The sequence below is a fragment of the Staphylococcus sp. HMSC067F07 genome, assembly GCF_001837405.1.
In the GTDB taxonomy this organism is placed as follows: Bacteria; Bacillota; Bacilli; order Staphylococcales; family Staphylococcaceae; genus Staphylococcus; species Staphylococcus capitis.
Genome location: NZ_KV832237.1, coordinates 629,955 through 687,625, shown reverse-complemented (window position 1 = coordinate 687,625; position 57,671 = coordinate 629,955). Strand labels below are relative to the sequence as shown.

Annotated in this window: 53 protein-coding genes, 1 pseudogene and 1 riboswitch; of the genes and pseudogenes, 33 read left to right on the top strand and 21 right to left on the bottom strand. The window is 32.3% G+C overall.

The features are described 5' to 3' along the window. Positions 1-190 precede the first annotated feature (190 nt). The 9 genes from HMPREF2706_RS10240 (at position 191) to HMPREF2706_RS10200 (ending at position 10,510) form a co-directional block, all read left to right on the top strand. A complete protein-coding gene (locus HMPREF2706_RS10240) occupies positions 191-670 on the top strand; it encodes a hypothetical protein (protein WP_002433156.1) in 480 nt (159 codons plus the stop codon). Positions 671-809: 139 nt separating this feature from the next. Continuing rightward, entirely contained in the window at positions 810-1,292 is a 483-nt protein-coding gene (ybaK, locus tag HMPREF2706_RS10235) for a Cys-tRNA(Pro) deacylase (protein WP_030059113.1), read from the top strand. Positions 1,293-1,511: 219 nt separating this feature from the next. Continuing rightward, on the top strand, positions 1,512-2,270 hold the full coding sequence (locus tag HMPREF2706_RS10230; RefSeq protein WP_002433491.1) for a DeoR/GlpR family DNA-binding transcription regulator: 759 nt from the start codon (positions 1,512-1,514) through the stop codon (positions 2,268-2,270). Further along, positions 2,267-3,187 (top strand): 1-phosphofructokinase, encoded by a 921-nt coding sequence (pfkB, locus tag HMPREF2706_RS10225; RefSeq protein WP_030059112.1) that lies wholly within the window; start codon positions 2,267-2,269, stop codon positions 3,185-3,187. Before HMPREF2706_RS10230 ends, pfkB begins: the two co-directional genes overlap by 4 nt. Positions 3,188-3,192: 5 nt before the next feature. After that, positions 3,193-5,175 (top strand): PTS fructose transporter subunit IIABC, encoded by a 1,983-nt coding sequence (locus HMPREF2706_RS10220; RefSeq protein ID WP_037548336.1) that lies wholly within the window; start codon positions 3,193-3,195, stop codon positions 5,173-5,175. A 200-nt stretch (positions 5,176-5,375) separates the two neighbouring features. Further along, on the top strand, positions 5,376-6,557 hold the full coding sequence (nagA, locus tag HMPREF2706_RS10215; RefSeq protein WP_049428796.1) for an N-acetylglucosamine-6-phosphate deacetylase: 1,182 nt from the start codon (positions 5,376-5,378) through the stop codon (positions 6,555-6,557). Positions 6,558-6,793: 236 nt separating this feature from the next. Further along, a complete protein-coding gene (locus HMPREF2706_RS10210) occupies positions 6,794-8,146 on the top strand; it encodes a hemolysin family protein (RefSeq protein ID WP_002432987.1) in 1,353 nt (450 codons plus the stop codon). 199 nt (positions 8,147-8,345) lie between these two features. Beyond that, a complete protein-coding gene (locus HMPREF2706_RS10205) occupies positions 8,346-9,185 on the top strand; it encodes an aldo/keto reductase (RefSeq protein ID WP_049428793.1) in 840 nt (279 codons plus the stop codon). Positions 9,186-9,400: 215 nt separating this feature from the next. Next, entirely contained in the window at positions 9,401-10,510 is a 1,110-nt protein-coding gene (locus HMPREF2706_RS10200; RefSeq protein ID WP_023350684.1) for a glycosyltransferase family 2 protein, read from the top strand. Between the two features lie 52 nt (positions 10,511-10,562). Here HMPREF2706_RS10200 and HMPREF2706_RS10195 read toward each other — a convergent pair whose 3' ends face one another. The 8 genes from HMPREF2706_RS10195 to queC form a co-directional block, all read right to left on the bottom strand. Next, positions 10,563-11,612 carry a sensor histidine kinase gene (locus tag HMPREF2706_RS10195; RefSeq protein WP_030059107.1) on the bottom strand — a complete coding sequence of 350 codons (1,050 nt, stop codon included), beginning with the start codon at positions 11,610-11,612 and terminating at the stop codon, positions 10,563-10,565. A 2-nt stretch (positions 11,613-11,614) separates the two neighbouring features. Further along, positions 11,615-12,304 (bottom strand): response regulator transcription factor SaeR, encoded by a 690-nt coding sequence (gene saeR, locus HMPREF2706_RS10190; RefSeq protein WP_049428791.1) that lies wholly within the window; start codon positions 12,302-12,304, stop codon positions 11,615-11,617. Further along, positions 12,279-12,752 carry a DoxX family membrane protein gene (locus HMPREF2706_RS10185; protein WP_049428790.1) on the bottom strand — a complete coding sequence of 158 codons (474 nt, stop codon included), beginning with the start codon at positions 12,750-12,752 and terminating at the stop codon, positions 12,279-12,281. Before HMPREF2706_RS10185 ends, saeR begins: the two co-directional genes overlap by 26 nt. A gap of 51 nt (positions 12,753-12,803) precedes the next feature. Then, positions 12,804-13,241, bottom strand: a complete 438-nt coding sequence (locus HMPREF2706_RS10180; protein WP_030059103.1) for a DM13 domain-containing protein — start codon at positions 13,239-13,241, stop codon at positions 12,804-12,806. A gap of 280 nt (positions 13,242-13,521) precedes the next feature. Beyond that, positions 13,522-14,121 carry a hypothetical protein gene (locus tag HMPREF2706_RS10175; protein WP_002433459.1) on the bottom strand — a complete coding sequence of 200 codons (600 nt, stop codon included), beginning with the start codon at positions 14,119-14,121 and terminating at the stop codon, positions 13,522-13,524. Positions 14,122-14,220: 99 nt separating this feature from the next. Continuing rightward, positions 14,221-14,934 (bottom strand): 7-carboxy-7-deazaguanine synthase QueE, encoded by a 714-nt coding sequence (gene queE / locus HMPREF2706_RS10170; RefSeq protein WP_049428788.1) that lies wholly within the window; start codon positions 14,932-14,934, stop codon positions 14,221-14,223. 3 nt (positions 14,935-14,937) lie between these two features. Continuing rightward, entirely contained in the window at positions 14,938-15,357 is a 420-nt protein-coding gene (gene queD / locus HMPREF2706_RS10165; protein WP_002433142.1) for a 6-carboxytetrahydropterin synthase QueD, read from the bottom strand. Between the two features lies 1 nt (position 15,358). Then, the gene (gene queC, locus HMPREF2706_RS10160; RefSeq protein WP_049428785.1) at positions 15,359-16,024 is read right to left on the bottom strand and encodes a 7-cyano-7-deazaguanine synthase QueC; all 666 of its coding nucleotides are present in this window, start codon (positions 16,022-16,024) and stop codon (positions 15,359-15,361) included. A 141-nt stretch (positions 16,025-16,165) separates the two neighbouring features. After that, a riboswitch (PreQ1 riboswitch) is annotated at positions 16,166-16,212 on the bottom strand. A gap of 118 nt (positions 16,213-16,330) precedes the next feature. On the opposite strand from queC, the gene HMPREF2706_RS10155 reads away from it, so the two are divergent. The 6 genes from HMPREF2706_RS10155 (at position 16,331) to ltaS (ending at position 23,170) form a co-directional block, all read left to right on the top strand. Beyond that, the gene (locus HMPREF2706_RS10155; RefSeq protein ID WP_049428783.1) at positions 16,331-16,918 is read left to right on the top strand and encodes an anthranilate synthase component II; all 588 of its coding nucleotides are present in this window, start codon (positions 16,331-16,333) and stop codon (positions 16,916-16,918) included. Next, positions 16,908-18,062, top strand: coding sequence for a chorismate-binding protein (locus tag HMPREF2706_RS10150; protein WP_070862380.1), 1,155 nt, complete (start codon positions 16,908-16,910; stop codon positions 18,060-18,062). Before HMPREF2706_RS10155 ends, HMPREF2706_RS10150 begins: the two co-directional genes overlap by 11 nt. 1 nt (position 18,063) lies before the next feature. Beyond that, a complete protein-coding gene (locus HMPREF2706_RS10145) occupies positions 18,064-18,672 on the top strand; it encodes an aminotransferase class IV (protein WP_002433444.1) in 609 nt (202 codons plus the stop codon). A 270-nt stretch (positions 18,673-18,942) separates the two neighbouring features. Then, positions 18,943-19,653, top strand: coding sequence for a 5-oxoprolinase subunit B family protein (locus HMPREF2706_RS10140; RefSeq protein ID WP_002433099.1), 711 nt, complete (start codon positions 18,943-18,945; stop codon positions 19,651-19,653). Beyond that, positions 19,637-20,641 (top strand): 5-oxoprolinase subunit C family protein, encoded by a 1,005-nt coding sequence (locus tag HMPREF2706_RS10135; RefSeq protein ID WP_002433206.1) that lies wholly within the window; start codon positions 19,637-19,639, stop codon positions 20,639-20,641. Before HMPREF2706_RS10140 ends, HMPREF2706_RS10135 begins: the two co-directional genes overlap by 17 nt. Before the next feature lie 588 nt (positions 20,642-21,229). Beyond that, positions 21,230-23,170, top strand: a complete 1,941-nt coding sequence (gene ltaS, locus HMPREF2706_RS10130; RefSeq protein WP_002433215.1) for a polyglycerol-phosphate lipoteichoic acid synthase LtaS — start codon at positions 21,230-21,232, stop codon at positions 23,168-23,170. A 178-nt stretch (positions 23,171-23,348) separates the two neighbouring features. Here the strand turns inward: ltaS and HMPREF2706_RS10125 are convergent, their stop codons facing one another. Next, positions 23,349-24,164 (bottom strand): ZIP family metal transporter, encoded by an 816-nt coding sequence (locus HMPREF2706_RS10125; protein WP_002433109.1) that lies wholly within the window; start codon positions 24,162-24,164, stop codon positions 23,349-23,351. Between the two features lie 121 nt (positions 24,165-24,285). Between HMPREF2706_RS10125 and HMPREF2706_RS10120 the strand changes: the two genes are divergently transcribed. From HMPREF2706_RS10120 to HMPREF2706_RS10095, 6 genes are all read left to right on the top strand, one after another. Continuing rightward, positions 24,286-26,175: an ABC-F family ATP-binding cassette domain-containing protein gene (locus HMPREF2706_RS10120; RefSeq protein WP_176746164.1), complete on the top strand. Its 1,890-nt coding sequence runs from the start codon at positions 24,286-24,288 to the stop codon at positions 26,173-26,175. Positions 26,176-26,185: 10 nt separating this feature from the next. After that, the gene (gene recQ, locus HMPREF2706_RS10115) at positions 26,186-27,967 is read left to right on the top strand and encodes a DNA helicase RecQ (RefSeq protein ID WP_176746163.1); all 1,782 of its coding nucleotides are present in this window, start codon (positions 26,186-26,188) and stop codon (positions 27,965-27,967) included. A 292-nt stretch (positions 27,968-28,259) separates the two neighbouring features. Continuing rightward, positions 28,260-29,237: an ABC transporter ATP-binding protein gene (locus tag HMPREF2706_RS10110; RefSeq protein ID WP_030063472.1), complete on the top strand. Its 978-nt coding sequence runs from the start codon at positions 28,260-28,262 to the stop codon at positions 29,235-29,237. After that, positions 29,230-30,744 carry an ABC transporter permease/substrate-binding protein gene (locus HMPREF2706_RS10105; protein WP_002433273.1) on the top strand — a complete coding sequence of 505 codons (1,515 nt, stop codon included), beginning with the start codon at positions 29,230-29,232 and terminating at the stop codon, positions 30,742-30,744. Before HMPREF2706_RS10110 ends, HMPREF2706_RS10105 begins: the two co-directional genes overlap by 8 nt. 146 nt (positions 30,745-30,890) lie before the next feature. After that, positions 30,891-31,946 carry a histidinol-phosphate transaminase gene (gene hisC, locus HMPREF2706_RS10100; RefSeq protein ID WP_049428777.1) on the top strand — a complete coding sequence of 352 codons (1,056 nt, stop codon included), beginning with the start codon at positions 30,891-30,893 and terminating at the stop codon, positions 31,944-31,946. Between the two features lie 144 nt (positions 31,947-32,090). Beyond that, the gene (locus tag HMPREF2706_RS10095; protein WP_002433463.1) at positions 32,091-32,624 is read left to right on the top strand and encodes a 5' nucleotidase, NT5C type; all 534 of its coding nucleotides are present in this window, start codon (positions 32,091-32,093) and stop codon (positions 32,622-32,624) included. 174 nt (positions 32,625-32,798) lie between these two features. On the opposite strand, the gene HMPREF2706_RS10090 is transcribed toward HMPREF2706_RS10095, so the two are convergent. The 4 genes from HMPREF2706_RS10090 to HMPREF2706_RS10075 form a co-directional block, all read right to left on the bottom strand. Beyond that, complete coding sequence (locus tag HMPREF2706_RS10090) at positions 32,799-33,725, bottom strand: diacylglycerol/lipid kinase family protein (RefSeq protein WP_002433375.1); 927 nt, start codon at positions 33,723-33,725, stop codon at positions 32,799-32,801. Between the two features lie 143 nt (positions 33,726-33,868). Further along, a complete protein-coding gene (locus HMPREF2706_RS10085) occupies positions 33,869-35,374 on the bottom strand; it encodes a peptide MFS transporter (RefSeq protein WP_030064705.1) in 1,506 nt (501 codons plus the stop codon). 320 nt (positions 35,375-35,694) lie between these two features. Then, positions 35,695-36,195, bottom strand: a complete 501-nt coding sequence (queF, locus tag HMPREF2706_RS10080; RefSeq protein ID WP_002452724.1) for a preQ(1) synthase — start codon at positions 36,193-36,195, stop codon at positions 35,695-35,697. A gap of 14 nt (positions 36,196-36,209) precedes the next feature. Continuing rightward, the gene (locus HMPREF2706_RS10075; protein ID WP_002433090.1) at positions 36,210-37,076 is read right to left on the bottom strand and encodes a DMT family transporter; all 867 of its coding nucleotides are present in this window, start codon (positions 37,074-37,076) and stop codon (positions 36,210-36,212) included. A gap of 787 nt (positions 37,077-37,863) precedes the next feature. Here HMPREF2706_RS10075 and nrdI point away from each other — a divergent pair. From nrdI to nrdF, 3 genes are all read left to right on the top strand, one after another. Next, positions 37,864-38,262 carry a class Ib ribonucleoside-diphosphate reductase assembly flavoprotein NrdI gene (nrdI, locus tag HMPREF2706_RS10070; RefSeq protein ID WP_023350668.1) on the top strand — a complete coding sequence of 133 codons (399 nt, stop codon included), beginning with the start codon at positions 37,864-37,866 and terminating at the stop codon, positions 38,260-38,262. After that, positions 38,225-40,330: a class 1b ribonucleoside-diphosphate reductase subunit alpha gene (gene nrdE, locus HMPREF2706_RS10065; RefSeq protein ID WP_049428772.1), complete on the top strand. Its 2,106-nt coding sequence runs from the start codon at positions 38,225-38,227 to the stop codon at positions 40,328-40,330. The genes nrdI and nrdE overlap by 38 nt, the downstream gene beginning before the upstream one ends. Positions 40,331-40,442: 112 nt before the next feature. Continuing rightward, on the top strand, positions 40,443-41,411 hold the full coding sequence (gene nrdF / locus HMPREF2706_RS10060) for a class 1b ribonucleoside-diphosphate reductase subunit beta (protein WP_002433452.1): 969 nt from the start codon (positions 40,443-40,445) through the stop codon (positions 41,409-41,411). Between the two features lie 156 nt (positions 41,412-41,567). Here nrdF and HMPREF2706_RS10055 read toward each other — a convergent pair whose 3' ends face one another. The 3 genes from HMPREF2706_RS10055 to HMPREF2706_RS10045 form a co-directional block, all read right to left on the bottom strand. Further along, a complete protein-coding gene (locus HMPREF2706_RS10055; protein WP_030064710.1) occupies positions 41,568-41,882 on the bottom strand; it encodes a CHY zinc finger protein in 315 nt (104 codons plus the stop codon). Positions 41,883-41,907: 25 nt separating this feature from the next. Continuing rightward, the gene (gene murB, locus HMPREF2706_RS10050; protein ID WP_070862363.1) at positions 41,908-42,840 is read right to left on the bottom strand and encodes a UDP-N-acetylmuramate dehydrogenase; all 933 of its coding nucleotides are present in this window, start codon (positions 42,838-42,840) and stop codon (positions 41,908-41,910) included. Positions 42,841-42,971: 131 nt separating this feature from the next. Then, positions 42,972-43,490 (bottom strand): GrpB family protein, encoded by a 519-nt coding sequence (locus HMPREF2706_RS10045; protein WP_030064713.1) that lies wholly within the window; start codon positions 43,488-43,490, stop codon positions 42,972-42,974. 120 nt (positions 43,491-43,610) lie between these two features. On the opposite strand from HMPREF2706_RS10045, the gene HMPREF2706_RS10040 reads away from it, so the two are divergent. The 3 genes from HMPREF2706_RS10040 to HMPREF2706_RS10030 all read left to right on the top strand — a co-directional run bounded on the left by HMPREF2706_RS10040 (position 43,611) and on the right by HMPREF2706_RS10030 (position 46,380). After that, the gene (locus HMPREF2706_RS10040) at positions 43,611-44,501 is read left to right on the top strand and encodes an EMYY motif lipoprotein (protein ID WP_030064715.1); all 891 of its coding nucleotides are present in this window, start codon (positions 43,611-43,613) and stop codon (positions 44,499-44,501) included. Positions 44,502-44,648: 147 nt separating this feature from the next. Further along, the gene (gene ytxJ, locus HMPREF2706_RS10035; protein ID WP_002433080.1) at positions 44,649-44,969 is read left to right on the top strand and encodes a bacillithiol system redox-active protein YtxJ; all 321 of its coding nucleotides are present in this window, start codon (positions 44,649-44,651) and stop codon (positions 44,967-44,969) included. A gap of 292 nt (positions 44,970-45,261) precedes the next feature. Further along, positions 45,262-46,380 (top strand): glycerate kinase, encoded by a 1,119-nt coding sequence (locus HMPREF2706_RS10030; protein WP_030064717.1) that lies wholly within the window; start codon positions 45,262-45,264, stop codon positions 46,378-46,380. A 102-nt stretch (positions 46,381-46,482) separates the two neighbouring features. Here HMPREF2706_RS10030 and pepT read toward each other — a convergent pair whose 3' ends face one another. From pepT to HMPREF2706_RS10010, 4 genes are all read right to left on the bottom strand, one after another. Further along, on the bottom strand, positions 46,483-47,709 hold the full coding sequence (pepT, locus tag HMPREF2706_RS10025; protein ID WP_030064719.1) for a peptidase T: 1,227 nt from the start codon (positions 47,707-47,709) through the stop codon (positions 46,483-46,485). Positions 47,710-47,728: 19 nt separating this feature from the next. Next, the gene (locus tag HMPREF2706_RS10020) at positions 47,729-48,223 is read right to left on the bottom strand and encodes a threonine/serine exporter family protein (RefSeq protein ID WP_002469625.1); all 495 of its coding nucleotides are present in this window, start codon (positions 48,221-48,223) and stop codon (positions 47,729-47,731) included. A 15-nt stretch (positions 48,224-48,238) separates the two neighbouring features. Further along, positions 48,239-49,000: a threonine/serine exporter family protein gene (locus tag HMPREF2706_RS10015; RefSeq protein WP_023350663.1), complete on the bottom strand. Its 762-nt coding sequence runs from the start codon at positions 48,998-49,000 to the stop codon at positions 48,239-48,241. 250 nt (positions 49,001-49,250) lie between these two features. Then, positions 49,251-50,321: a GGDEF domain-containing protein GdpS gene (locus HMPREF2706_RS10010; RefSeq protein ID WP_002433106.1), complete on the bottom strand. Its 1,071-nt coding sequence runs from the start codon at positions 50,319-50,321 to the stop codon at positions 49,251-49,253. Positions 50,322-50,730: 409 nt separating this feature from the next. On the opposite strand from HMPREF2706_RS10010, the gene HMPREF2706_RS10005 reads away from it, so the two are divergent. After that, on the top strand, positions 50,731-51,816 hold the full coding sequence (locus tag HMPREF2706_RS10005; RefSeq protein WP_023350662.1) for a glycosyltransferase family 4 protein: 1,086 nt from the start codon (positions 50,731-50,733) through the stop codon (positions 51,814-51,816). Positions 51,817-51,886: 70 nt separating this feature from the next. Here the strand turns inward: HMPREF2706_RS10005 and HMPREF2706_RS10000 are convergent, their stop codons facing one another. Next, on the bottom strand, positions 51,887-52,525 hold the full coding sequence (locus HMPREF2706_RS10000; RefSeq protein WP_049428765.1) for a YigZ family protein: 639 nt from the start codon (positions 52,523-52,525) through the stop codon (positions 51,887-51,889). 144 nt (positions 52,526-52,669) lie between these two features. On the opposite strand from HMPREF2706_RS10000, the gene fakB1 reads away from it, so the two are divergent. The 5 genes and pseudogenes from fakB1 to HMPREF2706_RS09975 all read left to right on the top strand — a co-directional run bounded on the left by fakB1 (position 52,670) and on the right by HMPREF2706_RS09975 (position 57,376). Next, entirely contained in the window at positions 52,670-53,536 is an 867-nt protein-coding gene (gene fakB1 / locus HMPREF2706_RS09995) for a fatty acid kinase binding subunit FakB1 (RefSeq protein WP_002433264.1), read from the top strand. A 127-nt stretch (positions 53,537-53,663) separates the two neighbouring features. Further along, the gene (locus HMPREF2706_RS09990; RefSeq protein WP_049428763.1) at positions 53,664-54,956 is read left to right on the top strand and encodes a DNA/RNA helicase; all 1,293 of its coding nucleotides are present in this window, start codon (positions 53,664-53,666) and stop codon (positions 54,954-54,956) included. Continuing rightward, positions 54,949-55,649 (top strand): annotated as a pseudogene (locus HMPREF2706_RS09985) (ComF family protein). Before HMPREF2706_RS09990 ends, HMPREF2706_RS09985 begins: the two are co-directional and overlap by 8 nt. 61 nt (positions 55,650-55,710) lie before the next feature. Next, positions 55,711-56,286 (top strand): ribosome hibernation-promoting factor, HPF/YfiA family, encoded by a 576-nt coding sequence (hpf, locus tag HMPREF2706_RS09980; protein WP_070862362.1) that lies wholly within the window; start codon positions 55,711-55,713, stop codon positions 56,284-56,286. Between the two features lie 313 nt (positions 56,287-56,599). Further along, positions 56,600-57,376, top strand: a complete 777-nt coding sequence (locus HMPREF2706_RS09975) for a peptidoglycan recognition protein family protein (RefSeq protein ID WP_030062663.1) — start codon at positions 56,600-56,602, stop codon at positions 57,374-57,376. Positions 57,377-57,671 lie beyond the last annotated feature (295 nt).

Below are 57,671 nucleotides of genomic sequence, written 5' to 3'. Positions count from 1 at the left end.
GACATTGAGAACCGTAAATTTTAAGTACCTAAATAAGTTTATATGCGTCTTTTATGTAACAAAAGTAACAACTTCATTAATATAAATGTTACAAACATTACAATCTATTTAAACTGTAACCTACATATCTTTTTTCAAAAATTAATATGTTAAGATAGATGAAAATCTTAAGAGAAATGTGGGTAAGGGGATGAATTTGAAAAATATATTATTGAGTGTTGTAGCCGTAATACTATCAATTTGTTTAGTAGGATTAATTTTCCTAGCTACAAACCAAAATGCTTTAGCAAAAGTACATCAAACGATATGTACATTTTCAAAAGTAAATAAAGTCTCTTATATCGAAGATACATTTAATTTACATTCAAACTATACGGCTAAAGCATCTGAAAAAGATAAGAACGATAAAGATAATGAGATAACGTATAATAAATTCAATAATAAAACTACAAACAATCAAACATCTTATAAATTCACACCACAAGAATGCAACGTGATAGCTTTAAACTACGCAGATCATCATTTGAAAACTAATTATAAAATTGACCATATGCAGAGTGAATCACCTAAAGCTAAATATTCATTCTCAGATGCTAATGGTAAACAACACACAAATATTTCAGTAGATGAAGATGGCCATGTAAATAATGAACAATCTCATTCGAGATAATAATTCACTCTTTCAATAATTCTAGAAAGAGTGAATTTTTATATATGCAGAAAATATAGCAATTCGTTTAAAGAATACGAATTGTTGTTGGACATGTTAAAATATATTGAATCAAAGCTACAATATTGAGGGTGGAAAGATGGCTAAAACTAAAAAAACAAATGCGATGCGTATGCTTGATCGCGCAAAAATTAATTATGAGATGAATACGTACGAAGTCTCGGATAAACATCAACATGGTGAACAAATTGCTAAATTGGTTGGTGCAAATGTTGAAGAAGTCTATAAAACACTTGTGCTTGAAAACGCGAATCATGACCACTACGTCTTTGTAATTCCAGTCAATGCGTCATTAGATATGAAGGAAGCGGCTCATGTAGTAAACGAGAAAAAACTTCACTTAATGCCATTAGAGCAACTAAAACAAGTTACTGGCTATGTAAGAGGTGGTTGCTCACCTATAGGTATGAAACATTTATTTCCAACTACTATTGATGTTTCTGCCAAAAATTTAGACAAACTATATGTTAGTGGTGGTCAACGTGGTATGCAAATCATCATCCAAGTAGACGATCTTATAGAGATAACTCAAGCGCAAGTGGCACATATTACACATAAATAAGAGGGGATATGTGTAATATTATGATTGGTTTTGAAAGAATAGATTATTGATACTAAACTCCCGTATTTACGCGTTCATATTGATTATTTATAAAACATCTATTAATTTAGATGTTTTTTATTTTGTCACAAAATGAATGTTTTTGATTGTTTATGATAATTTATGATTGAAAAATGTAAGCGCACTCATTATAATGATAATTGAGATGGGGTGATAAAAGTGATTTCAGAAAAACGTCACGATTTGATATTGCAAGAATTAGCTAAAAAAGACTTCTTAACACTCCAAGAATTAATAGATAGAACAGGGTGTAGTGCTTCAACGATCAGAAGAGATCTATCCAAACTACAAAAGATAGGTAAATTGCAACGTGTTCATGGCGGGGCAACCCTTAATCAAAATCGTGTAGTAGAACCTGGATTGACTGAGAAATTGACACAGAACCTACGAGAAAAGCAAGAAATTGGTAAACGTGCCGCTCAAGAAATCCAAGACAACGAATGCATTTTCTTAGATGCAGGTTCATCTACTTTGGAAATGATTCAATATATCGATGCGAGAGATATCATTGTTGTCACGAATGGGATGACACATGTGGAACAGTTATTAAAGAATGGGATAAACACTTTAATGATTGGTGGACAAGTGAAAGAAACAACAATGGCAACTGTAGGTGCAAATGCATTGGAAACGTTAAGAAGATATTGCTTTGATCGTGCATTCATCGGAATGAACGGTATGGATTCGAAGTATGGTTTTACAACACCAGATGAACAAGAAGCTTTAATTAAAGAGACGGCAATGAAATTATCTAGTGAGAAATATGTACTTGTCGATCAAACGAAATTTAACCAAGTTTATTTTGCAAGAGTACCATTACTAGATGGAACTAAAATCATTACTTCACAGAAGGCGCTAAAAAATAAAGTCACTGAAGCGTACACCAATCAATATCATTTTTTAGGAGGACAATCATGATATATACAGTTACATTTAATCCCTCAATTGATTACATCATGTTTACAGATGGTTTCGAATTAAAAGGATTAAATAGAGCAAAAGAAACGTATAAATTTGCAGGTGGTAAAGGGATAAATGTTTCAAGAGTACTAAAAACTCTAGATGTTGATTCAACTGCACTTGGTTTTGCTGGTGGTTTTCCAGGAAAATTTATATCAAAAACTTTAGAAGAAAGTAAAATTCATACAGATTTTATTGAAGTAGATGAGGATACTCGTATTAATGTAAAACTCAAATCTGGTCAAGAGACTGAAATAAATGCTCCAGGTCCTAAGGTGACACAAGAGCAATTTCAAGCTCTGATAACTCAAATCAAAAATACAACTAGTGAAGATACAGTTATTGTAGCTGGTAGTGTTCCTAATAGTATTCCAAGTGATGCTTATGCTCAAATTGCTGAGATAACTAAAAACACAGGCGCTAAGCTTGTAGTAGATGCTGAAAAAGATTTAGTTGATACTGTATTACCGTACCGACCACTATTTATTAAACCAAATAAAGATGAGCTTGAAGTAATGTTTAATACGACTGTATCAAGTGATCATGATGTTGTTAAATACGGTAAAGAAATTCTTAAAAAAGGTGCACAATCCGTGATCATTTCTCTAGGTGGCGACGGTGCGATTTATGTGGACGAACACCAAAGTATTAAAGCTGAGAATCCACAAGGTAAAGTCATTAATACTGTAGGCTCTGGAGATAGTACTGTTGCTGGAATGGTAGCAGGCTTAGAATCAGGATTGTCTATCCAAGATGCTTTTAAACAAGCAGTGGCTTCAGGAACAGCAACTGCGTTTGAAGAAGATTTAGCAACTAGGGATGCTATAGAAAAAATTAAATCTCAAGTTACGGTTTCTGTACTTGATGGGGAGTGAATTTAATGAGAATCACAGAATTATTAACTAAAGATACAATTGCAATGGATTTATCTGCATCAGATAAAAATGGGGTTATAGATGAATTAGTCAATCAATTAGATAAAGCAGGAAAACTTAGTGATGTTGCTTCATTTAAAGAGGCTATTCATAACCGTGAATCACAAAGTACAACGGGAATTGGTGAAGGTATTGCGATTCCTCACGCAAAAGTTGCAGCTGTAAAATCTCCTGCAATCGCATTTGGTAAATCTAAAGAAGGTGTAGATTATCAAAGTTTAGATATGCAACCTGCACATTTATTCTTTATGATTGCTGCTCCAGAAGGTGGCGCACAAACTCATTTAGATGCACTTGCTAAACTTTCAGGCATTTTAATGGATGAAAATGTACGTGAGAAGTTAATTAATGCTGAATCTCCTGAAAAGGTATTACAAATTATAGATGAAGCTGATGATGAAGCTACTAAAGAGGAAGAAGCAGAAGCGCAAGAAAATGAAGCAAATGCTTCAGGTGCTGTGGCAAGTACCTCAGCAAGTGAGCATGCTAATGATAGTAATGAGCCATATGTTCTAGCTGTAACTGCTTGTCCAACGGGTATTGCACATACGTATATGGCTAGAGATGCTTTGAAAAAACAAGCTGAAAAAATGAATGTTAAAATTAAAGTAGAAACTAATGGTTCAAGTGGTGTGAAAAACCATTTAACTGAACAAGATATTGAACGTGCAACTGGTATTATAGTTGCGGCAGATGTTCATGTAGAGACTGATCGCTTTAATGGTAAGAATGTTGTTGAAGTGCCAGTGGCAGATGGAATAAAACGTCCTGAGGAATTAATTAACACTGCATTAGACACTAGTCGCAAACCATTTGTTGCTCGTGGCGATAGTGCAAAAGAGAATGACGATAAAAACGAAGAGAAACTTAGCCCTGGTAAAGCATTCTATAAACACTTAATGAATGGTGTTTCTAATATGTTACCACTTGTAATTGCTGGTGGTATTTTAATGGCGATAGTATTCTTATTCGGGCCAAATTCATTTAATCCTAAAAGTTCTGAGCACAATGCGTTTGCAGAACAATTATGGAACATTGGTAAAAATAGTGCCTTCGCATTAATTATTCCAGTTTTAGCAGGTTTCATCTCTCGTAGTATTTCAGATAAACCAGGTTTTGCTGCCGGTTTAGTTGGTGGTATGCTAGCAATTTCAGGTGGTTCAGGATTTATCGGTGGTATTATTGCAGGTTTCTTAGCGGGTTACTTAACTCAAGGAATAAAATATATTACACGTAAATTACCGCAAGCAGTAGAAGGGTTAAAACCAACTTTAATCTATCCAGTGCTTTCAGTAACAATTACTGGTCTTTTAATGGTTTATGTCTTTAATCCTCCAGCTTCATGGCTTAATCATTTATTATTAAATGGTTTAAATAGTTTATCAGGTTCAAACATCATGTTATTAGGACTAGTTGTAGGTGCGATGATGGCAATTGATATGGGTGGACCATTCAATAAAGCTGCATACGTATTCGCTACTGCAGCATTAACTGAAGGAAATGCTGCGCCAATTACAGCAGCTATGATTGGTGGTATGATTCCGCCACTAGCTATTGCTACAACAATGTTAGTCTTTAGAAAGAAATTTACGAAAGAACAAAGAGGTTCAATCGTTCCGAACTATGTAATGGGATTATCATTTATAACTGAAGGTGCAATTCCGTTTGCTGCAGCTGATCCGTTACGTGTGATTCCATCAATGATGGTCGGTTCAGGAGTTGCAGGTGCAATTGCACTAGGTCTAGGCTCTCGAATTAACGCACCACATGGTGGTATTATCGTAATTCTTGCAACTGACTTCAGTCATGTCTTACAAACTATACTTGCATTAGTTGTAGGTACGTTAGTTTCAGCACTATTATACGGTTTCTTAAAACCAAAAGTTACTAAAAATGAAATCCAAGCATCTAAAGCTATGGATGAATAATATAAATTATGAAGAGCTCTTGCTAGAACATTGTTGTTTGGCAAGGGCTTTTTTAATGCATTTTTCTAAGTAGAGAAAATGCATTTAATATGAGATAGGTATCAGGTATAAATAGAAATGAATGATAAGAGGCGCTAATAAAGATATAATAAAATAGCTGAAGAACAATATGACAATATAAAGAAAAGAAGGTTTAAAGAATGTCAGAATATGTAATAACGAATGGGAAAATATACACAGAGGAACAAACGATTGACAAAGGTTTCGTTCACATTAAAGAAGGCAAAATCTTAAGCGTCGGGTCCGGGCATTTTCAAGAGGAAGAAACAGATACTAATGAATCAATTCAATATATCGATGCTAAGGGACAACATATTTTACCAGGATTTATAGATATACATATACATGGTGGATATGGCGAAGATGCAATGGATGCCTCATATGACGGACTTAAACATTTAGCAGAATCACTACTATCTGAAGGTACCACTTCCTTCTTAGCGACAACAATGACTCAATCTACAGAGAATATTAACCGAGCTTTGAAAAATATTGTGACTTATAAAGCACATCAAGACATTGCTAACGCAGCAGAAATAGCTGGAGTTCATTTAGAAGGACCATTTATTTCAGAACATAAAGTAGGAGCGCAACATCCTAAATATGTTCAGCGTCCTTCCGCCGATCAAATTTACGCTTTCCAAAAAGTGGCAGATGGTTTAATTAAAATCATTACATTTGCCCCAGAGGTTGAAGGAGCACAAGAAACGTTAAAGGCCTTAAAGGATAATATTATATTTTCTATTGGTCATACTGTAGCGACGTTCGATGAGGCTAATGAAGCTGTTATGAGTGGCGCTAAACACGTGACCCACTTATATAATGCTGCTACTGGATTTGCTCATCGTGATCCAGGTGTTTTTGGTGCTGCGTGGTTAAATAAAAATTTGAAAACTGAAATGATTGTTGATGGTGTACATTCACATCCTGCTTCTATCGCTCTTGCTTACCAACTTAAAGGTAATAAGAATTGCTATCTAATTACTGATGCGATGCGAGCAAAAGGTATGCCGGAGGGTGAATATGATTTAGGAGGTCAAAACGTTATTGTAAAAGATAAAGAAGCACGTTTAGAAAGTGGCGCGCTTGCTGGCAGTATCTTAAGAATGAATGACGGCCTACGAAATTTGATTAATTTTACAGGAGACAGTTTAGAACGTTTATGGCGCGTAACTAGTTTAAATCAAGCTATTGCTTTAGGCATAGACGATGTTAAAGGAAGCATTGAGATGGGTAAAGATGCAGATATTGTTATATTAGACGATGAGTGCAATGTAAAAACAACAATTAAAAACGGTGTGCCACATCATTTTGGAAAGTAATGTGTAACATTGATTAGGACAATTGTTTTGATTATAATATAGCATTGAGTTTATATTTAACATTCTAGAAACGATGTATGATAAAATAGAAGAAATTACATTTTTTTCGGGGGGTGTCACGATGGGAAGGTCTTAACATGTAGTCGTCACTTATTTAATAACGATGATTTTAAAAACGTGTTACCTATGCGTGACACATATAATATGGAGGTGAATCCCTAGAAATAGGGAATTAATTGGAAACTTCGACCATAATTAGTTTAATCACATTTTTTCTTTTGATTGCATTAACTACGGTATTCGTTGGATCTGAATTCGCACTTGTTAAAGTGAGATCGACGCGAATTGAACAATTAGTTGAAGAAGGAAATAGAAGCGCAAAAATAGTCAAAAAAATGATAGCTAACTTAGATTATTACCTATCTGCATGTCAGTTAGGTATCACAGTTACATCATTAGGTTTAGGTTGGTTAGGGGAACCCACTTTTGAAAAGTTATTACATCCTCTATTCGACTTATTGCATTTACCTGATGCATTAACTACGACAATTTCATTTGTTATATCATTTATTGCTGTGACTTATTTACACGTGGTATTAGGTGAATTAGCACCTAAATCATTTGCGATTCAACATACTGAACAACTCGCATTACTTTATTCAAGACCGCTTTATTACTTCGGTAATATCATGAAACCATTAATTTGGTTAATGAATGGTTCGGCACGTGTGATTGTAAGAATGTTTGGTTTCGATCCAGACGCTCAATCGGATGCGATGTCAGAGGAAGAAATTAAAATTATTATAAATAACAGTTATAACGGCGGAGAAATCAATCAAACAGAGCTTGCATATATGCAGAATATCTTTTCATTTGACGAACGCCATGCAAAAGATATCATGGTACCACGTACGCAAATGGTTACACTCAATGAACCATTTAACGTGGATGAGTTACTTGAAACGATAAAAGAACATCAATTTACCCGTTATCCTATCACTGAAGATGGGGATAAAGACCATGTAAAAGGATTTATAAACGTTAAAGAATTTTTAACAGAATATGCTTCAGGTAAACCGATTAAAATTGCAAACTACATTCATGAGTTGCCAATGATTTCAGAAACTACTCGCATAAGTGATGCGCTTATAAGAATGCAAAGAGAACATGTGCATATTAGTTTAATCATTGACGAATATGGTGGCACAGCTGGTATCTTGACTATGGAAGATATTCTAGAAGAAATCGTTGGTGAAATTCGTGATGAGTTTGATGATGATGAAGTGAATGACATCGTTAAATTGGACGATTCAACATATCAGATTAATGGTCGTGTACTATTAGATGATCTTAATGAACAATATGGTATCGAATTTGAAGATTCTGAAGACATAGATACAATTGGTGGTTGGCTTCAATCACGCAATACGAATTTACAAAAAGATGATTATGTTGATACTGAGTATGATCGTTGGGTTATTACTGAAATCGACAATCATCAAATTATTTGGATCAATTTAAAATATGAATTTAATAATCATCGACCATCTGTAGATGAAGAAGATGAAAGTGAAAATTCTGATTCATAATGCTTTTAAGACGCTTAAACTTAATGTTTAAGCGTCTTTATTTGTATCTCATATAGGCGATAAGTTATGCTTAATGACACAATTTAAAAGAAATATTTCAAATCATTCATGATGGAAGAGAACTACAAAATTAATTTTAATAAATTATATTTTTGTTCCAAACCTATGAAAAGTTTGGATAAAAAGGAGAGAAATATAAATGGTAAATGATACACAAGTTTTAAATAATGGATATCCAATGCCTTCAATTGGTTTAGGTGTTTATAAAATTACTGATGAAGATATGGAAAATGTAGTGAATACTGCTATAGAAACAGGTTATCGTGCTTTTGATACTGCATATTTTTATGGAAATGAAGTAGCATTAGGTAAAGCTTTACAGAATTCAGGAGTAGATAGAGAAGATTTATTTATTACATCTAAATTATGGAATGATTATCAAGGATATGACAATACGATTGAATATTTTAATCAGTCCTTAGAAAACTTAGGTTTAGACTATATTGATCTATTTCTAATTCACTGGCCATGCGAAAAAGATGGTTTGTACATAGAATCTTATAAAGCCTTAGAAAAACTATATGAAGAAGGTAAAATTAAAGCTATTGGAGTTTGCAACTTTAAAAAGCTTCATTTGGAAAAGTTAATGAAGGAAACGGAAGTAGTTCCTCAAGTTAACCAAATAGAATTACATCCTTATTTCAACCAGGAAGACGTTCAAGCATTTTGTGATGACCATGACATTAAGGTAACTGCATGGATGCCTCTAATGAGAAATAGAGGTTTATTAGATGATCCGACAATAGTAGATATAGCGAAACGTTATGATAAAACGCCTGCTCAAATTGTTTTACGCTGGCATTTAGCACATAATCGAATGATTATACCTAAATCTAAGACACCAGAACGAATTGAAGAAAACTTTGATATATTGGATTTTAACTTAGAACTCACAGATGTTGCGGAAATTGATAGTTTAAATAAAGGTGCACGTCAAGGTAAAGACCCCGATGAGGTGAGTATAGGAGATTTGAAATAGTATCAAGCATAGTGATGATTGACTGCGTAAACTTTAAAAAGTTCTATTTTTTACATTATTTTTGAAGAAAATATATTTATTAATTTATAATAAAGGGTAGAAATAAGTATTGAGCTAAAGTTAAGATTATGTAAATAAATAGTTTTGGCTAGAATATACTATTAAGAAATTGATAAAATATTATTAAATCAATTTATAGAAAAGGATGTAATCAGATGAAAGTCAGAGTCATCGTTCCTTGTTATAACGAAGGCGAAGTCGTATTAAAAACTTATGACAAATTGACTGAAATTATGTCGAAGGATAGTTCAGTTAAAAACTATGAATACGATTTATTATTTATTGATGATGGTAGCAAGGACACTACGATTGACCATTTACAAAATCTTGCTGCTTACGATAGCCATGTTAAGTTTCTATCATTTAGTAGAAATTTCGGAAAAGAAGCTGCAATGATTGCTGGTTATCAAAATAGCACTGATCATGATGCTGTAGTGATGATTGATGGCGATTTACAACATCCTCCTGAATATATACCTCAAATGGTTGAAGGATATTTAGAGGGATATGATCAAGTTATTGCTAAAAGAGACCGTAAAGGTGAAAACTTCGCTCGCAAATCTATGTCTCGTTTTTATTATAAAATGATCAATACTTTTGTAGAGGATATTCAATTTGAGGATGGTGTGGGTGACTTTAGATTACTAAGCCAACGTGCGGTGCAAGCCTTAACATCACTTGATGAGTATAATCGTTTTTCGAAAGGATTATTTGAGTGGATAGGTTATAATACTAAGATATTCACTTATGAAAATGTGACACGTGAAGCAGGCGAATCGAAGTGGACATTCAGAAAACTATTAAATTATGGTATTGATGGTTTGATTTCATTTAATAATAAGCCATTGCGTATGATGATTTATTTAGGAATGTTTACTTTCTCAATTAGTATTTTATATATCGTCTATTTATTTATTAATATTTTAATTTCAGGTATTAACATACCTGGTTATTTCACAACTATTGCTGCGATCCTCCTATTAGGGGGGATACAACTTATATCTATTGGCGTGATAGGTGAATATATCGGTCGTATATACTATGAAGTTAAACATAGACCGAAATATATTGTACAAGCGACTAATCTTAAACCTATTGATAATGAATCTAGTCAGAAACAAACACATAATAAAGTTGAAACACCACAATATAAAAATAGAGATGACTATTATAAATTGAGTACTTATCGTAGGGAAAGTGCGCAAGTTAAGTCTAAAACCCAAGCTAGTCAGCAACAAGATCGTTATAAAGAACATGTTTATTAAAGGAAAGAGAGTATCAAAACAAAATTAGTTTTGATACTCTCTTTTGTAATTTTTACGAAAAGTTAAACTTTTTTAATGTAAGCATCATAGTTGTTCCCACATTAAGTTCACTTTCTACTGATATTGAGGCATCGATTTGTTGTGCAAGTTCACTGGCAATGTATAATCCTAGTCCCGAACCACCTGTTTTCGTATTTCTTGAATCTTCTACTCTAAATGTTCTTTCAAAGATGCGAGATTGAAGTTCATGCATAATACCAATGCCTTCATCTTTAATAGCTATATTAATGCTATCTTTATTAGCATTTTCAGAAATAATAATATCAATTCGACTTCCATAATTAGAAAATTTTAATGCGTTATCTAATAAATTAGTCAAAATACGCTCTAAAGGAGGACGATATTGATAAAAAGCGTCAATACGACTACAGAAATTAACTTCCAATGATCGATGTTCAAGTTTAATACGTTGTTCGTAGGTTTGTAATATATTTACAAGTAACTGATCCAATTGAATTAATTCTAATGGATAGGAACGACCTGTGTTAAGTGATATCACATGTGTCATATCATCAAATAAGGTGGATAGACGGTTGGCCTGTTTAATTAACGTCTCATAGGCTGCATGTACTTCTTGATGTTCTTGGATGACTCCATCACGTAAACCTTCAGTATATGAAATAATTCCTGCAAGTGGTGTCTTTAAATCATGGGCAAGATTTTGAATAATTTCAGTTTTTTCCTGTTGTTCATTTTTAATCATGTCCATTTGTTTAGTGATTTCATCTGCCATTTTATTGAATGAGTCATTTAATTCTCTAATTTCTCTGGGTGATTGGAAAGTATCATCATCTATTAAATGCTCACCGTTGACGAACTGTTTCGTCTTAATGTTGAATTGTTTAATTTTCTGGATTAAAGGATTAATAAAGATACTGCATATTAATAGTGTTAAACAACTTGTAATCATTGTCGTAATGCTTAAGCTTAAGGTCATGTGACCATTGAACCACATAAGTTTATACGCAATGACCAGTATAATGGTTGTTAAGAGTACACTGGAAATAACGCCGATAGCGATTTGGCTACGAATAGAGAACATGCTTATCGGCTCCTTTCAAATTTATATCCTAACCCCCATACCGTTGTTATTGTATATGAGATGAAATGATGTTTCTCTAATTTTTCTCGTATGCGATGGATATGAACATTAACAGTATTTGCATCCTCGTAGTAATCATATCCCCAAACATTTTCTAAAAGTTCTGACTTGGAAATGACTTCATTTTCACGAGAGGCAAGGTACCATAATAATTCAAACTCTTTAATACGCATAGGAATTTCTTCGCTATTTATGGTTAATGTTTTACTTTGATTTTTCAAAATGAGACCGTTAAATTCAAGTTGCTCGGTCTGATGATTAGATTGATATTTACTAATACGTGCAAGTAAATTATTTGTCCGTAATACTAGTTCTCTAGGGCTGAATGGTTTCTTAACATAATCATCAGCGCCTAATGTTAAAGCGTAAATTGTGTCGTGTTCTTGTGTCTTAGCTGTTAAGTAAATAAAAGGAATATCAAGTTGCTGTGCTTTCATTTCTTTTACAATATCGTAACCTGAAACTTCAGGCATCATAATATCTAAAATCATGACATCGATTTCTGATGACAGCAATTTGATGGCTTCTCTACCATTTGTTGTCGTTGTTACTTGATAACCTTCATATTCAAAATAAGTCTGACAAATATCTACAATATCTTGCTCATCATATACGATTAGTAAGTGGGTCATGCTTGTCTTCACCTCGGTTGTTACGTACTCTTAATTGAGTGATAACTTCTTTAAGTGAAATCTTATTAATTAGTGAGTGACTCATTAATAAGATTATAAAGAATGCTAATTGTAAAGGGTACGTAAAAATCATATCTGCTAAGATATAATTTATCATAACAAAGGCACCAAAGAAACTTGCAGTATAAGCCAAAACGCCTAAGATTAAACCTAGACCGATTGCCATTTCTCCTAACGGGATAATGAAGTTAAATAAACCTGTGGAATGGGAGACAATATTTTCGAAAAACCATTTATACCATTGCGGAGAATCTGTATTATCGCGAATGACAGGTACTAGACCATTAAGTGTGAAATCGCCTGTAAACTTCTCCAAACCTTGCCGGAAAATGACAATTCCAGAACCTACGCGAATGATAAAAATTATTAATAAACTTAACTTGTTCATAGTTTTTCCTCTCTCTTTCTCTCAATACAAACATATGAATATGTGATTAAGTTATTTTAATTTTGCGCCACCGAAAATGACATGAGCCTTTTCACAATAAATTGTTACTTCGTTGTATTTATTTAAATCAATGTTTTTTAAATTAAATGTTTGTTGAGATTTGTTGTAATCCACTGTTGAAATTTTCTTTCCTGATTTAATATTGCCATCTTTCGTTAAGTATACATATAGGTCTGGTCCTTTAGATGACTTATAGTCTTTAAGCATCAATTTGCCATTTTCAATTTTTGCTGTACCTTCGACCTTTTCGCCATTTTTAGATTTAAATGTACCAGATAATTTTTTTGATTTATCAGTTTTAACTTTGCTTTCTTCTTGTTGTTTATCTTTGTCGTGAGCATGTTCATTATTTGAATTAGAATTTCCACAAGCTCCTAAAGTAAGGGATGTCACAATTGCGCTTACTGCTAATAAATATTTGGTATTCATGATGTATTCCTCTTTTCTATTTGTATTTAAGATAAGTTTAATCGGAGTAACAAATATAAACCATTAACTTTTTATTAACTACATTTAAAAAAGAATTAAATCAAAATAATTTTTATTTATAGATTTAAGTATTAATGTGATTTTAAAGATTAAAATGAAAAGTGGAGGATTAGAAGGTAAAAAAAGACTGAGATAACAATGATTATCTCAGTCCAAATATAGATGTTGGAAATAGGTGAGGAAATTAAGAGTTCTTATTACGATTAACAAAGTATAAGTATTATAAGTTTCCTTTCACAAAAAAGATACCTTGCCACAAAATATATGCTATGAATAGGAAGTAAATAATCACAAATACATACCAAAATGGTGTCAAAATCATCATTAAAGTCAATGATAAAATTATAATAATTGTACCAGTGGTGATAGGTCTTTTAACTTTTCGCAATAAAGACAGGTGTTCGATTTCAGATAACTTAAAGGTTCCTACAAATAGTAATACAGCGCCAATAATAAATATCGCTGGGGCTAAATAAGGTAAAGACATGTATACAGATTGTTCACTAGAAATATCAGTGATAAATTGAGCTAAACTGATGACTATGGCAAATATAGTAGCGATAAATTTTTGTTCTTTTATCAAAAATGGATATAATTTGTGATTTAAATATATCTGTAAAAATGTCCATACTAAAAATAAAATTGTAGTGAATAAAGTTATGAAATTAAACTTATCAATCACAAATATATCAATCACACAGTTGATTGATATTGATAATAATATGGAGCTAAACTTAAGTTGTTTGTATTGATGCCGATATAAGTCTAAACCGGTAACGAGTATGACAACGGCAATATTAATTAATATAAATATAATCATGTTGAACTCCTATCCATAATTCTTCATCTCAACATTATATCAATTAACATAAACTTAATCATTACATAACACTCAAGAAACTTTAACTTATTAATTATTTTAAACTCCTTTTTTATTACTCCACAATAATGTATGTAATTGTGGAAGTACATAAACATGGTTCATCTCATCACTTTCCATCACTCTGTCTACTAGTTCTTCATATCTTTCTAATAATTTATCAGTATGGTTTTCGACTTCATCTTCTAAATAGGGATTACCCACTTGAAGGTAAAATGGAATTGAAGGGTAACGATGGTGAATCATTGTTGCAAATTCATAATCTTCTTCATTAAATATAACAACTTTTAAATTAAGTGTGTCATGTACACATTGATCAATAACTGAATCTAATGTATTTAAATTTGGTTTCATCATTGAACTAGGTGGTTTAGGACTAATGGTTAAATCATTAATTTGAGTCATCCAGGGTTGGAATTTACTTCCTTGTGTTTCTAATGCTGTATAAATATTTTTCTCTTCAAACAAATCTACTAAATCTTGAATTCCTTTAATTAGGGCTGGATTACCTCCTGAGATAGTGACATGATTAAAATGGTTGCCACCTACTTCGAGTAATTCTTCATAGATTTCTTCAGCCGTAAGTAGACGGATATCTTCCTTAGCACTATCATCCCAGGTAAATGCTGAGTCGCACCAACTACAACGATAATCACAACCAGCTGTACGCACAAACATCGTTTTACGGCCAATTACACGACCTTCGCCTTGAATCGTAGGTCCAAATACTTCTAAAACAGGAATCTTAGCCATAAATTACTGAGCATCCTTTGGTCTATAAACTACATAGCTTGTTGGTGTTTCACGTAAGAATACTTGAACACATTTAGGCTGATTATCACGTTTACTCAAGTAGTCTTTTACCATAGTATAAATTGTTTGTGCGACAATTTCTGTAGATGGATTTTTGCCTTTAAATGGTTCTAAATCATTTAATAAATGATGATCGAATTGATTGTGGATTAACTTTTTCAAATCGGCAAAGTTTACAAGGAAACCATTATGATCTAATTCATCCCCAGCTATAGTTATGTTTACGAAATACGTATGACCATGTGTCCTCATACATTTACCAGCATCTTCACAGGGGATATAATGTGCAGCAGAAAAATTAAAGTCTTTATTTAATTCGAATTGGTAGGGGTGCTCTACACTTGGATAGATTTGTTGTAACATATTACTCGACTCCTTTACTTTCTAAATAATGATGTAAACCACGTGCTCTTAACTTGCAAGCAGGACACTCTCCACATCCATCTCCGATAACACCGTTATAACACGTTAGTGTATTATGGCGTACATAATCTAATACACCTAATTCATCACTTAATTCCCATGTTTGAGCTTTATCTAGCCACATTAATGGAGTATGAATGACAAAATCTTTATCCATTGAAAGGCTCAATGTCACATTCATTGATTTAATGAAACTGTCTCTGCAATCTGGGTATCCTGAAAAGTCAGTTTCGCATACGCCAGTGATGATGTGTTTAGCATTAAGTTGGTAAGCTAAGGCTCCGGCAAATGATAAAAACAATAAATTACGTGCAGGAACAAATGTATTAGGTATACCATCATCATTTTCTTCAATCTCTAAATCATGTTGTGTTAATGCATTAGGTGTGAGTTGAGATAAAAGAGACATATCTAAGATATGATGTTTTAAATTTTGTTCATTTGCAATTTTTTTAGCGACTTCAATTTCAGTATCGTGTCTTTGACCATAGTTAAATGTGACAAGTTCTACTTCTTTAAAATGTTTTTTTGCATAAAATAAACAAGTCGTACTGTCTTGACCACCACTAAATACTACGATAGCTTTGTCTAAGGTACTTTTAGTCATAGCAATTACTCCTCATCATTAAAATTTGACATAAAAAAAGTCTATCTCTATAAAAAAGATAGACACGAGGATGTAAGAACACATATAGTTTTAATCAAATAACCAAAAGTATATGTATACTCACATTCATTGGAGTTGAATACTCGTCTAGTTTTTTATAGAGGGTTTCGGCTAGGAACCTCTTTTTTATTAATTTTGTACGCAAAATAGAATAAACGATATACTGTATAAAATCAAGTCACGTTCTGTGATAATAGAGTGACAAATATAATAAAATAATAAAATTTAATTTTTCGGAGCAAACTTATGATTGTAATGATAGATAACCATGATTCTTTTACTTATAATTTAATAGATTATCTTAAAGTTCAAACGACTGATGAGGTTAAAGTTATATCAGTTGATGAAGTATCAATTACAAAGCTTAAAAAGTTGAGTCCTAAAGCTATTATTATTTCACCTGGGCCCGGTAAACCAAGTGATTATCCGGTACTTTCAACCATTATTTCTCATTATGACCAACTTATTCCAATTCTTGGCGTTTGTTTAGGCTTCCAACTCATTGTTGAATATTATGGTGGTCGTATTATTCATAGCCCTAAACCTATACATGGTCATACCACTACTCTACGCCATACCAATGAAGGTATTTTCAAAGGACTTCCTCAAGAGTTTAACGTGATGAGATATCACTCATTAATGGTAGATTCAGAATACATACCAAACACTTTAAAGGTCACTGCGACTAATGACGAGAATGTTATTATGGCAGTTCAACATCAATATTTATCCATTTACGGTGTGCAATACCACCCAGAATCTATTTTAAGTGAATATGGTCATGACCAACTTAAATTATTTTTAAATGAGGCAGGCGTTGAATATGCATGTTGAATTCAATTACCGATATTTTGAAGATGAAGAAAGTTGTACGGATTATCATATTCTGATGGAAGAATATCTAGATTCTAAGATTGCATACAGTGTTGAGGAAGTGGGGAATGTTATTCATTTTGCTGAAAATGAACAGCAAAAAGGTTACTATGTCGCAGTATATATAGCGTATGAAGCGGCTCCCTATTTTAATAAGCATATGTGTGTAAATACAACAGGGGAAGCAAAGATTTTAGCAGCTGCATATTCTTTCAAGTGTGGTCGAGATGTAGAGAGAAATCGTCGTCATGATGGTGCTCATACAAATAATGCTTTATCGCATCATTTTAAATTCATAGAAAGTGATGAAGCAATGATTGACAAAATAAAGCACATTCAAAAAGCCATAGTAGATGGCCATACATATCAAGTTAACTACACTACGCGATTAATTTCAGATATTCAGTTACCTATTAAAGCACTATATGACAAACTGAATAATCAACAAAATGGTAGTTATACAGCTCTAATCGATACACCAGATATAAAAGTAGCGTCTATTTCTCCAGAGTTGTTCTTTCAAAAAGGAAAATTTAAAGGTAAGAGCAACATCATTGTTAGTAAACCTATGAAAGGAACTATGCCCAGAGGTCGAACTATAGAGGAAGACGAAACATTATATAATAAATTAATACATTCTGATAAAGATAGAGCCGAAAATGTCATGATAGTAGATTTGTTAAGAAATGATATTTCTCGAATTTCACAAAGTGGCACAGTTAATGTATACAAACCATTTATGATTGAGCGTTATAACACAGTATTTCAAATGACGAGCATGGTTACTGGACAGCTGGAGTCAGAAATGAAGCTCATAAATATTTTAACTGCTTTATTTCCTTGTGGATCAATTACAGGCGCACCTAAATTAAGTACCATGAAATATATTGAACAATTAGAATCATCCCCTCGCTCAATATATTGTGGAACGATAGGTATGTTACTACCAGAAGGACGTATGATTTTTAATATTCCAATACGTACGATTGAATATAGAAATCAAAGTGCAATCTATGGCGTTGGCGCTGGTATTACTATTGATTCTATCCCTGAAAATGAAGTTCAAGGATTTCACGACAAAACTAAAATCTTGGAGAATTTGTAAGATGCAATTATTTGAAACAATGAAACTTGAAGATGGTTGTATATATAGAGAAGTTTATCATTTAAAAAGAATTACAGAATCAAGCAAAGAGTTAAAATTTAATTTTGATCAACAGCAATGGTATGAGTTAACTCAAATGATAAAGACGACATATCCAAATGGCAAATATCGTTTGAAGTTAACTTTAGAACAAAATGGGCAATTAAATTATGTACTCGCACCTTTAGCAGATAAGACATTTTTTACAGCAAAAATGGTTCAAAGATCTCATCTAGTAAAAGAATCGATTATCGTTAATAAAACTTCTGAACGTCATTATCTAGAACATAGTCATGAAACAGATTTAATACTTTTATATGATGAAAATGGAAAAATTTTGGAATTTGACATTGGCAACATTATGATCGAGGAAGGAAATGAATGGTACACACCATGTTATAACGATGACTTTCTACGAGGTTGTATGCGTCAATCACTTATTGATCAAGGTAAATTAAAAACGAAGAATATAGATATAGATGATTTTAGAAAGAAATTACAAAGAAAACAAATTAATGTCTATTTAATCAATAGTCTACGAGAGGTTGCCGATGTCAAAATTTATCTATAAAATTAATATGAAAGAAATTTGAATATTTAAAAGAAGAGGTAGCCTATGACAATCTTATGGTTAGTTATCTTAGTTGTGCTCGCAATTTTAAATAAATATATTGTTCAAAAATTGTTATCGCAAAATAAAATGCTTTACGCACGAATTTGTGCAACGATAACTAGCCTATGTGCATGTCTATTGGTTTATCTTTTAATAAAATCGTTGATGCCGCATGTCATTGATTTAATGAATGTGTTTTATCATTACTAATTTGTATGAGGTGGAAATATGAAAATATACAGTCAAGGCGACCAAGCTATTGTTGTATCTATTGAAAAAGATGTATCTCAAAACCTTACAGAGGATTTATTAGCATTAAGATCATATTTAATTGATAAAGCATATCCATTTATTACTGAAATTGTACCTACAGAATCTGATTTGATGATTTGCTATGATGCTAGAGACATGATTAAACATCACAATATTCAATCACCATTTTTATATATGAAAGCTTTAATTGATTCAATACAAATGGAAATTAACCACCATGAGGGTGAACAACAACTTATTGAGGTACCCATCGTATATGGTGATGAATTTGGTCCAGACCTCCCTGAATTATTGAAGCATCTTAAACTTAAATTATCGGACTTTATACAATTACATACCGGTGCGAACTACTTTGTTTCAATGATGGGATATTCTCCTGGATTTCCATATTTAACGGGTATGCATAAAAAGTTACATGTTAATCATACGAGTAAACACAAAAAATTTATCCCAGCTGGTTCAGTTATTCTTGAGGGGAAAAAATGTGGAATTGTAACTACTGATACGTATAACGATTGGTTGGTCATAGGATATACACCACTTAAATTATTCTTTCCTAATCAAGAAGATTTTACGTTATTTAAATTAGGGGACAATGTAACTTTCAAAGCGAAAGAGAAAAACGATATAGAGCTAGGAGATTTTAAACATGTCAATCATAATTGAAAATAGTGGGCTATTTAGTAGTTTTCAAGATTTTGGGCGAGATGGTTATGAACATGACGGCGTAATACCTGGTGGGGCTTTAGATGATTTAGCTCATGAAATTGCAAACCGACTTGTAGCCAATGACAAAAATGAAGCTACGCTTGAAATGACACATAAAATGGCAACGATTCGTTTTACTGAACCTGCGTTGATTGCTTTAACTGGTGGTAATTTCAAAGCCGAAACTCAAAATATAAAAGTATACCCTAATAAATTATATCTTATAGAAAAAGGGGAAGTACTTAAATTTAAAGAAACAAGTCGCACCTCACGTGTATATCTAGCAATTGGTGGAGGATTTAAGTTAGATAGATGGCTTGATTCTACGTCTACAGATTTTAATGTTAAAATAGGTGGTTTTAGAGGGAGGAAATTGGAAAACGGGGATGAAGTAGAATTAAAACGCGACTATTCTAAACGTCATATTAAATTATTTGAAAACTTAGCTAAAACACGGACAACGGATTGGGGAATAGATGGATATGCACTATCCTTTAACTACATTTCAGACGTATTTCATGTAGTTAAGAACAAAGGTACCGAGGATTTTAAGAAGGATGCTATTCAACGTTTTACGTTAACTGATTATAAAGTATCTAGTAAAACGAATAGAGTAGGAATGTTATTAGATGGTCAGAAAATCAAAGCCTATTATGATGATATGCCGGCACATCAATCAGTTAAAAAAGGAACAATACAAGTTAAAAGAGATGGTACACCTATCGTCTTATTAAATGATCACTATACATTAGGAAGTTATCCTCAAATTGGAACAATAGCAAGTTATCATTTAACAAAGTTAGCTCAAAAACCTCAAGGGTCTAAATTAAAATTCCAATTTATAGATATTGAAACAGCGGAGAAGAATTTGATTAAGTATAGTAACTGGTTAAACCAGCTGTTTCATGGTATTGAGTATCGTATGCAACTTGAAATGATGAAATAGCTAGTTGAAGAGGATAAATTAAAGTTTTTTATTAGCTAGTACTAAAGTATGATGAAATGATTGGGATAAATAATTATAATTAGATATTGTTTTATAAAATCTTTGAGTCGCACAACTATTTGATTTATTTGTATTAGTGACAATAACATACTTTTATATCGTGTTTTTACTTGATATTTGTAACACATTACTATATATTTATAAATTGAACTATGTATTATTGTTACAATATGATTACAAACATCATAATTTCTTAATAAAAAGTTAACATCTTTAAAGAATGAGTTAGTACTAAACTTTATTACGAACTAGCTTACATTGAATTATTAATAATGAATTTTATAAAATGAATAAATAGTTATCAAACACTGAGCCAATGGAACATTAAAGGAAATAAAAATAACCAGTAAATATTGAATTGTCGGAAAGCGACAATATATCATTTTGATAATTAAGTATTAAATCCAAAGTACGTATTAAGTTTTATAATTAATTTCTGATTATCAACTTTGAAATTTTTTATTTGATTATTAAACATTGTGATAAATGTATAAAAATGATTTATTACTATTAACGGAGGAAACAAACATGAGTTTACCCAAAAAGAAAATTAGTCTTTTTGCGTTCTTCTTATTAACGGTATTCACGATTACCTTGAAGACGTATTTTTCATATTATGTTGATTTTTCTTTAGGTGTTAAGGGATTAGTTCAAAACTTAATATTACTTATGAATCCTTATAGTTTAATTGCACTAACTTTGAGTGTGTTCTTATTCTTTAAAGGTAAGAAAGCTTTCTGGTTCATGTTTATTGGGGGATTCCTATTAACGTTTCTACTTTATGCAAACGTTGTGTACTTCCGATTTTTCTCAGACTTTTTAACATTTAGCACATTGAACCAAGCAGGTAACGTTGAATCAATGGGTGGCGCTGTCGGAGCATCATTTAAATGGTACGACTTCGTTTATTTCATTGATACGATTATTTACCTTATTATTTTAATTTTTAAACGTAATTGGTTGGATACAAGAGCATTTAGTAAGAAATTTGTTCCAGTTGTAATGGCAGCTTCAGTGGCATTATTCTTTTTAAACTTAGCATTTGCAGAAACAGATAGACCTGAATTATTAACTAGAACATTTGACCATAAATATCTTGTTAAATACTTAGGTCCTTATAACTTTACTGTTTATGATGGCGTGAAAACAATCCAAAACAATCAACAAAAGGCACTTGCTTCTGAAGATGATTTAACCAAAGTTTTAAATTATACAAAGCAAAAGCGCACTGAACCAAATCAAGAGTATTATGGTGTAGCGAAAAAGAAAAATATTATTAAAATACACTTGGAAAGTTTCCAAACTTTCTTAATTAACAAAAAGGTAAACGGTAAAGAAGTTACCCCATTCTTGAATAAATTATCAAGTGGTAAACAAGACTTTACTTATTTCCCTAACTTCTTCCATCAAACTGGACAAGGTAAAACATCCGATGCTGAGTTTACTATGGATAATAGTTTATATGGATTACCACAAGGTTCTGCATATTCACTTAAAGGCGATAACACTTATCAATCATTACCAGCTATTTTAGACCAAAAAGAAGGTTACACTTCAAACGTTATGCACGGTGACTATAAAACATTCTGGAACCGTGACCAAGTGTACAAACATTTTGGTATTGATAAGTTCTATGATGCAACATATTTTGATATGTCTGATGATAATATTGTTAACCTTGGTCTTAAAGATAAACCGTTCTTTAAAGCATCAGCTGACTATCAATCTAAAATGAAAAAACCGTTCTACTCTCATATGATTACATTAACGAACCACTATCCATTCACATTGGATGAAAAAGATGCATCAATTGATAAACCTAACACAGGTGACACAACAGTAGACGGTTATATTCAAACAGCACATTATCTTGACCAAGCTTTAGAAGAGTACATTACTGATCTTAAGAAAAAAGGTCTTTACGATAATTCAGTTATTATGATTTACGGTGACCACTATGGTATCTCTGAAAATCATAACAACGCTATGGAAAAACTATTAGGTGAGAAAATCACTCCAGCTAAATTTACTGATTTAAACCGTACTGGTTTCTGGTTGAAAATACCTGGTAAATCAGGTGGTGTAAATAAAGAGTATGCTGGCCAAATGGACGTTATGCCAACAATTCTGCACCTAGTAGGTATCGACAGTAAGAACTACTTAATGTTTGGTACAGACATGTTCTCTAAACAACATAATGATGTTGTACCATTTAGAAACGGTGACTTTATTACTAAAGATTATAAATACGTAAATGGTAAGCTTTACTCAAATAAAGATAATGAATTACTAACGAAGAAACCTAAGGACTTCGACAAGAATAAGAAACAAGTTGAGAAAGATCTTGAAATGAGTGATAGCGTTCTTAACGGTGACTTATTCAGATTCTACAAAAATCCTGACTTCAAGAAAATTAACCCATCTAAGTATGAATACAAAACAGGTCCTAAAGGTAACGAGAAAAAATAATACTACACATCAATCTGGATTGAGTAGCTTAACCAAGTTTACTCAATCCAGATTTTTCCATTTCACAAAAAAAGAGGGCTATCAGATTCTTCGCGTATCGCGAAACAATTTATCTGATAGTCCTCTTTTTTATATAAGCAAAAATTAATCTAAATTAATTAATGTAACTTAAATACAACTAACCCAGAGCAACATCAAGTATCATCATAATCGTAAACCCAATCATTAAGCTCATTGTAGCTAAATCAGTATTATTACTTGATTGAGAATCTGGGATAAGTTCTTCAACGACGACAAAGATCATCGCACCAGCGGCAAAGGCTAATGCATAAGGTAAAACGGGATTTACAACTAAGATAGCAGCTGCACCAATTGTTGCAAAAATAGGCTCAACAATAGCTGAAGCTTGCCCATAATTGAAAGATTTCAATCGAGAAGCACCTGCAGCTCTGATTGGCATGGATAATGCAGCACCTTCAGGAATATTTTGAATACCAATACCTATAGCAAGACCTATTGCACCTAAGAAAGTGGCTTGTCCATTACCTGAGACAACGCCTCCAAACGCTACACCAATTGATAATCCCTCGGGAATATTGTGTAGCGTAATTGCTAATACAAGTAATGTATTTTTACCGAGTGATGTTTTCACACCTTCACGCTGTTGATTTTTATCTTGAGCATTTTGATGAATATGAGGAATAACATAATCTAATGCTCGAATAAAGAAGCCTCCAAGAATAAAACCTATTGCAGCAGGAAGCCATGGAACCGAACTTCCTTTACTCGATTCAATAGCAGGTTCTAATAAGGACCAAAAACTTGCCGCTATCATAATACCTGCTGCAAAACCTTGCATTGAGTTTAAAACTTTATCATTTACCTTCTTAAACACAAAAACAGCTGCCGCACCAAGCGCAGTTAATAACCACGTGATGATACCAGCTGTGAGTGCTTGAATATATGGTGGCAGATTTTCAAAGAATTGTGCCATAAGTATGTCTCCTTGTATCATTTAAGTCTAAAAAGGTGTATAATATATAGAACTGAATTAAGCTTAACAAAATTATTTTAAAAATTCGATAGTTGACAATATTCTTTATTTGAAAAGGAAGATAAGCATGGAAGCATATAAAATTGAACATTTAAATAAATCCTATGCAGATAAAGTCATATTCGACAATTTAAATTTATCTATCTCAGAACATGAAAGAATTGGTCTTGTAGGAATTAATGGTACAGGGAAGAGTACATTACTCAAGGTTATCGGTGGCATAGATGAAGATTTTACTGCAGATATTATTCACCCTAATCAATATCGAATACGTTATTCATCTCAGAAGCAAGATTTAGATGGAGATATGACAGTATTTGAAGCAGTATTAAGTTCGGACACACCTACATTAAGTATTATTAAAGCATACGAAAGTGCTGTAAATGCTTATGCAGCTGATCAAAGTGAAACAAAATTAAATACTATGATGCGTGCGCAAGAAGCAATGGATAGGAATGAAGCGTGGGACTATAATGCTGAAATTAAAACGATATTATCAAAATTAGGCATTAATGATACTAATAAATATGTTCGAGAGCTTTCAGGTGGTCAACAAAAACGCGTTGTTCTAGCTAAGACGCTTATTGAACAACCAGATTTATTGCTACTTGATGAGCCCACAAACCATTTAGATTTTGAGTCCATTAACTGGTTAATTAATTATGTAAAACAATACCCGCATACTGTTTTATTTGTAACTCACGATCGTTATTTCCTAAATGAATTATCTACTCGTATCATTGAATTAGATAGAGGGAAGTTAAATGCATACCCAGGTAATTACGAAGATTACATAGCAATGCGTGCTGAAAATGAGATAATTGAACAAAAGCAACAGCAAAAGCAAAAAGCACTATATAAACAAGAATTAGCTTGGATGCGAGCGGGAGCTAAGGCGAGAACAACAAAACAACAAGCACGTATTAACCGATTTAATGATCTTGAATCAGAAGTAAAGAGTCACCATTCTCAAGATAAAGGAGAATTGAACCTTGCATATTCTAGGCTTGGTAAACAAGTTTATGAATTAGATCATGTAACGAAGTCGATTAAAGACAGAGTATTATTTAAAGATATTACTGAAATTATTCAAAGTGGGCAACGCATAGGCGTTGTAGGGCCTAATGGCGCAGGTAAAACAACATTACTAAATATACTAAGTAATGAGGACCATGACTTTGATGGAGAGTTAAAGATTGGGCAGACTGTTAAGGTAGCCTATTTTAAACAAACAGAGGAAACGTTAAATCGCGACATTAGAATGATTGATTATTTACGTGAAGAAAGTGAAGTGGCTAAAGAGAAAGATGGAACTTCGATTTCTGTCACTCAATTATTAGAGCGATTCCTATTTCCAAGTTCTACTCATGGTAAGAAAATTTATAAACTATCCGGTGGAGAACAAAAAAGACTTTATTTATTACGTCTATTAGTACATAAACCTAATGTACTTTTACTAGATGAGCCAACAAACGATTTAGATACTGAAACGCTCACTATTTTAGAGGATTATATCGATGATTTCGGTGGTTCTGTAATAACTGTTAGTCACGATCGATATTTTCTTAACAAAGTTGCACAAGAGTATTGGTATATTCATGATGGTTACATGGAAAAAATCAAAGGTACATTTGAAGATTATGAGGCTTATAAGAAAGAACAAGATAGGCAAACATCATTAGCTAAACAATCTGCACAACAATCTAAACAACAGGCGCAAACAAGAAAGAAATCAGGGTTATCTTATAAAGAAAAATTAGAATACGAAACAATTATGACACGTATTGAAGAGACGGAAGAAAGATTGGAAGTCATTGATGAAGAAATGGTAGCCGCCAGTGCGGATTATGGCAAAATCAAAGAACTAAATGAAGAAAAAGAACAACTTGAACAAACATATGAAGCAGACATCACAAGATGGAGTGAACTTGAGGAAATAAAAGAACAATAAGGGGAATGAAATCATGCAAGAAACTTTATCGCATTATTTTGGTTACGAAACATTTCGACCTGGACAAAAGGAGATTATAACCAAAATATTAGACCATCGCAATACGCTTGGAGTTCTTCCAACCGGTGGCGGTAAATCAATATGCTATCAAGTACCAGGACTAATGCTTGGAGGCACGACGATTGTTATAAGTCCACTTATTTCATTAATGAAAGACCAAGTTGATCAGCTCAAAGCGATGGGCATCAAAGCTGCTTATTTAAACAGTAGTCTGACTCAGAAGCAACAAAAAGAGGTTGAACAAGAACTTAAGCAGGGTGACATTCAATTCTTATATGTAGCACCTGAGAGATTTGAGAACTCTTATTTCTTAAATTTACTTCGAAAAGTTAATATTCATTTAGTTGCATTTGATGAAGCACATTGTATTTCTAAATGGGGTCATGATTTTAGACCAAGTTATCAAAGTGTTATTCACAGAGTATTTTCTTTACCTCAAGATTTCACGATTGTAGCGTTAACAGCTACCGCTACGGCTGAAGTTCAACAGGACATTATGGAAAAGTTAAACATCGGCAAAAATGACGAAATTAAGACGAGCACGAAACGTCGCAATTTAATTTTCAGAGTGAACCCAACGTACCAACGTCAAAAATTTGTAGTGGACTACGTGACTAGTCATGAAGGACAAGCAGGTATTATTTATTGTTCAACTCGTAAACAGGTTGAAGAGTTAAATGAAGCTTTAGAAAATGAAAACGTTAAAAGTACAATTTATCATGCTGGTCTCACAAATAAAGAACGTGAAGAAGCGCAAAACGATTTTCTATACGATCGTGTAGAAGTGGTTGTCGCAACAAATGCCTTTGGAATGGGAATAGACAAATCAAATGTGCGCTATGTTGTTCATTATAATATGCCTGGAGATATAGAATCTTATTATCAAGAAGCTGGACGTGCTGGTCGTGATGGTTTAAAAAGTGAATGTATCCTATTATTTAGTGAACGAGATAAGGGCTTACATGAGTATTTTATTACTGTTTCACAAGCAGATGAAGATTATAAGGATAAAATGGGTGAAAAACTCACTAAAATGCTTCAATATACAAAGACTAAGAAATGTCTCGAGGCAACGATTGTGCATTACTTTGAACCAAATGAAAATTTAGAAGAATGCGATCAATGCAGTAACTGTATACAAGAAAATAAAACATATGATATGACACGTGAAGCTAAAATGATAATAAGTTGTATAGCTAGAATGAAACAACAAGAGAGCTATAGCGTTATTATTCAAGTATTAAGAGGCGAAATTACAGATTATATAAAATACAATGATTACGATCAACTTACAACTCATGGGTTGATGAAAAACTACACTACATCTGAATTAGCGCATTTAATTGACGAGTTACGTTTTAAAGGTTATCTCAATGAAAATGATGAAATCCTCATATGTGATAATTCAGTTAAAGATTTACTTAATGATAGTACGAAAGTTTATACTACGCCGTTTAAACAAAAAAGCAAAGAAAAGGTTTATATCAATACGGTCGAAGGTGTCGATCGCGCACTTTATAGTGAACTTGTTGAAGTACGTAAACAACTTAGTGATAAATTAGATATCCCTCCAGTGAATATTTTTTCTGATTATACACTTGAAGAATTTGCGAAACGTAAACCAGAAACTAAACAAGAAATCATTTCAATAGATGGAGTAGGAAGCTATAAATTGAAGCATTACTGTCCAAAGTTTTTAGAAAAAATACAGACCTATAAAACAAGTATATAATACATTATCCTAACAACGACAAAGTCTATCTTATCTAGATTTTGTCGTTGTTTTTAAATTAACGCGTAATTTTTGAACTATTGATGATATCACTTTTGCAAAAATAAAATACTCTCTTCTAAAACGCCCATAAATATATTTGATTCATATACTATTTTTAATAAGTGTAGAAAATTTAAAAAATTCAATAATATAAAGCTTAATAAAATGTTATTTTCTCATTAAAAGTGATTTAATAGGGAATATAGATTAAAAATTGTCTACTTTTAGTAGAATGAACGAAGGTGAAATTGTGATTAAATTTAAGAATGTTACGAAACGATATGGGAATAATACAGCAGTAGATAATGTAAGTTTTAATATCAAAGAAGGGGAATTTTTCGTGTTAATTGGACCATCAGGGTGTGGAAAAACGACAACACTTAAAATGATTAATCGCTTAATTCCATTAAGTGAAGGATATATTTATTTTAAAGATAAACCTATTAGTGATTACCCTGTATATGAAATGCGTTGGGACATTGGATACGTCTTACAACAAATTGCTTTATTTCCACATATGACTATAAAAGAGAATGTTGCACAAGTACCTCAAATGAAGAAATGGAAAGATAAAGATATCGATCAACGTGTAGACGAATTATTAAATATGGTTGGTTTAAAGCCTGAAAAATTTAAAAACCGAAAACCTGATGAATTGTCAGGTGGACAGCGCCAACGAGTAGGAGTGGTAAGAGCTTTAGCAGCAGATCCTCCTGTTATTATTATGGATGAACCATTTAGTGCCTTAGATCCTATAAGTAGAGAAAAATTACAAGATGATTTAATTGAGCTACAAACTAAAATTAAAAAGACTATTGTCTTTGTTACACATGATATTCAAGAAGCAATGAAATTGGGAGATAGAATTTGCCTATTAAATGATGGTCATGTTGAACAAATTGATACACCACAAGGTTTCAAAGATCATCCTCAAACTGACTTTGTAAAACAATTTATGGGAAGTCACCTTGAACAACAATCTCAAAACAGACTGACTAATATAAAAATTAAAGAATTAAATATACATCGTCCTTTAGAAGGAATGTCAGATACATCAAGTTATCCTGAAGTGAATGAGAATCAGAAAGTAGAGGACATTTATCATCTTCTAGCACAAACAGATGCTGTTATTGTTAATGATAGTAACAATCAAAATCAGTATTTACTAAAACGTGAAGACATCTTCAACTATTTAGCTGAAAGAAAGGAGAACGTCACACATGCATGAGTTTCTAAATACGTTAAGTGATAGAAAAGGACAACTTCTTTCTACGATTATTGAACACATCCAAATTTCATTTATCGCATTATTAATTGCAACTATTATTGCAGTACCTTTAGGAATACTATTAACGAAAACTAAAAAAATATCAGAGATTGTAATGAATATCGCTGCGGTATTACAAACTATCCCTTCTCTAGCATTATTAGGTCTGATGATACCAATATTTGGGATTGGACGAGTGCCTGCAATCATTGCTTTAGTTGTATATGCATTACTGCCTATATTGCGTAATACATACACTGGTATAGAAGAAGTAGATCCATCTTTAGTTGAAGCGGCTAAAGGTATTGGCATGAAACCAATTAGAAGACTTACGAAGGTAGAGCTACCTATTGCGATGCCTGTTATTATGGCAGGTATACGTACTGCAATGGTATTAATTATCGGAACTGCTACTTTAGCAGCACTTATTGGTGCTGGTGGTTTAGGGGATCTTATTTTACTAGGTATAGATCGTAATGATAGTTCACTTATTTTAATTGGTGCGATTCCAGCAGCGTTATTAGCTATTATTTTCGATTTAATATTAAGATATATGGAGAAGCTTTCATATAAGAAAATAATAATTACTCTTGGTGCAATTGTACTAGTTATTTTATTAGCAATTGTAATTCCACTGTTTGCACAAAAGGGTGATAAGATTACACTTGCGGGTAAATTAGGTTCAGAACCTTCAGTTATTACTAACATGTATAAAATCTTAATTGAAGATGAAACAGATGACACTGTTGATGTTAAAGATGGGATGGGTAAAACATCGTTCTTATTTAATGCCTTGAAATCTGATGATATAGATGGTTATTTAGAGTTTACGGGTACTGTGTTAGGTGAGCTTACTAAAGAAGACTTAAAATCTAAAAAAGAACCAGCAGTATATCAACAGGCAAAGACAAGCTTAGAGAAGAAAGATCACATGACGATGCTTAAACCAATGAAATATAATAATACGTATGCGTTAGCAGTTAAACGAGACTTTGCAAAGAAAAATAATATTAAGACGATCGGCGATTTACAAAAGGTTGAAGATAAACTTAAACCAGGATTTACATTAGAATTTAACGATCGTCCTGATGGTTTTAAAGCCGTTAAAAAGGCTTATAATCTTAATATTTCTAATGTGAAAACAATGGAACCAAAGCTGCGTTATACAGCTGTTGAAAAAGGAGACATTAATTTAATCGATGCGTATTCAACAGATGCTGAATTAAAACAATATAATATGGTTGTGTTGAAAGACGATAAACACGTATTCCCACCTTACCAAGGTGCACCAATGTTTAAAGAAAAATTCCTTAAAGAACATCCTGAAGTTAAGAAACCACTGAATAAATTAGCTGGAAAAATTACAGATGAACAAATGCAAGAAATGAACTACAAAGTAACAGTTAAAAAGCAAGATCCTTATAAAGTAGCCAAAGATTATTTGAAAAAAGAAGGGTTAATTAAATAATATTTATTGAATTCCTGACACGATGAAATGTCAGGAATTTTTATTTATCAGCCATTAAAGGTTCATTGATTTTAAAATGCATTATTGTTTATAATTAATATTAAGTTTTTGAAAATTTCAGTCAATTTAGAGGGGGATGCTCAACTATGAAAAGTCAGTTAAATCAATTATGTGCATATGAACCTGGTCTTTCTCCAGAAGCATTAAAAAAAGAGTATGGTATTGAGGGTGAATTATTCAAATTAGCATCAAATGAAAATTTATATGGACCTACGCCAAAAGCCAAAGAAGCAATCAAGCAACATTTAGATGAGCTATATTATTATCCCGAAAGTGGCTCACCAAGTCTAAGAAAAGCTATTAGTAAACATTTAAATGTCGACGAATCACGTATTTTATTTGGGGCCGGCCTTGATGAAGTAATATTAATGATTTCAAGAGCGGTGTTAACACCTGGAGATAAAATTGTGACGAGTGAAGCTACTTTTGGACAGTACTATCATAATGCTATCGTCGAGTCAGCCGAGGTTGTTCAAGTTCCACTTAAAGAGGGTGGGTTTGATCTAGAAGGTATCCTACAAAGTATTGATGATCATACAGCTCTAGTTTGGTTATGTAATCCTAATAACCCAACTGGTACATATTTTGATCAAGAAACGCTAAATGATTTCTTGGAACGTGTGCCGAGTCATATTCCGGTATTAATTGATGAAGCGTATGTTGAATTTGTAACTGCACCAGATTTTCCTAACACTTTAGAGTTACAAGAAACATTTGAGAATGCTTTTTTACTGCGCACATTTTCTAAAGCTTATGGCTTGGCTGGATTAAGAGTAGGTTACGTAGTTGCTTCTTCTGATGCTATTGAAAAGTGGAACATCATTAGACCACCATTCAACGTTACTAGAATCTCAGAATATGCAGCAATTGCTGCACTAGAAGACCAAGCGTATTTGAAAGAAATTACTCATAAAAATGCTATAGAACGTGAGAAATTTTATCAAATTCCTCAAAGTAAGCACTTTTTACCAAGTCAAACTAATTTCATCTTTGTAAAAACCAACAATAGTAAAGCGTTATATGATGAGTTACTAAAGGTAGGATGTATTACTAGACCTTTTCCGGATGGTGTAAGAATTACGATTGGATTTCCTGAACAAAATAAGAAGATGTTAGAAGTATTAAAAGACTTCAATTATTAAGATGTTCTAATATTTATATATTTAAAAGTTAAAAGGGTGTAGTGCAGAATGAAGATTTTTGAATGAATACTGTGCTACACTTTAATATTTGCTATACTAAATCATGTATTTAAGTTTCAAAATCATTAGGGAGTGTACTTTAGAATGTCTCGAAAGAAAATAGCTATAGATATGGATGAAGTCTTAGCTGATACGCTAGGTGAAATTATTGATGCAGTAAATGAGAGAGCAAATCTTGGGATTTCCATCGAATCTTTAAATGGTAAAAAATTAAAACATATGATGCCTGAACATGAAGGATTAGTGACTGAAATATTAAGAGAGCCAGGTTTCTTTAGACGTTTGAAAGTGATGCCACACGCTCAAGACGTAGTTGAAAAATTAAATCATCATTATGACGTATATATAGCTACAGCAGCAATGGATGTGCCAACATCATTTCATGATAAATATGAATGGTTATTAGAATTCTTCCCATTCTTAAACCCACAACACTTTGTATTTTGTGGGAGAAAAAATATTGTGAATGCTGATTATTTAATAGATGATAATCCAAAGCAACTTGAGATTTTTGAAGGTAAATCAATTATGTTTACAGCATCTCATAATATAAATGATGATAGATTTGACCGTGTAAGTGGTTGGAAAGACGTTGAAGATTATTTCTTAGGTAACTAGAATTTCTTTATAAAACATATAAACGGCAACTTCTAATTGTTATTTCAATAGAGGTTGCCGTTCACTATTATTCAAAACTTTATGTTTTCTTATTTAAAATTGATTTATATTCATGAAGTTGCGAGTAAATAATTAACTTTATTTAAATCAAATACTTAGCCTAAATAAATCAACTTATGATTTACCAAATTCTGGAAAAGTAAGAAGTTGTATTGCTTTAGGTAAAACTTCAATTTCAATAGGTGTTTCTAAACTAATCTCACCATCTATATCGACTTTCATATTAGGTTCAGTGGATAGAGAAATATGTTGACCTGGAATATGGTCTATGCCCTCAGTAATTTCATTCCAATTCATACTATCTCTTTTCTTAAAAATATCATTTAAAATACTAAAACTTTGATCATCGAATATAAACGTATCAACTTTTCCATCTTGAGGAGAGAGGTCAGTTAAAGGAACGCGTCCGCCACCGATATTTGGGCCATTAGCTATAAGAAGCATAGAGGTATTACCAGTTTCTTCTCTTCCATCAACGTTGAGCTTAAAGTTGAATTTACTAGGATTCATTAGTGTTTTTACTGTTGATCCAATATAACTTAGCTTGCCAAAAACATCCTTAGAACCTTCTTGGACATTCTCAGCATTTTGAACTATTAGCCCTAAACCAACAAAGTTAAGGACAAATGTATCATTAACTTTCATTACATCATATGAACCAACTTGTGCTGAAAGTAATTGGGAACTTGCATTTTTAAAGTTAGAGTCTAAGTTTAATGTTTTAGTGAAGTCATTAAATGTTCCACCTGGGATAATACCCACTGGTAATTGTAAATCGTGTTGCATGACACCGTTTACCAGTTCATTAACAGTACCATCTCCACCTAAAATAAATAATATATCTATTTCTGAACCATATTTATCATTCTTAATAGATTCACAGTATTTGATAATGTCGCCTTCGTTTTCACTTAACTGAATTGATAAGTGCTTACACATTGAACTAAGTGATTTAGTCACCTCACCAAGTCCTTCATATATATCTTTTAAGCCACTATGTTCATGATAAAACAAGACACCATGGTTATATTTATTTTCCATTTTGAATGCCTACTTTCGTAAAATTCTCTTAGTTTAAGGGTTACCCTTTTTCGAGTAACAAAAGCAAATAATTAGAAATTATAACTATTATAAAATAAAAAAACCACAAGTCGAAAATAATCGACTTGTAGCTAGAGATACGATTAACGAATGCCTTTCATCGCTTTTATAATTTTAGGACTGAAAGCAAGAATAATAAATGTAATTATAGCTGTAGTAACACCTAAGAAAATGAAGTAATTCGTTTGACCCAATGGATCTATTAATTTAACTAATGTACCATTAAATGCTTGAGCAGATGCGTTTGTTAATAACCATAAACTCATCATTTGAGCATTGAATGCTTTCGGTGCTAATTTTACTGCTGCACTATTACCAGTAGGAGAAAGACACAACTCACCAACGACACATATGATGTATGAGAGAATTACCCAGTTTACTGAGAAATGCGTGTTTCCGTAAATATTACCAATAATACCCATCATAATATATGATGCGCCAGCCATTAAAGCGCCTATAACAAATTTCATTGGTAGGCTAGGTTGACGTTTACCTAATTTTTGCCAAACTGCAGATACGACTGGTGCAAATAATAAGATAAACAAAGGATTTATTGATTGGAAGATGGCTTCACCGAAGTTTGTTTTCCAACCAAATAAATTTAATTTCATATCTGAATGCTCTATACCATAAATATTTAATACGTTAGAGCCTTGTTCTTGTATTGCCCAGAAAAGCATACCTAAAATAAATAAAGGAATAAAAGCTTTTACACGTGAACGTTCAATATCAGTTACTTCTTTACTACGAATCATAGTAGTGAAATAGATTATTGGTAATGCAATACCTAAAACGAGTACTGAATTACTAACTAAATCGAATGATAATGTATGAGTTATGTAAGAAATGATAACTACTATCGCTATAACTACTGTAATCATCGCTATAATTATACTGTATTTTTTCTTTTCAGTTGGTGATAGTGGATTTGTTGGTTTCATGCCTACACTACCTAAATTTTTGCGATTAAATAATACGTACCAAACTAAACCTAATGCCATACCAATAGCAGCAATTAAGAATCCGCCATGGAAGTTTTTAACATTAATGAAGTGTTGCAAAATAATAGGTGAAACAAGTGCGCCAAAGTTAACAGACATATAGAAGATTACAAATCCTGCGTCCATTCTCACGTCATTTTGTGGATACAAACGACCTACAATATTTGAAATATTTGGCTTCATTAAACCTGAACCAACAATAATAAAGAACATAGAAGCGAATAGGCCAAACATTGCAAATGGTAAACTTAAACAGATATGTCCGATAATTATTAAAACTGCACCTATTAAAGTTGCACCACGTGTCCCTGTAATTCTGTCCGCAATCCAACCTCCTGGAATAGAAGACATATATATTAAAGCCCCGTATACAGACATGATAGACATTGCCGTAGTTTTATCGATTCCAAGTCCATGATCTTGTATCGCAAAATACATATAAAAAATAAGCATCGCTCTCATGCCGTAGTAGCTAAAACGCTCCCAAAACTCTACGAAAAAGAGTACGCCTAAACCTCGAGGATGCCCAAAGAATCCATGTTGAGGTATTTCTTGAACTGCTTGCTCATGGGAATTATTCGTTGTCATAATATCATCCCATCCTTTCTTCCCCTAATACCATATTTAATTGTTTAAAAACGATTGTACTATTGTAAATAATAAGTTTCAACAATTTTCAAAAAATAAAAATAATATGAATATTCAGTCAATTTATAGATTTTACTACATTTATAAGATAATATGTGTCTTTATTTGATTAATTATAAGCATGTGTAGAAATAAATCAATATAAATAAAATACGCTTTAACGCGTCAAAGTGCAATACTTTTTTTATCAAATTTGAAAATAATTTTTTATAACAAAAATCCTCCATTAAACATTTAATTTTAATGGAGGATAGTGGTATTTATCGATTATCAATCTTTTCAGGATACATATCGTGATTCATCAAACGATGTTCAGCCATCTTTTCATATTTAGAATTAGGACGGCCATAGTTTGTATATGGGTCAATTGAGATGCCACCTCTAGGTGTGAATTTACCCCAAACTTCAATATAATGAGGATCCATAAGTTCAATCAAATCATTCATAATTATATTCATACAATCTTCGTGGAAGTCACCATGGTTTCTAAAGCTAAATAAATATAGTTTCAATGATTTAGATTCAACCATTTTGACATTAGGGATATATGAAATATAAATTGTTGCAAAATCTGGTTGGCCTGTAATAGGACATAACGATGTAAACTCTGGACAATTAAATTTGACGAAGTAGTCACGACCTTGATGCTTGTTATCAAAGGTTTCTAGAACATCTGGTCTGTAATTAAAATCATACGTATTGTTTTGATTTCCTAGTAAAGTAATATCTTGAAGTTCATCTTTTTGACGTCCTTGTGCCATTTAATTTAGCTCCTTTAACTTTCTTTTATATTTGATTCTCGTCGTGCCTTTTCAAACATATAGTAACTTGCGCTAATAATAACAACATAACCTAAAGTAGCTAACATATCTGGTGTTTCTCCGAATAAGATGAAACCAAATAATGCTGTGAATATTATAGAAGCATATGTGAAGATTGAAATGTCTTTAGCAGGCGCAAAGCTATATGCAAGTGTGATACCTATTTGTCCAACAGCTGCAGATAAACCTGCACCAAGCAAGTATAAAACTTGGACAGTTGTCATAGGTTCAAATGTGAAAATTGAGAATGGTATTAAGACAACAACTGAGAATAATGAGAAATAGAATACAATTGTATAAGGTTTTTCACGTGTACTAAGTGCACGAACACATGTGTAAGCTGACGCAGCAAATATACCTGAAAATAAGCCGGCTATTGATGGAATCACTGATGATGAAAATTCAGGTTTAACAATGAGTAACATACCTAATATAGCGATAATCATCGCTGATATTTGATATTTACGAACCTTCTCATGTAAAAAGATTAAACTTAGGAGAATTGTCCAGAAAGGATTCAATTTCATTAGTGTATCGGCATCACTAAGTACCATATGGTCAATAGCGTATATATTCAGTAATACTCCTATGAGACCTAGTGTAGAACGTGAAATCAATAAAGGTTGGCTACTCAGTTTACCAAATATAGGTTGCTTATATTTTATGATAAAAAATAGAGGTATAAACATAGCTACTAAATTTCTAGCTAAAGATTTTTGGAAGACAGGTAAGTCTCCAGCAAGTCTGAAGAATACAGACATAAAACTAAATCCAATAGCAGAAATTAAGATAGCAATAATACCTTTTACTTTTGGATTCAATATTATCGCCTCAATACAATAAGTTTAACGTAACTATATTAGCATAAATAAAGGAGCTATGCATGAGTACTTGCAAATTAAAAAGAGACGTTTTATAATAATCACACGAACACATGTTCTGTTAGTAAGTGCTAGACTATTAAGCAACTCAATTGTGGGTAATGAAAGTGATTAATATTCAAATTGGTATATATATGTTGCATACTATCATATTGAGATTTTACCAGGTCACACAATGAACAGGTACGTCTAAATTTTAGTAAAATGCAAGCAAAGAAACTTGAAAAAATTTTTTTATTCAGAATATTAGTCTTTAAACACGTAGTGGTGCACTTTCTAAAAATTTTAGTTTTTTCGTCATTAAACTTTAACTTTCATTAAACATTCTACTTATGTATAATGAAACACAGAATATAGTATGAACTTTTAAAACCAAACACTATATATAGTGTTTGGAGTTTAAAAGTTCATACTGGGAAATTAATAAATTTTAATGCAAAATCACACTAATTCAAATGATAAATCATTGCAAAATTAGTAATCAGTTACAAATAAAGCAATTTATCATTTAGTATTATTTAAGTTTTAAGTACTATATGTAGTGGTTATAAACTTAAAGACATACTAAAGGCATTAAAATAAATTTTCTTTTACAAGAAATAAGAATATTTAGAAATTAAAAATCAAAACGGTTTACACCTCTATAGTAGTGGTGCTTTTATTTTTTGAGTTTGTGAATGCTCAATATAGACACGACAACTAAAGATTGAAGAAAGAAGGTGATCCAATGAAAGTAGTATATTTCTCATTTTCTGGAAATGTTAGACGTTTTATAAAGCGAGCAGAAATTGATGACACGTTAGAAATTACTCAAGACAATTGTACGGAACCAGTAAATGAACCATATATCTTAGTTACTGGCACTATTGGATTTGGAGAAGTGCCACAACCTGTTCAATCTTTTTTAGAAGTTAATCACGCTCAATTACAAGCGGTAGCTGCAAGCGGAAATCGTAATTGGGGGCAAAATTTTGCTAAAGCAGGCCGTACAATCTCAGAGGACTATGATGTTCCTCTACTTATGAAATTTGAAGTACAAGGTACGAACAATGATGTAATTGAATTTAAGGATAAGGTGGGTAATTTCAATGAAAACCATGAACGAGAAGAAATACAATCATATTGAACTAAATAATGAAGTAACGAAGCGGAAAGATAATGGTTTCTTTGATTTAGAGAAGGATCAGGAAGCATTAAAAGTTTATCTTGAAGAAATCCACGATAAAACAATTTATTTCGATGATGAAATTGAACGTTTACATTACCTTGTGGATAATGACTTTTATTTCAATGTATTTGAGAAATACTCTGAAGAAGAATTACGAGAAATTACTGAATATGCTAAGTCAATCTATTTTCAATTCGCTAGCTACATGTCTGCAAGTAAGTTCTATAAGGACTATGCTTTAAAAACAAACGATAAAAGTCAATTTTTAGAAGACTATAATCAACATGTTGCAATTGTTGCCCTTTATTTAGCTAATGGTGATACTAAACAAGCAAAACAATTTATTTCTTCTATGGTTGAACAACGTTATCAACCAGCAACGCCTACTTTCTTAAACGCAGGTCGTGCACGTCGCGGTGAGCTCGTTTCATGTTTCTTATTAGAAGTTGATGATAGTTTAAATTCTATTAACTTTATTGATTCAACAGCGAAGCAACTAAGTAAAATTGGTGGCGGTGTCGCTATTAATTTATCAAAATTACGTGCCCGTGGAGAGGCAATCAAAGGTATTAAAGGTGTTGCTAAAGGTGTATTACCAGTAGCTAAAGCACTTGAAGGTGGATTTAGTTATGCCGATCAATTAGGTCAAAGACCTGGTGCAGGTGCTGTATATTTAAATATTTTCCATTATGATGTGGAAGAATTTTTAGATACTAAAAAGGTCAATGCTGATGAAGATTTACGTTTATCTACAATTTCAACAGGTCTTATTGTTCCTTCTAAGTTCTTTGATTTAGCTAAAGAAGGTAAAGACTTCTATATGTTCGCCCCACATACTGTAAAACAAGAGTATGGTGTGACATTAGATGATATTGATTTAGAGAAATATTATGATGATATGGTTGCTAATCCTAACATTGATAAGAAGAAAAAAGATGCACGTGAAATGTTAAATATAATTGCACAAACTCAACTACAATCTGGTTATCCGTATTTAATGTTTAAAGATAATGCAAATAAAGTACATGCCAACTCCGATATTGGTCAAATTAAAATGAGTAATTTATGTACAGAAATTTTCCAATTACAAGAGACATCTATTATCAATGACTATGGTACACAAGATGAGATTAAACGTGATATTTCTTGTAATCTTGGCTCTCTAAACATTGTTAATGTTATGGAATCAGGTAAATTCAGAGATTCTGTTCACACTGGTATGGATGCACTTACTGTAGTGAGTGATGAAGCTAATATACAAAATGCTCCAGGTGTTAAAAAAGCTAATAGTGAGTTGCACTCAGTAGGTCTAGGTGTAATGAACCTTCATGGATATTTAGCAAAAAATAAAATCGGTTATGAGTCTGAAGAGGCGAAAGACTTTGCTAATATATTCTTCATGATGATGAACTATTATTCTATAGAACGTTCAATGGAAATAGCTAAAGAACGCGGAGAAAGCTATCAAGATTTTGACCAATCAGATTATGCTAATGGCAAATACTTTGAATTCTATACTTCACAAGAATTTGAGCCACAATTTGAAAAAGTTCGCCAGCTATTCGATGGTTTAGATATTCCAACATCAGAAGATTGGAAAGCTCTACAAAAAGAAGTAGAACAATATGGTCTTTATCATGCTTACCGTTTAGCTATTGCACCTACTCAAAGTATTTCATATGTGCAAAATGCAACAAGCTCTGTAATGCCTATTGTAGATCAAATTGAGCGTCGTACTTATGGAAATGCTGAAACATTTTATCCAATGCCTTTCCTATCACCTGAAACAATGTGGTATTACAAATCAGCATTTAATACTGATCAAATGAAATTAATCGATTTAGTTTCAACAATACAAACACATGTAGACCAAGGTATTTCAACAATTCTATATGTAAATTCAGAAATTTCTACACGTGAACTTTCAAGATTATATGTTTACGCACACTATAAAGGACTAAAATCACTTTATTATACACGTAACAAATTACTTAGTGTAGAAGAATGTACAAGCTGTGCAATCTAATATTTTAAATTAAATAAAATGCTAGAAATTTCAATCACTGCTAATTATGTTTATCATATTTAGTGTGGTTGAAATTCTCTATGCAATACATAATAATGACAGGAGGATTTACATGAAAGCGGTCAACTGGAACACCCAAGAAGATATGACGAATATGTTTTGGCGTCAAAACATCTCACAAATGTGGGTCGAAACAGAGTTTAAAGTTTCAAAAGATATAGCAAGTTGGAAAACATTGACAGATTCTGAAAAAGAAACATTTAAAAAGGCTTTAGCAGGATTAACAGGGCTAGATACTCATCAAGCAGACGATGGAATGCCTTTGATTATGTTACATACGACTGATTTAAGAAAAAAAGCTGTATACTCATTTATGGCTATGATGGAACAAATTCACGCTAAAAGTTATTCTCATATCTTCACAACATTACTTCCGTCTAGTGAAACGAACTATTTGTTAGACACATGGGTAATTGAAGAACCTCATTTAAAATATAAATCAGATAAAATTATCGACAACTATCATAAGCTTTGGGGAAAAGAAGCATCAATTTTTGATCAATATATCGCAAGAGTATCAAGTGTATTCTTAGAAACGTTCTTATTTTACTCTGGTTTCTACTATCCGCTATACCTTGCTGGTCAAGGTAAAATGACGACTTCTGGTGAAATTATTCGTAAAATCTTATTAGATGAATCAATTCACGGTGTTTTCACTGGTTTAGATGCTCAAAGCTTACGCAATGAGCTGTCAGAGAGTGAAAAGCAAAAAGCAGATCAAGAAATGTATAAGTTATTAAACGAACTTTATGATAATGAAGTATCTTATACACACTTATTATATGATGATATTGGTTTAACTGAAGATGTACTTAACTATGTTCGTTATAATGGTAATAAGGCTTTATCTAACTTAGGTTTTGAACCTTATTTTGAAGAACGTGAATTTAATCCAATTATCGAGAATGCTTTAGATACATCTACTAAGAACCATGACTTCTTCTCAGTAAAAGGTGACGGCTATACGTTAGCATTAAATGTTGAAGCGTTACGAGATGAAGACTTTGTATTCGATGAATAATAAATATTAACCTAATAAGAAGAAAAACCTTTAGTTTGCAATACTTACCGTGTTGTATAACTAAAGGTTTTTTGATTTTTATATAATAAAAAGGTTAAGCAAACTCAATTGCTTAACCTTAGTTACAAAATGACTATTAAAAACTTTTAAAGTAAGTTATATTTCAAAATACAAATGATAGTGAAATTTACATCTACTATTAAAATGTGCTTTGCATTTAGGACACACTTCAACCATCATGTAGTCGTGAATACTCATTTCATGGTTGCACACACCACACATAATAACTTTTCTATCAAATTCTTTCTCAGTCCATCTTTGTATAGAATGTGATTCATGTTCATCATGACATTTATAACAAGGATAATATTTGTCACAACATTTAAATTTAATTGCAATAACATCTAAAAAAGAGTGATAGTGAGTACATCTTGTCTCTTTATCAATGACTGAACCGTGAATATTAGGCATAGATTAGATGTACCTCCTTTTAAAATTAACTTTTAGGGTGTTCTCCAATAATACGTACTTCTGTATTTAATTCTACATCAAATTTATCTTTAACAGTTCTTTGTACGTGGTGAATTAAATCTTCGTAATCTGTTGCCGTACCTTTATCTACATTAACCATAAAGCCAGCATGTTTTTTAGATACTTCTACGCCACCGATGCGATGACCTTGTAAATCAGAGTCTTGAATTAATTTACCAGCGAAATGGCCAGGAGGTCTTTGGAATACACTTCCACAAGAAGGGTATTCTAATGGTTGTTTTGATTCTCTTCTTTCAGTTAAATCATCCATTTTAGCTTGAATTTCATCTAAATGACCTGGCATTAAAGTGAACGCTGCTTCAAGTACAACAAGATGTTTCTTTTGAACAATACTATTTCTGTAATCTAGCTCTAATTCTTCATTAGTTAACTGGATTAAATCACCTTTCTCATTAACGCATAGCGCATAGTCGATACAATCTTTAACTTCACCGCCATATGCACCAGCATTCATAAATACAGCACCACCGATTGAACCTGGAATACCACATGCAAACTCTAAACCAGTAAGAACATGATCTCGTGCAACTCTTGAAACATCAATGATTGCAGCGCCACTACCAGCGATAATCGCATCGTCAGAAACATCAATATGATCTAATGATAGTAGACTTAGAACGATGCCTCTTATTCCACCTTCACGTATGATAATATTTGAACCATTACCTAAATATGTAACAGGAATATTATTATTATAAGCGTAAGCTACAATTGCTTGCACTTCTTCATTTTTTGTTGGGGATAAATAGAAATCTGCCTCTCCGCCAGTTTCAGTATATGTATAACGTTTGAGAGGTTCATCAACTTTAATTATATTGTCGGGAATAATCGACTTTAAATCATTTAAGATGTCACTTTTATTCAACGGTTTGTACATCCTTTCTCATCTTCTTAATATCATTATTATTATATCAACTTTAATAGTTATTTGCGAAATTTGAATATATTATTTTACCATTAAATAGACAAAGTAAGAATTCTCGTATTGATGTGTAGTAAATGCTCTAATTAATTTGAGTCTCTACTTAAATCCTCAAATATACTTTGTTTTTGATTTTCATACATACGAATGGCTCGCACATGTTTCAATATATTTTGTTTTTTCGTGGAAAATAATTGAGAAATTTTCTTATCTTGTGTTAATAATTGGTCAACCTTTTGATACTGTTCAAAAAGAGGGGTATCTAACTGTATAATATGTAATCTTACTTCTTGCTTAAGTTCACTAAGATTATTGAATCGAGCCATCACTACTTTTTTCTTATAGGAATGGTGAAGTCGGTAAAAACCAGCATAATTCAAACGTTTTTCATCTAGAGCAGTAATATCGTGTAAATTATTGACTCCTACAAGTACATCCAATATGGGTTCTGTAGCATAATTAAAATGACGCGTGCCACCAATATGTTGAGTGTATTTAACTGGTGAATCTAATAAATTAAACAATATATTTTTGACGTTTTGGTATTCTTTAGCGAACGATTCATTTAAGTCCTCTTTGACTAAAGGTTGAACATAAGTATACATGATTTACTCCTTGTGAATTATAATTTCTCAATTTTACAGTAAAGTCTGACATACTATAACACAATTCATTTTCATAATAAATACGTTTATGTATAATGTTTAATGATAAGGAGTGCAGATATGAAAAAATTACTATTTATTGCAACAATTGTCATATTTATAACCACGCTAACAGCCTGTGGAAATAAAACTAACAAAGATTTTAATGATTTTGACAATAAACTCAGTGATGTTAAGAAAAAGCAAAAAAACGTTGAAGAAGTTATAGATAAAATACATTTAAAAGAGTTAGATAACTTAAGTAAAACGGATACGACAGATAAAAACAAAAAAGAATTTATTGCACTTCAAAAAGATATTAATAACTATCTCATGCCGGAATTTAAGAAATATAAAAAGGCTGCTAATCAATTACCTGCAAATACAAATGATGTTAAAAATCTACGTAACTCGTATTTAGATACTGTTAAAGAGAAAGAAACTTCAATTAATGATTTAAAATCATTTGTTGATTTATGTAATCGTTCTATCAAAGATAATGAAGATATACTAGATTATACGAAACTTTTCGAAAAAAATAGATCAGAGGTAGAATCCGATATTAATAAAGCTACTAATAAAAGTGATGCTGATCAGTTAACATCTAAATTAGAAGAAAATAATAAGCAACTCAAATCTACAGCTAAGAAATATCTCAATTCTTCTACTACAAATTCAGATTCAGCTAAAAAAGCAATCAATGATCATATTTCACCATTGATTGATAAACAAATTAAAGATATTAACCAAACTAATATTTCAGACCAACACGTAGATAATGCTAGGAAAAATGCAATTGAAATGTACTACAGTTTACAAAATTACTATGACACACGAGTAGACACTATCGAAATTAGTGAAAAATTATCTAAAATTGATGTGGATAAATTACCAAAAGAGGGTAAAGATATTTCAAGCAAGGATAAAGAATTTAACAAGCAATACTATGAGTTTAAAGAAAATGTAAAATAGTTATTTTTTGAATTAAATAAAATAAAAATCGATGGTTAACATTATACAGCAGAATGTGTATAATTGTACCCACTGAGATGATTCTTGGGATATGAATATCACGCATATGCTCATAAAATGTGATAAATATTTTTAGAGGTGAATAGAATGGCTATTAAGCTGAGTTCAATTGACCAGTTTGAACAAGTCTTAGAAGAGAATAAATATGTTTTTGTATTAAAACATAGTGAAACTTGTCCAATTTCTGCAAATGCGTATGATCAATTTAATAAATTTTTATATGAAAGAGATATTGATGGTTACTATTTAATCGTTCAACAGGAGCGTAAATTATCGGACTATATTGCAGAAAAAACGAATGTGAAGCATGAATCTCCACAAGCCTTTTACTTTGTAAATGGTGAGATGAAGTGGAATGCTGATCACGATGATATTAACGTTTCTCAACTTGCACAAGCTGAGGAATAAATGAAAATAATTTAAATGTTTAAGTGGCTTGTCATAGACATCTGATAGTGAAGATGTATGGCAAGCCTTTCGTATATTATGAAAAATTCTAAGAAAATATGTATAATGTGTTAGTGAATTATGTATAAGTACATCATTATCCTTAAATTTATAAAGATAAGTGAATAATCATATCCTAATAAATATTACTTGTAAAATAAGTACGCGGATAGGTTCAAATGCGAACCATTAAACAATATTTAAGTTGAAAATCATTTTGAAAAAGAGTAAAAGATATAAGGTGGTTAAGACAATGAAGGTTTTAGTAGCCATGGATGAGTTCAATGGAATTATTTCCAGTTATCAAGCGAATAGGTACGTTGAAGAAGCGGTAGCAAGTCAAATTGAACATGCAGATATTGTACAGGTTCCATTATTTAATGGAAGACATGAATTAATGGATTCTGTATTTCTATGGCAGTCTGGAAATAAATATCGTGTTAAGGCTCATGATGCCGATATGAATGACGTAGAAGCGATGTACGGCCAAACTGATAGTGGAATGACTGTTATTGAGGGGAATTTATTCTTAAACGGTGAAAAGCCGATTGATCAGCGTTCTAGTTATGGTTTAGGTGAAGTATTAAAAGCAGCACTGGATAATCAAGCGAAACATATCGTTATATCTCTAGGAGGTATTGGTAGCTTTGATGCAGGTGCCGGTATGTTACAAGCGCTTGGTGCAAAATTCTATGATGATGAAGCAAACATTGTAGATGTGAGTGAGGGTGCATATAAAATTAAATATATTAGACGCATTGATTTATCTGATGTACATCCTCAGCTTGCTAATGCCAAATTACAATTAATGTCCGATTTTTCAAGTCGATTGTATGGTAAGCAAAGTGAGATTATGCAAACGTATCAAACGTTTCAATTAAATCAAAGCGAAGCTGCTGAAATTGATAATTTAGTTTGGTATTTTAGTGAACTATTTAAAAGTGAACTCAAATTAGCAATTGGCCCTATAGAACGTGGCGGTGCTGGGGGAGGCATTGCTGCAGTGTTAAAAGGCTTATATCAAGCTGAAATATTAACAAGTCACGAACTTGTTAATCAAATTACACACTTAGAAGATTTAATTGAGCAAGCCGACTTAATTATTTTTGGGGAAGGACTCAAAGAAAAAGATCAAATTCTAGAGACAACTACTTTGCGTATTGCTGATTTAACTCAAAAATATCATAAACCTGCCATCGCAATTTGTGCCACAAGTGATAAGTTTGATTTGTTTGAATCGCAAGGTGTGACTGCAATGTTTAACACATTTATAGATATGCCTGAAACGTATACAGATTTTAGAATGGGCATTCAAATACGCCATTACACAGTTCAAGCTCTTAAATTACTTAAAACGAGTCTTAATCAATAAATCTATTTTAGATAATAAGATAAGAAAGCGGGCTAGAAATATAATTCATAAAAAAATTATATTTCTAGCCCGCTTTTAAATTAATATCAAAGTTTCGAATGATTATTCTTTTTTAGCAACTTCTTCAGCGATACCTACGACAACTTGAACTGCTTTTTCCATAACATCTATTGATGCATATTCGAATGGGCCGTGGAAGTTACCACATCCTGTGAAAATATTAGGTGTAGGTAACCCCATAAATGATAATTGTGAACCGTCTGTGCCACCACGAATAGGTTCAGTATTAGGTTCAATATCAAGTTTAGCAAATACACGTTTAGGGATATCAATAATGTGTTGTAAGGGTTTAATTTTTTCTGCCATATTATAATATTGGTCATGAACATCGACTTTTACAGGGAAATCCTCATAGTGAGTATTGATGTCATCACGAATTTCCATCATGCGTTTTTTTCGTAAGTCGAACTGCTTTTTATCATGATCACGAATGATATATTGGAGCGTTGCTTTTTCAACGTTACCCTCGAAACTCATTAAATGATAAAATCCTTCATATCCTTCAGTACGTTCAGGCACTTCGCTAGGTGGTAGAAGACTATTAAATTGTTGGCCTAAATTAATTGCATTCACCATTGCGTTTTTAGCGGAACCAGGGTGAACATTCACGCCGTGACAAGTAACTGTAGCTTCCGCCGCATTGAAACTTTCAAATTGAAGTTCACCCAATTGGCTTCCATCCATTGTGTATGCGAAGTCAGCATTAAAACGAGCAACGTCAAACTTGTGAGGTCCTCTACCAATTTCCTCATCGGGTGTGAAACCGACTCGAATACGACCATGCTTAATTTCAGGGTGATCAATTAAGTATTTAATACCTTCCATAATTTCGACAACACCTGCTTTATCGTCAGCGCCAAGTAATGATGTACCGTCTGTAACCATTAATGTATGTCCTACAACTTGGTTTAACTCAGGGAAAACACTTGGATTTAGCACACGATGAGTATCTCCTAACTGGAGCGCTTGCCCATCGTAGTTGTCTATAATTTGTGGTTGAACATTTGTTGCGTTGAAATCTGGTGATGTATCGACATGGGCCAAGAAACCTACTGTTGGCACCTCATCATCTACATTGCTTTCTAAAGTAGCGAATAGATATCCATATTCATCAATATCAGTAGATAACCCAAATGCTTGAAGTTCATTTTCCAATAAACGTAATAAATCCCACTGTTTATCTGTGGACGGTGTTGATTGAGAGTTTGGATCTGATTGCGTATCGATTTTTACATATCTTGTTAATCGGTTAATAATTTGTTCTTTCATTATAATCATCCCCTTAAGGTTAAACTCTATTATTCATATTATACGATTTTCTATAAGTTTTACCTTTGATTTTACCATAATACTGTTTAATACGAGTGTAAATATAATAGATGATTTCAGACACAAGTATACCGAAAGCGATGGCGCCCGAAATTAAAGTGACCTCTAAAAATGTATTTACTGCATAAGTATAATTATTAGAGACTAAGTAGCGAGTCGCTTCGTATGCAGCTCCTCCTGGTACTAAAGGAATGATTCCTGGAACGATAAAGATGATAACAGGTCGTTTATATCGTCTGCTCATAGTATGACTCATTAAACCTAAAATTAAACTTCCTAGGAAAGAAGCGCCTACTTTTCCTAAGTCCATCCCAACTGTGAATTGATAAATTGTCCAAGCTACTGCACCTACGAAACCACAGGCTACAAGTAACTTTTTGGGCGCATTAAATATAATTGAAAAAAGGACTGTGGAAATGAAACTAATTGTAAAATGGAATAAATAAAATAACATTATTAACAGCCTTTCTTATAATAGTAGTAATACAATTGCGACACCCGCACCTATTGCAAAGGCGGTAAGCGCAGCTTCAACGCCACGTGACATACCAGCTAACAATTCTCCTGCTAATAAATCACGAATGGCATTGGTTATAAGGATACCAGGAACTAAGGGCATAACACTTGCAATAGTAATAATATCTTGATTTTTAGCGATTCCAATTTTGGTGAAAATTGCAGCGATACTGATAACTACTGCTGAGGCTACAAACTCTGAGAAGAATTTAATTTGAATGTATTTTTGTACAAAACTAAAAGTTAAAAATGCTGCACCTCCAGCTAAACACGCAATCCAAAAGTCAGAAGCGGTACCTCCAAACATAAATAAGAAGAAGCCACAAGCTATAAATGCAGCAAGAAAATTCATAAAGAATGAATACTGTAGAGATGCACGTCTAAGGTGAATTAATTCTGTTTTAGCTTCATCAATCGTAAGTTGATTGTTAGAAATTTTACGAGATAAGCTATTGGTAAGAGCGATTTTCTCCAAATCTGTTGTACGTTCACGAATACGTATTAATCGTGTACTAGTGCGATCATTAAGTGAAAATATAATCGCAGTAGATGTAACAAAACTATATGTATCATGCAAACCATAACTATGTGCAATACGGTTCATTGTATCTTCAACACGATACGTTTCAGCGCCCGCTTCAAGTAAGATTCTACCTGCAATTAATACTACATCGATAACTTTATTTTCATCTATTATCGTGATGGAATCCGACATACACCTTCACCTCCAAGACAATTTTATTTTTTTAATGAACAATTGAAGTTTACAACTTGCGCCTTTAACTTTCAATAGACACTACACTATTAAAAGCTGAATTTTAATTTTCATATTGTTGTAGTTGTTGTGAAGTTTATTGATAGAATATGATGTTTTTATGAGAATGAATATAAAAAAACTGCCATACATAGATTCATTTTAATCATAAGATTAAATGGTTTACATCTATGATAGCAGTATTTAAAACTTATAGTTTAACAATAGGGTTAAACATCACTTTATTACGTCCTTCACTTTTAGCAACATGAACCATATCGTCGGCATCTTTAAATACTTTACGTTGTGATTTACGATCATCTTGGGTTAAGTATCCGACCCCGATTGAAACGGAAAGTTTGATAACTTCCTTATCTGGAAGATGGAAAGAAGACTTCTCTACACCAGAACGAATATTTTCAGCTAATTTTACGCTTTGATCTAGCGAGTAATTTCTAATGACAACTGAGAATTCTTCTCCACCGTTTCTGAAGATTTTAAATTGATTTGGTACATAATTTTTTAATAGCTGTGACATTTGTTTAAGTACAGCATCACCCGATTGGTGTGAATAAATATCGTTTACATCTTTAAATCCATCAATATCGATTAAGAGTAAAGCTAGACTTTGATTTTTTTCTTCAGCAATACGTGAAACTTCATTTAAATGTCTATCAAATTCTTTTACATTTCCTAAACCTGTAAGGTAATCGTATTTGTCCTCATTTTCATAACGGTTAACTAATGAGAAGAAATGCCAAATATCTACGAATGTAATGGCAGAAGCAATAGTAATAATTAAAGAAATAGGAATAAGTACTAATATTTCTATTAAGTCATAAATTGGACTTGCAAATGCTAATATTAATAAAATGATAATGCTAATGAAATTTAAAATTAGTAAAGAAACAATATCATTTTGTTTTAAAAATGGACCTACAGCACTTACAACACCAGCAATTACGACTAAAGTAATGCCATAAATAATTGAATTTCCAAATATTAATACATCAACTAATGCAACAATGAATGCGGAAGCCAGTGTATATATCATATTTGTATAGCGCCCTAAAAATAATAAAGGCACGAAAGTTAAATGAACGAGATATTCGCTCTTAAATGGAATAGGATATGCAGCTAAGAGTAGAGAAACGAGTGTCATTAAAACTGTCACGTATTCTTTTGAAAATACCATTTTTTTATTTTCTGAATACTGTAATCTGTGAAATAGATAAATACCTGCGACCATGACAGATATGTTGTAAATGATTGCTTCAAACATTTCTAAACCGACTCCTTTGTTGACCATTAGCTATTGTAAGTGAAAACTTACAATTTGTCATCATTTAGCCTTGGAAATTTTGTTCAAAAAATGGAATTTAATGTTAAAATAGTCGCTTAAATGGTATGATAGAAAAAATATATTTGAATTGAAAAAGGTTTAAGTATGATAATTTTTTTATCAATGCTTATTAGATAAATAACACATGTCATCGGAAAGGGCATTCCGGTAACATCCGTTCTAGACTATTGAGGGAGGGGGCGTTATGTTTTATCGTAACGCATAAAATACGTCTGGATATACTATAAATTTATGTGTAGCATCCATCTTCGTCTAAAATTAATTTGATAGAGATGATTACACAAGAAATTTTAAGAAATTGATTAACTTATTTAATGAAGGTGAACTGATGTATACTTTACTACTCATAGCATTTACCATGATAGTCAGTTTAATAATTACGCCCATTATCATTGCAGTATCAAAGAAATTAGACTTGGTAGATCGTCCTAACTTTAGAAAGGTGCATACCAAACCGATTTCGGTAATGGGTGGTACAGTCATATTATTCTCTTTTTTAATAGGTATTTGGTTAGGGCATCCTATTGAGAGAGAAGTGAAGCCTCTTATTTTAGGTGCCATCATAATGTACCTTGTAGGACTTATTGATGACATATATGATTTGAAACCATACATTAAACTTACGGGGCAAATAGTAGCTGCGTTAGTTGTCACATTATATGGCATTACTATAGATTTCATTTCATTACCTATGGGGCCGACGATTCATTTTGGATTTTTAAGTATACCGATAACAGTTATTTGGATTGTTGCGATAACGAATGCCATCAATCTTATTGATGGTCTTGATGGTTTAGCATCAGGAGTCTCTGCAATTGGATTAATGACTATCGGGTTTATCGCTATTTTACAAGCGAATATCTTTATTATTATGATATGTTGCGTGCTATTAGGTTCGCTCATTGGATTTTTATTTTATAATTTCCATCCAGCTAAAATATTTTTAGGTGACAGTGGGGCGCTCATGATAGGTTTTATCATAGGATTCTTATCATTACTTGGTTTTAAAAATATTACATTTATTGCGTTATTCTTCCCAATTGTCATTCTAGCGGTGCCTTTCATTGACACATTGTTTGCGATGATTCGTCGAATGAAGAAAGGTCAACATATCATGCAAGCTGATAAATCTCATTTACACCATAAGTTATTAGCTTTGGGATATTCACATAGACAAACCGTACTACTTATTTATTCAATTGCAATCATGTTTAGTTTATCAAGTGTGATTCTTTACTTATCACAACCACTTGGTGCACTCATGATGTTTATCCTCATTATATTTACAATCGAATTAATTGTAGAATTTACTGGTTTGATTGATGATAATTATCGTCCAATTTTAAATTTAATTACTCGAAAAGGGGACCACAAGCAACATCGTTATGATGAGCAACAGCCCCCTAGACACTAATAAAACGATCACGTGTAAGGATTAAAAGGATAACTCCTCATGCGTGATCGTTTTTTATACATCATTTAAATTAAGTCGTTGAGATATCGAAAGGTAATAATTTAAAATCTTCTTCTAAATCATAATTACTAGCTGTAATACGGTTAAGAAATTGGATAAATTCATCGTAATCCTCTTTTACAACATCTATTTGATAGCTCACTTTGTCGGTATAAAATTGATTTCTTAGCATATAAGGTGTTGAAGCGAGCTCGTATTCAAATTTTCCAGTTAAATCATAACTTATAGTGACTGTTACAGGTACAGCTTCTCTTAGTTCTACTCGTCCAATATCGTATATCACATCTCTAACAGCACCGCTATAAGCACGGATAAGACCGCCACCACCTAATTTAATACCTCCGAAATAACGTGTGACTACTACACATGCGTCATGAATCTCTAATTTTTTTAAAATTTCTAGCATTGGTACACCAGCAGTACCACTCGGCTCACCATCGTCATTCGCTTTTTGGATGTTCATTTCAGGGCCAACAGTATAGGCTGAACAATTGTGAGTTGCATCTTTATGAGAGGATTTGATTTCATTAATAAATGCTTTTGCCTCCTCCTCGTTTTGAACGGGTCTAATATGTGCGATAAAGCGAGATTTATTAATGACATTTTCAATTTGATGTTCTTCTTTGATAGTAATTATCGGTTTTACCATATATTTTTGTCACCTACAATTTCGTACGTTTTTCAATAATATTATTATACACATATCTATGAAGAGTCTAAATCATTTAAATAAGATTTTCTTTTTCATAAAAATATTGTATTATGACAATGAGTATAATTGAGGAGGACTACTATGAAGGTTGCAGTAATGGCCGATTCAACAGGCTATTTACCACAAGAAATCATTGATAAATATAATATACCGATTGCTCCATTAAGTGTGACATTTGATGATGGGCATACATTTACAGAGAATGACCAATTTTCAATAGATGATTTTTATAAGAAGATGGCTTCATCTAAAACTATACCTACAACAAGTCAGCCCGCTATTGGTGAATGGTTGAAAAACTATGAAAAACTTAGAGATGAAGGATACACAGATATCATTGTAATTAACTTATCAAGTGGTATTAGTGGAAGTTATCAATCTGCTACACAAGCCGGAGAAATGGTTGATGGTGTTAACGTGCATACATTTGATAGCCGTCTCGCTGCAATGATTGAAGGTAGCTTTGTGATCTATGCAATTCAACTAGTAGAAAAAGGTTACACAGCTAAAGAAATTATTAATGAACTAACTGATGTAAGAGAACATATAGGCGCATATCTTATAGTTGATGATCTTAAGAATCTACAAAAAAGTGGGCGTATTACAGGTGCTCAAGCTTGGGTAGGTACGCTATTAAAAATGAAACCTGTACTTCGCTTTGAAGAAGATGGTAAAATTCATCCACATGAAAAAGTGCGTACGAAAAAACGCGCATTTAAATCTTTAGAATCAAATGTCTTTGAATTAATTAAAGACTTGGATGAAGTAACTGTATTTGTCATCGATGGGGATAAAAAAGAAGATGGACAAGCATTTTTACAACAACTTAAAGAAGACTACCCTAATGTGAATATTCAATACTCCGAATTCGGTCCAGTTATTGCATCTCATTTAGGTTCTGGTGGTTTAGGTTTAGGTTACTTCCCTAGAAAAATTGAAATTAATTAATAATATTACTGATAAAAAGTCTGAAACATGTAAGAGGATGAGAACTTTAGTAATTACGACATGTAATTAGTAGAGAACTAAATCTTCTAAAGTGTTTTAGGCTTTTTTAGTTAGAAAGTAGGGATTTATGATTAAACATTACGGTGAACTTATCTTTCCATCAATTCAGTTAAATGATGAAAAAGTTGCTCGTATCACGAAAGGCATTATTAAAAAAGAAGGACATTATTACTGTATTCAATGTGGTAATGAGGATAATAGTTATATGTCAAAGTACTATTCTCCCTTTTTGGACAAAGAAATTATTTACTGTAGGCGATGTATTCAATTGGGAAGGATAGATAGCATCACAGACTATAGAATTACCGAAAGTACACAATTAGCTACTGAAGGAGAGTTTGAATTACCATTTACATTGTCAAAGCAACAACAATATGCATCTGACGCTATCATTAAAGCTATAAAAAATTCTGAAAATCTCTTATTATATGCAGTGACAGGTGCAGGTAAAACAGAAATGATGTTTGATGGAATTAGCTTAGCACGGCAACTTGGACACAATGTGGCAATATTATCTCCTAGAGTAGATGTAGTTATTGAAATTAGTCATCGCATCAAAGAGGCTTTTAAAAACGAAGAAATAGATATTTTGCACCAGAAACAATCTCAAAAGTATAATGGGCATTTTGTTATCGCAACAGTGCATCAATTATATAGATTCAAACAACACTTTGACACTATTTTTATTGATGAAGTCGATGCCTTTCCATTATCTATGGATCCCAACCTCTCATTAGCAATCGATACCGCTTCTAAAACAATTCATTCTCATATTTATATGACAGCAACACCACCACGTCAACTTATTAAACAAATGTCTTCTAATAAAATAATTAAACTTCCAGCTCGATTTCATAGACAACCACTACCCGTACCTCGCTTTAAATATTTCAAATTAAACTCAACTCGAGTGCAACCCCAATTCATTCACCTTTTGCAAACGCAAATTAAACAACAACGGTATACTTTGGTATTTTTTAATCACATTGAAACTATGAAAAATGCATATCTAAGGTATCGATCTCATATTCCTAATCTCATCTGTGTTTATAGTGAAGACGTATATAGATTTGAAAAGGTAGAAGCACTTCGCCGTGGTGAGCACTCAATCGTTTTTACAACAACTATACTGGAAAGAGGATTTACCATGGCGAGGTTAGACGTTATTGTCATAAATGCAGAAACATTCTCTAAAGCGGCTTTAATACAAATCGCCGGACGTGTAGGGCGTAAAATAGAAGAACCAAATGGACTTGTACTATTTCTTCATGAGGGTGTCAGTCTATCAATGATGAGTGCTAAAAAAGATATTACAGAGATGAATCGTTTAGGTTATAAAAGAGGGTGGCTAGATGCGTAGATGTATACAATGTATGACACCATTGAAAGAAATTATTCATGTATATAATATTTTTAAACCGCCCACACCATTTTGTGAACGATGCGAACAATTGTGGAATAACATAAGAATAACTCATCTCGATGAAAGATGTTCTAGATGTCTTAATATAAAAACTTCTGATTCAAATGACTGTCTGGATTGTCAATTCTTGGAAAAGGAATTCAAATTGATGGATCAAAGGAATTCAAATTGATGGATCAATTGTATTGTCAATATCGTTACCAAGGAGTAATGAAAGACGTGTTACAACAATATAAATTCATGAGAGACTATGAACTTTCTAATGTGTTATCTCAAAAACTGCAATTACCTCAAACAGATTATGATTATATTGTTCCGATTCCATCGCCATTTCAACGTGATGTTGAACGGACATTTAATCCTGTAGCTACAGTTTTAGATAAAATGGGGGTTGATTATGTGAATATTTTAGGAACAAATATACGCCCAAAACAGTCTGAGTTAGGTAAATTAGAACGTGCCAATGCTCCAAATCCGTTCTACGTAAAGGAAGAAGACATTGACATAGAGGGTAAAGTAATACTACTCATTGATGATATTTATACAACTGGATTAACAATACATCATGCAGGGTGTAAATTATTATCGTTAAATGTCAGAAAATTCAAAGTGTTTGCGTTTGCACGATAAACCAAACGTGGTAAAATATAAGTAAGCATTACCAATATAAGAGGTTAAAGGAGAGATTACTATGATTAGATTTGAAATTCATGGAGATAACCTCACTATCACAGATGCAATTCGCAACTATATTGAGGACAAAATTGGTAAGTTGGAGCGTTATTTTAATAATGTGCCAAACGCAGTAGCACATGTTAAAGTTAAAACTTATTCTAATTCAGCTACTAAAATTGAAGTTACTATTCCGTTGAAAGATGTGACATTAAGAGCTGAAGAAAGACATGATGATTTATATGCTGGCATTGATTTAATCACTGGTAAATTAGAACGACAAGTACGAAAATATAAAACTCGTGTAAATCGTAAACATAGAGATAGTGGAGATCAAGAAGTATTTGTGGCAGAAGTACAAGAAGCATCACCTGGGGAAGTAAGTGGTGCTGAAGAATCTGTAAGCGATAGCGAAATTGAAATTATCCGTTCAAAACAATTTAGTTTAAAACCAATGGACTCAGAAGAAGCGGTATTACAAATGAACTTATTAGGACATGATTTCTTCATCTTTACAGATAGAGAGACAGATGGGACAAGCATTGTTTACAGACGTAAAGACGGTAAATACGGATTAATCGAAACAACTGAATAAAATTTGTATAGACACATTGATTAATATGTGAAGTGATTAAAGAGGCTTTCTATTTTGTATTGATAGGAAGTCTCTTTTTAAATGGGTGATTTAGAGAGTGGTCAGATAGGCTACTCTTTTTTAATTTAAGGTTTTTTAGCTAATTAATTGTATAGAAATTTATTTTTTAGAAAATTCTTAATAAGATACACAAATATTTCACTTTTAATGCAAATAAATACTTGATTTTAATTTGTTATTAGAATAATACTATAAGTGAAATTATTAAATAATAATTTTAATAATTAAAACAATATGAAAGAGGTGAGAAATTATGCCAAAAATAACAATTCTTTTTTCTACGTGTATGATGTTGATGTCAATGTTGCTCTTTTATACACCCGTTAGTCATGCCCAAAGTCTATCCTCAAAACAAACTATGGTGAATCAGCAAAATCAAAATAATACTACTACACAATTCTCGGGAAATACTGATAATGCGAAGAAAGCTACTACAGATGATGAACCGTCGTTTGAAAACTCTAAAGTAAATCAATATATTATCCAACATCATCTTCAACATTCTCACGTTGTCAATGATCCACGTATGAACACTCTTCCAAAATTGGAATATAAGGAAGGTACTTATATTGGTGTTGTAATCCATGAGGTAGGGGAAGACCATCGATCTTTACAAAAATGGGTTGATAACATGTATGCAACATACAATACAGCATTTGTACACGCATTCGTTGATAATAATGAAATACATCTTACTGCACCTTCAAAATATTATGTATGGGGGGCTGGACCTAAAGCGAATCCATACTTCTATCAAATTGAACTTGTAAGAATGTATAACTTCGTAGATTTTGCGAAATCAGTGAATAACCAAGCATGGCTTGCAGCATTTATGTTAAAACAAAATGGAATAACTCCAACACTTGCTGACACAAATGAAGGAAAAGGTTCTGTTATCAGTCATAACGCGGTAAGCAGATACTGGGGCGGGACAGATCATGTTGATCCATATGAGTATTACGCAAGATGGGGTTACGATATGCAACAAATGTATGAATTAATTAAATACTACTATGATAATATGGCGTAAAATCGCATGATTGTAAAATACGTGTATTAGACTCGGCTAGAAGCTTATATTAGGCTTCTAGCCTTGTTCATTTTGTTTGCTCCTACAGTAAGTTTTTATTTTTGAGTTGTTTATTTGCATATACTACTTCACTAATCATTTAACCGTTAATTGATGGACACATATCTTTGATTATGCTAACGTGGTTTGACGATTCTAAAATTGTATAATTTCAATTTCAGTTATTTAAACTACGGTTTTTATAATATATTCAAAAATTATTTATTTATGACGAGAAAAAATTGTTTCTATCGTG

What these genes read in the sequence shown, in the direction of transcription:
- HMPREF2706_RS10240 (WP_002433156.1), top strand. Translation starts at nt 191, where the DNA reads ATGAATTTGAAAAATATATTATTGAGTGTTGTAGCCGTAATACTATCA.
- ybaK (WP_030059113.1), top strand. Translation starts at nt 810, where the DNA reads ATGGCTAAAACTAAAAAAACAAATGCGATGCGTATGCTTGATCGCGCA.
- pfkB (WP_030059112.1), top strand. Translation starts at nt 2,267, where the DNA reads ATGATATATACAGTTACATTTAATCCCTCAATTGATTACATCATGTTT.
- HMPREF2706_RS10220 (WP_037548336.1), top strand. Translation starts at nt 3,193, where the DNA reads ATGAGAATCACAGAATTATTAACTAAAGATACAATTGCAATGGATTTA.
- nagA (WP_049428796.1), top strand. Translation starts at nt 5,376, where the DNA reads ATGTCAGAATATGTAATAACGAATGGGAAAATATACACAGAGGAACAA.
- HMPREF2706_RS10205 (WP_049428793.1), top strand. Translation starts at nt 8,346, where the DNA reads ATGGTAAATGATACACAAGTTTTAAATAATGGATATCCAATGCCTTCA.
- HMPREF2706_RS10200 (WP_023350684.1), top strand. Translation starts at nt 9,401, where the DNA reads ATGAAAGTCAGAGTCATCGTTCCTTGTTATAACGAAGGCGAAGTCGTA.
- HMPREF2706_RS10195 (WP_030059107.1), bottom strand. Translation starts at nt 11,612, where the DNA reads ATGTTCTCTATTCGTAGCCAAATCGCTATCGGCGTTATTTCCAGTGTA.
- saeR (WP_049428791.1), bottom strand. Translation starts at nt 12,304, where the DNA reads ATGACCCACTTACTAATCGTATATGATGAGCAAGATATTGTAGATATT.
- HMPREF2706_RS10185 (WP_049428790.1), bottom strand. Translation starts at nt 12,752, where the DNA reads ATGAACAAGTTAAGTTTATTAATAATTTTTATCATTCGCGTAGGTTCT.
- HMPREF2706_RS10180 (WP_030059103.1), bottom strand. Translation starts at nt 13,241, where the DNA reads ATGAATACCAAATATTTATTAGCAGTAAGCGCAATTGTGACATCCCTT.
- HMPREF2706_RS10175 (WP_002433459.1), bottom strand. Translation starts at nt 14,121, where the DNA reads ATGATTATATTTATATTAATTAATATTGCCGTTGTCATACTCGTTACC.
- queE (WP_049428788.1), bottom strand. Translation starts at nt 14,934, where the DNA reads ATGGCTAAGATTCCTGTTTTAGAAGTATTTGGACCTACGATTCAAGGC.
- queD (WP_002433142.1), bottom strand. Translation starts at nt 15,357, where the DNA reads ATGTTACAACAAATCTATCCAAGTGTAGAGCACCCCTACCAATTCGAA.
- queC (WP_049428785.1), bottom strand. Translation starts at nt 16,024, where the DNA reads ATGACTAAAAGTACCTTAGACAAAGCTATCGTAGTATTTAGTGGTGGT.
- HMPREF2706_RS10155 (WP_049428783.1), top strand. Translation starts at nt 16,331, where the DNA reads ATGATTGTAATGATAGATAACCATGATTCTTTTACTTATAATTTAATA.
- HMPREF2706_RS10150 (WP_070862380.1), top strand. Translation starts at nt 16,908, where the DNA reads ATGCATGTTGAATTCAATTACCGATATTTTGAAGATGAAGAAAGTTGT.
- HMPREF2706_RS10145 (WP_002433444.1), top strand. Translation starts at nt 18,064, where the DNA reads ATGCAATTATTTGAAACAATGAAACTTGAAGATGGTTGTATATATAGA.
- HMPREF2706_RS10140 (WP_002433099.1), top strand. Translation starts at nt 18,943, where the DNA reads ATGAAAATATACAGTCAAGGCGACCAAGCTATTGTTGTATCTATTGAA.
- HMPREF2706_RS10135 (WP_002433206.1), top strand. Translation starts at nt 19,637, where the DNA reads ATGTCAATCATAATTGAAAATAGTGGGCTATTTAGTAGTTTTCAAGAT.
- ltaS (WP_002433215.1), top strand. Translation starts at nt 21,230, where the DNA reads ATGAGTTTACCCAAAAAGAAAATTAGTCTTTTTGCGTTCTTCTTATTA.
- HMPREF2706_RS10125 (WP_002433109.1), bottom strand. Translation starts at nt 24,164, where the DNA reads ATGGCACAATTCTTTGAAAATCTGCCACCATATATTCAAGCACTCACA.
- HMPREF2706_RS10105 (WP_002433273.1), top strand. Translation starts at nt 29,230, where the DNA reads ATGCATGAGTTTCTAAATACGTTAAGTGATAGAAAAGGACAACTTCTT.
- hisC (WP_049428777.1), top strand. Translation starts at nt 30,891, where the DNA reads ATGAAAAGTCAGTTAAATCAATTATGTGCATATGAACCTGGTCTTTCT.
- HMPREF2706_RS10095 (WP_002433463.1), top strand. Translation starts at nt 32,091, where the DNA reads ATGTCTCGAAAGAAAATAGCTATAGATATGGATGAAGTCTTAGCTGAT.
- HMPREF2706_RS10090 (WP_002433375.1), bottom strand. Translation starts at nt 33,725, where the DNA reads ATGGAAAATAAATATAACCATGGTGTCTTGTTTTATCATGAACATAGT.
- HMPREF2706_RS10085 (WP_030064705.1), bottom strand. Translation starts at nt 35,374, where the DNA reads ATGACAACGAATAATTCCCATGAGCAAGCAGTTCAAGAAATACCTCAA.
- queF (WP_002452724.1), bottom strand. Translation starts at nt 36,195, where the DNA reads ATGGCACAAGGACGTCAAAAAGATGAACTTCAAGATATTACTTTACTA.
- nrdI (WP_023350668.1), top strand. Translation starts at nt 37,864, where the DNA reads ATGAAAGTAGTATATTTCTCATTTTCTGGAAATGTTAGACGTTTTATA.
- nrdE (WP_049428772.1), top strand. Translation starts at nt 38,225, where the DNA reads ATGAAAACCATGAACGAGAAGAAATACAATCATATTGAACTAAATAAT.
- nrdF (WP_002433452.1), top strand. Translation starts at nt 40,443, where the DNA reads ATGAAAGCGGTCAACTGGAACACCCAAGAAGATATGACGAATATGTTT.
- HMPREF2706_RS10055 (WP_030064710.1), bottom strand. Translation starts at nt 41,882, where the DNA reads ATGCCTAATATTCACGGTTCAGTCATTGATAAAGAGACAAGATGTACT.
- murB (WP_070862363.1), bottom strand. Translation starts at nt 42,840, where the DNA reads ATGTACAAACCGTTGAATAAAAGTGACATCTTAAATGATTTAAAGTCG.
- HMPREF2706_RS10045 (WP_030064713.1), bottom strand. Translation starts at nt 43,490, where the DNA reads ATGTATACTTATGTTCAACCTTTAGTCAAAGAGGACTTAAATGAATCG.
- HMPREF2706_RS10040 (WP_030064715.1), top strand. Translation starts at nt 43,611, where the DNA reads ATGAAAAAATTACTATTTATTGCAACAATTGTCATATTTATAACCACG.
- ytxJ (WP_002433080.1), top strand. Translation starts at nt 44,649, where the DNA reads ATGGCTATTAAGCTGAGTTCAATTGACCAGTTTGAACAAGTCTTAGAA.
- HMPREF2706_RS10030 (WP_030064717.1), top strand. Translation starts at nt 45,262, where the DNA reads ATGAAGGTTTTAGTAGCCATGGATGAGTTCAATGGAATTATTTCCAGT.
- pepT (WP_030064719.1), bottom strand. Translation starts at nt 47,709, where the DNA reads ATGAAAGAACAAATTATTAACCGATTAACAAGATATGTAAAAATCGAT.
- HMPREF2706_RS10020 (WP_002469625.1), bottom strand. Translation starts at nt 48,223, where the DNA reads ATGTTATTTTATTTATTCCATTTTACAATTAGTTTCATTTCCACAGTC.
- HMPREF2706_RS10015 (WP_023350663.1), bottom strand. Translation starts at nt 49,000, where the DNA reads ATGTCGGATTCCATCACGATAATAGATGAAAATAAAGTTATCGATGTA.
- HMPREF2706_RS10010 (WP_002433106.1), bottom strand. Translation starts at nt 50,321, where the DNA reads ATGTTTGAAGCAATCATTTACAACATATCTGTCATGGTCGCAGGTATT.
- HMPREF2706_RS10005 (WP_023350662.1), top strand. Translation starts at nt 50,731, where the DNA reads ATGTATACTTTACTACTCATAGCATTTACCATGATAGTCAGTTTAATA.
- HMPREF2706_RS10000 (WP_049428765.1), bottom strand. Translation starts at nt 52,525, where the DNA reads ATGGTAAAACCGATAATTACTATCAAAGAAGAACATCAAATTGAAAAT.
- fakB1 (WP_002433264.1), top strand. Translation starts at nt 52,670, where the DNA reads ATGAAGGTTGCAGTAATGGCCGATTCAACAGGCTATTTACCACAAGAA.
- HMPREF2706_RS09990 (WP_049428763.1), top strand. Translation starts at nt 53,664, where the DNA reads ATGATTAAACATTACGGTGAACTTATCTTTCCATCAATTCAGTTAAAT.
- hpf (WP_070862362.1), top strand. Translation starts at nt 55,711, where the DNA reads ATGATTAGATTTGAAATTCATGGAGATAACCTCACTATCACAGATGCA.
- HMPREF2706_RS09975 (WP_030062663.1), top strand. Translation starts at nt 56,600, where the DNA reads ATGCCAAAAATAACAATTCTTTTTTCTACGTGTATGATGTTGATGTCA.